Origin of the sequence: Amycolatopsis pretoriensis (assembly GCF_900107925.1) — a bacterium.
Classification (GTDB): Bacteria; Actinomycetota; Actinomycetes; order Mycobacteriales; family Pseudonocardiaceae; genus Amycolatopsis; species Amycolatopsis pretoriensis.
Map to the genome: position 1 here is coordinate 166,245 of NZ_FNUJ01000005.1, position 56,058 is coordinate 222,302.

Here is a 56,058-nt window from a genome sequence, read left to right on the forward strand (position 1 = left end):
CCCGGCCCTCGGCCCGTTGCTGGGCGGCGCCCTGGTGGCGGACTTCGGGTGGCGCTGGATGTTCTTCGGGATCGTCCCGCTGGGCGTGGCGACGTTCGCGGTGGCGCGCTCGGTGCTCCCGGCCTTTTCGCCGTCCGATGCGCGTTCACCGTTGGACGTCCGCGGGATCTTGCTGCTGTCGCCCGGTCTCGCGGCGTTCGTCTACGGCCTGGCCTCGAACGTGGTTGTCGCTTGGGTGGCGGGTGCGGTCCTGCTGCTGGCGTACGGCGTCCACGCGTCCCGGGCGCCGGCGCCGGTGCTCGACCTGAAGCTGTTCCGGGACAAGGGTTTCCGGGTCGCTTCGGCCAGTACGCTCCTGCTGGGCGCGTCGCTGTACAGCTCGATGTTGCTGCTGCCGCTGTACTACGAGCAGGTGGCGCACGCGAGCCCGTGGGAGGCGGGACTGCTGCTGGCACCCCAGGCCATCGGCTCGGCGGCGGTCCTCCTGGCGGGCGGCCGTCTCCTGGCCCGCTTCGGACCTCGCCGGATGATGCTGGCGGGCATCGGCTTGTCCCTGCTGGGCACGATCGCGTTCACCCAGCTCGATTCCGCGCCGAGCGGAGTGCTTTTGACGTTGTCGCTCCTGGTCCGCGGCGCCGGCCTGGGCGCGGCGACGGCACCCGGCATGACCACGCTGTACGGCTCGCTGGAGCGGTCCCGCATCCCCCGGGCGGCGAGCGCGTTCAACGTGATCAACCGCGTGGGCGGCTCGCTGGGAACGGCGTTGCTGGCGGCGATCCTCCACCGCGCGGCTTCGCCGCCCACCACGGCGTTCGCGACGACGTTCACGTGGTCGTCGGCACTGTCGGTACTCACCCTGATCCCGGCCGCGTTCTTTCCCACGAGGAGCCTCCGATGACCTTCCGCCTCTTGAGCGTCCACGCCCACCCGGACGACGAGTCCAGCAAGGGCGCGGCCACGCTGGCCCACTACGCGGCCGAAGGGGTCGACGTCCTGGTGGCGACGTGCACCGGCGGCGAACGCGGCGACATCCTCAACCCGGCGCTGGACACCCCGGAGAACCGAGCCGGCCTCCCGGCACTCCGCCGTCGCGAGATGGCGGCGGCCGCCGAGATCCTGGGCGTCCGCCAGCACTTCCTGGGTATGACGGACTCGGGCCTGCCCGCAGACGGTTCACCGTTGCCGGAGGGCAGCTTCGCCGCCCTTCCGCTGTCGGAGGCAGCGGAACCGTTGGTGGCGTTGATCCGCGAGTTCCGCCCCCAGGTGGTGATCACGTACGACGAAACGGGCGGCTACCCCCACCCGGACCACATCCGCACCCACGAGGTGACGCTGGAAGCGTTCAAGGCCGCCGCCGACCCGGCCCGCTACCCGGGCACGGGCGATCCCTGGCAGCCGCAAAAGCTGTACTACCAAGCAACTCTGAGCCGAGCCTGGTTCCAAGCCCTCCACGACGCAACCCTGGCGGCGGGCCTGGAGTCCGCGATGGCCGAGGTCCTTTCCGAACTCCCGGCAGAGGACAAGCTCAAGGTGACAACCCGAATCCGCTGCGAGCAGTACTTCGCTACCCGCGACCGAGCCCTCCTGGCCCACCAAACCCAGGTCGACCCAGCGCACCCGTTCTTCGCCCACTCACGCGAGATAGAGCGAGAAGCGTGGCCCTACGAGGACTACCACCTGGCTCACCCGACGGCGCCAACCACCGAGGAGACGGACCTGTTCACCGGAGTCACGCCGTGACTCGAAGCTCCCGCAACCCGCGAATCACGAACTCCGGCCGCCGCGGCGGAGTGCCGGCCAACCGCAGCCCCGGCACCTTCTCCGCCAACGCACTCAAAGCCGCGGCGATCTCCACCCGAGCGAGAGGAGCCCCCACGCAGTAGTGAATCCCGAGCCCGAACCCCAAATGCGCGTTCGGCGTCCGCCCGATGTCAAGCCGATCCGGCTCGTCGAACACCTTCGGATCCCGAGCCGCGGCCCCCAGCAGCGCACCGATCTTCTGCCCCCGCGAAACCTCGAACCCGCAAATCGACACGTCCTCGGTCGCCGTCCGTTCGAACAGCTGCAGCGGGGCGTCGAACCGGATCAGCTCCTCGACGCACGAATCGAGCAAGGAAGGATCCGCCACGAGCCGTTCCCACTGGTCCCGGTGCGTGAGCAGCGCCGTGATGCCGTTGCCGAGCACGTTGACCGTCGCTTCGTGACCCGCCATCAGCAGCAGCACCGCGGTCGCGACCAGCTCGTCGGGGGTCAGCTCGCTGCGCAGCAGGTCGCTGATGATGTCGTCGCCCGGCGACGAAGCACGCGAGGCGGCCACCGACCGGACGTAAGCGACGAACTCTTCAGCCGCCCGCTCGGCGGCATCGCGCCCCTCCTCGGGCAGGCCGTACTCGTACATCTTCACGATCGAGTTCGACAGCTCGACCATCCGCGGCCCGTCCGTACCGGGCACGCCCAGCAGTTCGGCGATCACCGCGACCGGCAGCGGCTGGGCGAGGTGCTCCAGGAGGTCCGCGCTGCCGTCGGCGGCGATGGCGGCTGCCAGGTCGTCCACCATCCGGGTGGCGAGTGTCGCGACCATCGGACGCAACCGCTGAACGTGGCCGCGGCCGAACGCGCCCGCGATCAGCCGCCGCAGCCGCGTGTGCGCCGGCGGCTCGTTCTCCAGCAGGGAGTTGCGGTGGAGCAGGTTGAACGACGCGAACCGCTCGAGCGGCTGCGCGTCCTGCCAGATCCGGCCCAGGCCGCGGTGGCGCAGCACGGCCGACGCCCCGGCGTGCGACACCGCCACGGCCAGGCCGAGCTCGTCGTGAAAATGGACGTCGCCCTGCTCGCGCAGTGCGGCGAACGCCGGGTACGGGTCTTCCAGGAACGCGGGATCGCGGGGGTCGAACACGTCGCGAGACTAACCCTTCGATAGCGTTCCAAGCCGAGCCAGAGGAGGCAGCAGTGGGCAAGGGCGCGCGCAAGAAGGGTCCCAAGCAGGCGTCGGACCGCAAGCCGAAGGTGCGCGACGTCTTCGTCGGCCAGCCGTTCGAGGGGCTGGCGGCGGAGCCCGAGCTGATCGCGCTGCGCGAGTTCGTGCCGTCCGCGACGGCCAAGCTGACCCTCGCCGACGGCGGCGACGTCACCCTCGGCACGGTCCTGCCGATGGCCGCGGCCGCGTTCGTCCGCTCCGACGGTGAGCGCTACCTCGGCCTCCAGGTGCAGACGCGCTCGTCGGACATCAGCCGCGACCTCGGCCGCTCGCTGAAGTGGCTCCTGGACGCCAAGGAGGGCGACGTCCTCGGCGTGCCGGACACGACGACCCCGCCGGCCGCCGACGAGCACGCCCGCCTCCAGGACCTGCTGACCCCGGGCGCCGAGCTCGACGTCACGCTGCACAAGGACTTCGCCTGGTGGCTCCCGGAGGACGCGGACGCCACCGGCGACGTCGCGGTCTCCCTCGAGCGCGCGAACGCGGCGATCATGCCGACCGAGCGTCTCGGCCACGGCGCCTACTGGGTCCTCGCCGGCGAGAAAGCGCACCTGCGCTGGGTCCGCCCGGAGCCCGAGAACCTGCTGCTCCAGGCCCTGGCCCGCCTATCCGCGGCGGGCGAGCTCGGCCTCGGCGAGGGCTCGCGCTACGCGGGCTCCTTCCGCGCGCACGGCCTCCTGGTCCCGGTGTGGGACCTCGACCCCGAGGCCCACGCCCGCGAGTGGGCAGAGGCAAAGGAAGCCCTGGGAACCCGCCTCGAGACGTCGCTGAAGTCCCTCGACACGGAGCCGTTGAACGCAGCAGAGCGCCGAGCCCGCGACGGCCTGATCGGCCGCCAGCTCACCCTCCGCTGACATAAGCAGAAGAGGACCGCCGCCGAGCCCCAAGCCCGACGGCGGCCTCGACCGCCCCAGCCACCCGCCGCACGGCCACCACGAGCCGCCGGCGACCGGCACCTGCCCGCGCCGGTCGACCCGGCCCCGCCCACGGCGACCGAGCCGACCGCGCTCAGCTACGGCGCCCCTGCGGCAGGCGGCCACCACGAGCAGCCCTGCCTGCGGCGGCCAACCCGGCCGCGCTCAGCGCCAGCCACCGCGCGGCGCATGCCCACCAAGCCGCAACCGACCCCGGCAGCCGCCCCGTCGGCTCCGCCCAAAGCCCGCAGCCTCGAAACTTTCGTCGGAAAGCACCGAACCGCAACCTCGTCCCAGTGACCGGAAAACCAGCTCAATGAGCGTTCAACCAGGCGTTATGTGGCGCACGAGACACCGCCACCGGAACGCCGCGGTGGGACGATTCTCCGCGTGATACTCCACATCTGCGGGGCGGCCGACTGGGCCGAAGTGGGCGAAGGCGGCGAATACCGGCCGCCGTCACTGGGGGATGTCGGGTTCGTGCACTGCTCCGACTTCGGGACCGCGCACCTGCCCGCCGACGCGCTCTACCGGGGCCGTACCGATCTGGTGCTGCTCGAGATCGATCCCGACCGGCTCGACGTGCCCGTCCGGTGGGAAGACGGCGAACCGCCGCATCCCGCCGGTGTTTGGTTCCCGCACGTCTACGGGCCGATCCCGCACTCCGCCGTCGTCGGGGTGCACGATTTCACCGAAACCGCGGATGGTGGCTTCCGGCTGCCCGACGCTCTCGCCCGCCGCTGAGGTGGGCAACTCATCACCCGTCCGGACGTCTTCGAAATCGGGCGGGAACGCGGGCAACCTGAGGGGGCTGTGATGCGTGTTGGGGAGGAAAGCGGCTCAACCCCGATGGGAGGCGATACGGTGACCGCTGCGGCACCCGTCTTCACCGGGGGAGATACCTGGGTGACCAGCGCAGGCCGAGGGAGGGCCGCGACGTTGCCGGGCGAGTTCACCGACTTCGGCGACTTCGTGCAGGCCACCCTGCCGGGGCTGCTGCGGTACGGCCACGCCCTCACCGGCAACCCGCACGACGCCGCGGACCTGGTCCAGACCGTGCTCGAAAAAATGGGTTCGCGCTGGACCTACGTGCACGAAAAGACCGGTGACCCGCTCGCGTACGTGCGCCGGTCGATGGCGAACGCGCACGTCAGCCGGTGGCGGCGGACCCGGCGGGAGAACCTCGTCGCCGATCTGCCGGACACCAGCCCGCACGTGCCGGACGACCCGTTCGAGCACGAGCCGCTGTGGCGCGCGTTACGAACGCTGCCGCCGAGACAACGGGCCGTCATGGTCCTGCGTTACTACGAAGGCCTGTCCGAAGCGGAGATCGCCGGCGCCCTCGGGGTCACGCAGGGGACCGTCAAGAGCCAGGCCAGCAAGGCGATCTCGTCGCTGCGGATGAAACTCACCGCGGCCGACATCCAAGGCGAAGGGAGTGACGCGGGTTGAACATCTCCGAGGACGAGCTGGAGCAGCGCCTGCGCGCGCTGTTCGCCGACGAGCGGCTGGACTTGCCGCCACCCCCGGACGCCGGCACGACCATCGTCGCCGGTGCGCGTCGCCGTCGGCGGCGCCGCCAGGGCGTCTTGGCCGTGACCGGGGTCGCCGCCGCCGTCGTCGCCGTCTCGGGCGGGCTCACCATGCTGCACCTCCACGGCGAGGACGGCACCGCGGTGATGTCCGCCGACGGCTCCTCCATCAGCGTCAAACCGCCCGAGAACCTCACGGCCGGCCGGCAGCCCGACCCCTCGGTCCCGGGCCCGACCAGCACCCAGGACATCCAGGTCTCGGTCCCGCCCGCCTCGCCGACGTCGAAGGCCTCGCGGCCGCCGTCGGCCCAGCCGTCGTCGAAGCTGCCGCCCGTGCTCAGCGGGCCGCTGCTCGACGCGGACGGCTTCGGCACCATCAAGCTCGGCATGTCCGAGACCCAGATCGCCGCGCAAGGTGTCACGCTCAGCGACGCGCAGGCCGGCGGCAGCTGCACCGTCTACACGGCGCAGGGCGGCGGCGTGCCCGCGGCCGCGACCGTGGTGGTCTCGAAGGCGCTCGGGCTCGCGGTCGTCACCCCCACGCAGGCGGCGCACACCGCCGAGGGCATCGGCGCCGGGTCGACCAAGGACCAGGTGCTCGCGGCCTACCCCGGGGCCAAAGACGAAACCGGTGGGGTCGTGGCCGCGGTCACCACCGGCGCCGACTTCCACTTCCGGCTCGAGGGCTCCGGGGTCGTGCAGACCAGCCTCGCGGCGGTCAACCAGGACTGCGCCGGCTGACACGCCGGCCGCATGCGGAAACCCGGGCTATCCACAGGGGGAGAGCCCGGGTTTCCGGCTTTTAGAAGTACTACAGTCACCAGTGCTTACAGGGCCCCGCCGGCCACCGGCGGCATCCCGGAGTCGCGGCCGCCGTCGCCGACCGACTCGCGGTAGAGGTGGTTTTCCACCTCGAACAGGTTGCCGTTCGCGCGCTTGACGACGTTCAGCAGCGTGTTCATCTGCGAGATCTCTTCGACCTGCTCCTTGAGGAACCACTGCGTGAACTGCTCGCTGATGTAGTCCTCTTCGGCGCGCGCGGCCTTGGCCATCGCGGAGATGTCCGTCGCGACGTCCTTCTCCTGCTCGAGCGCGAGCTCGATGACCTCGGTGACGCCGGAGAACTCGTTGCGCACTTCGCCCGTGCCGGGGATCTCGACGTGGTGGTCGCGGTCCAACATGTACTGCACGAGCGCCATCGCGTGGTTGCGCTCTTCGACGGACTGCTTATAGAAGTGCTTCGCCAGCTGCGGCAGGTCCTCGGCGTCGAACCACACCGCGAGCGCGATGTACTGCTGGGACGCGTTGAACTCGTTGTGGATCTGCGCCTGCAGCAGTTCGAAGAACTTCGAGCGCGGTTCTTTCTTCTTGGTGAGGGCCATGTAGACCAGAATAGATCAAGATTGGCGCGAATGCCACTCATGACTGGTGATCTCGACCCTATTAGGGTTACCATTCCTAAAGAAGACGAACCTTATTTAAGTAAGCCTTCCCTAAATTGTCAAATCCATTTAGGGAAGGCTTACTTCATTTACTTCAACGGTTCACGGCGGATCGGGCACGACATGCACCGCGGCCCGCCCCGCCCGGAGCCCAGCTCCGAACCCGCGATCGGCAGCACCTCGATGCCGGCCGCTTCGAGACGCTCGTTGGTCTCGACGTTCCGCTCGTAGCCCACGACCACGCCCGGCGCCAGGGCGAGGGTGTTGTTGCCGTCGTCCCACTGCTCGCGCTCGGCCGTCACCGGGTCGAGGCCGGTGTCGATGACGCGCAGCCGGTCGATCTCCATCGCCTCGGCCGCGGCCGCCAGGAACGGCGTGGGGCCCGCGACCTTGACGCCGCCGTCGCCGGTCGGCCGGATGGTGAACGCCGTCAGCGAGTCGCGCGCCAGCGGGTACATCACCACCGCGTCGGCGTCGACCATCGTGCACACCGTGTCCAGGTGCATGGTCGCGCGGGACTGCTCGATCGGCACCGCCAGCACGGTGTGCGCGATGCCGTCGGCGAACACCGACCGCGCGAGCGACTCCGCGCCGGCCGCCGTCGTCCGCTCGCCGACGCCGATGGCGAGCACGCCCGGCGCCAGCAGCATCACGTCGCCGCCCTCGATCGGCGCCGAATGCGCGCCGTACGCGCGGGCCGCGTGCCGGAAGTACGGGTGGTAGGCGTAGATCAGGTCCAGCACCGCGGTCTCGCGGCGACGCGCCGGCATGGTCAGCGACGAGATCGCGACGCGGTCGGCGATCCACGCCGAGGAGTCGCGCGTGAACAGCAGGTTCGGCAGCGGGTCGACGGCGAAGTCGTGCGGGTGGTTCATCATCCGCACCAGCGACGCGCCCTCTGCGGACGGCAGCTCCTCGAACGTCATCCCGGCCATCAGCACTTCGGCGAGCCCGCCCGCGTCGACGCCGGAGAGGTGCGACCGCAGCGAGTCGGCGAGGTCGCCGCCGAGGCGCCGGTCGTCGACCGCCGCGTGCACGCCCGCCGCGTGGGCGCGGTCGTCGTCCAGCGCCGTCCGCAGGGCGTCGGCCAGCAGCAGCACCTCGACGCCGCGGCTGCGCAGCACCTCGGCGAACGCGTCGTGCTCGGCCTGGGCCCGGTCGACCCACGGGATCGAGTCGAAGAGGAGCTGGTCGTTGTTGCGGGGCGTCAGCCTTTTGAGCTCGTTGCCGGGCCGGTGCAGCAGCACCGCGCGCAGGGGTCCGACTTCGCTGTCCACCCGGGGAGGTGCCGTTTCGTCGATCACCCCCCGAGCCTAGTCAGGGCAACCAGGAAACGTGACCTTTGAGCAGCGAATATCCGACGAAAGAAACGAAGTCGAACAGCGTGTGCGCGGCGACGAGCGGCCACAGCCGGTTCGTCTTCTGCCACAGCCGCCCGAAGATCAGGCCCATGACGAAGTTCCCGACGAACCCGCCGAACCCCTGGTACAGGTGGTAGGACCCGCGCAGCACGGCGGCGCCGAACACGGCGGTGTTCTCCCGGACGCCGAGCTGCCGCAGCCGCGTCAGCAGGTACCCGATGACCAGGACCTCTTCGGCGAAGGCGTTGCCGAACGCCGAGAGCGTCAGCGTGATCGGCCGCCACCACGTGTCGCCCAAAGTGGACGGTTGCACCGCCAGGCTGAAGCCCAGGTGGTAGGAGAGGAAGTACAGCCCGAGCCCGGGGATCCCGATCACCGCGGCGAGGCCGAGCGTCAGCAGCGTGTCGCGGCCGGGCGACCGGCGGTCCAGCCCGACCTGGGCCATCTTGATGCCCGCGCGCCACAGGAAGTACAGCCCGAGCGCGCCCCACCCGACGAGCTGCGCCGCCGAGAGCAGCTGCTTCAGCAGGTCGATCAGGCTCGCCGCGGCCTGCGGCACGTTGAGCTGGACCTGCTGCTGGGCCAGCGGCACCGGCTGCAACAGTGAGTCCACAAGGGACAGCAGGCTGCGCACGCCGGACAGCCCGAGCGTGATGCCGAAGACGATCAGCAGCTCGACCTTGACCGCCCGGCGTTCGACCGGGTCTTCGATCGCGCCGGGGAACTCGGGGCGGGCCGGGGCCAGCCACGATCGCGCGGTGAACGTCATGCCCGCACGCTACCGTCGGGACATGCCGAGGAGCATCGCCACCAACGAAACCGTCGACCGCGCCGCGCTGGTCGAGTTCCTGTCCACCCGCCATCGCGCGATCCTGCTGACCACGAAGGCCGACGGCGGCCCGCAGCTCTCGCCGGTCACGTGCGGAGTCGACGCCGAGGGCAGGCTCGTCATCTCGACCTACCCGAAGCGCGCGAAGATCGTGAACATCAAGCGCAACCCGAAGGTCTCCGCCTGCATCCTCTCCGACGAGTGGAACGACCAGTGGGTCCAGCTCAACGGCACCGCCGAGGTGCTGGACATCCCGGATTCCGTCGAGCCGCTCGTGGACTACTTCCGCGCCATTTCCGGCGAACACCCGGACTGGGACGAATACCGCGAAGCCATGGTCAAGCAGGGCAAGAGCATCATCCGCGTGACGATCGAGAGCTGGGGTCCGCTCGCCAAGGGCGGTTTCCCCGCCGAGCTAGCCTGACGCGCCCCCGCGCAGGAACGGGCAGCCGACGAGCCGCCGCAGCTCCATCGCGAGCTGCGGCGGGCTGTCGACGGACTTCGAGAACGCCAGCCGGACGTCGTGGTCGCCCGCGTCGGACTCGACGCGCAGCCGCAGCCCGAACCGGTCGAGCCCGAGCGGACGGATCCGGCCGCCCCGCAGCTCCGCCGGCAGGTGCTTGGCCAGCTGCTCGACGACGTCGGAGTGGTCGCTTTCCAGGTGCCGCAGCCACTGGGCCTCGTAGTCGTGGAACGGGTCCGGCGGCGCCGCGCTGAACGTGTGCGGGCGCAGCGAATGCGTGCCTTCGGCGTCGGCGAGCACGAGCGACGCCGGGGTGAGCCGCAGCAGCGTGACGCCGTGGCCGACGTCGAGCAGGCGTTCGTCCGGCCGTGACTCGGCGATCGCCACCGCCCGCGCGCGGGCCGACACCGGCGAGAGCGGCCGCAGCCAGCCGGTGATCCACAGCAGCCCGCGGATCGGTTCGCGCAGGGCGACCGGCGCCTGGTCGGCGAGCTCGACCATCACGGCCAGCTCGCCGCGCTGGGTCTGCTTCGCCGCGTTGACCATCGGGTGGTCGTCGGGCAGCAGCACGCTGACGCTGCCGCTGTGGTGCACGTGGTGCAGGACCGGGACGACGCGCTCGCCGTCGAGGCCGGCGCGTTCGCAGGTGGGCAGCAAGGACGCGGGACCGTTGCGGGTCGCGATCGTCTTGGCGCGCTCGGCGGGGTTCGGCGCCGGCGGGCGGCGGATGGATGTCGGGGCCTCGGTCACGGCTCACCTCCTACTTAGGTGAGCCTAACCTGAATCCTGTGGTCTGGATAGTCGCCCGTTCGCGGTTCGGGTCACGCGGTGCTCCGCTGAACGGCCCATCCGGTAACGCCGATGTGCGGAATTTCGAAAAGGCCGGTGACAACGCCGAAACGGTGGGGGCCCAGCCGTGCAGATCGTCCCGGTACCCGAACGCGTCCCCGCGTTCGAACTCGACCCCGCCATGCCGTCCGGCGCGCTGCCGATCTTCGGCGAGTACCTCGACCGAATCGGCCGCAGCGCCGGCGACCGGCGGCTGCTGACCTGGTTGTTCCTGGCCTTCGGGGTCGCCCAGTTCGTCACCGGCGCGGGGGTCGCCCTGCCGCTCGGCACGCTCGCGCTGGCCGGGTCGATCGAGGTGTGGTGGTTCTGCCACGCGTACGCCAGGGTGCCGGAAACGCGGCTGAAGCGGGAAGCGTTCCGGCAGGTGGACATCGCCGCCGACGGGCTGGTCGCGGCCGGGCGGACGGTCGGGGTGCGCCTGCCGGACGGCCGGTGGCTGCGCGTCCGGCTCGACGAGGCGTACCGGTTGCTGGTCGCCGGGCACCGCCGGGTGTGGCTGCTGGGCCGGGGGCCGAAGGTGTTCGTCGGCTTCTCCGGCGTGGTGCGCGTCCGCCGGGCGCGGATCCACGACACGCCGCCGGCGGGTGCCGTGGCGATCGCCGCGCCGCCCTGGTCCGGTTCGCCGCGGCTGGATCCCGTGCTGAGCGCGCACCGCCGTCAGATCGCCCGAGAGCTGCGTGCGACGGCGGCGTTCCTGCTGGTCCTGGCCGGGTTCGCGCTGTGGGTCCGGCTCGACTTCCCGGCCGTCGGGTGGGCCGCCTGGCCGTTCGCGGCGGGCGCGCTGCTGAGTGCGGTGGCGGCTGTGGCGCGGTCGTTCGCCCACGGCCGTCCGCTCCCGGCCGAGCACTGGACCGAGCTGCGCGCGGTCCTGGACGGCCCGGTCCGGATGAGCCGCCGCGGCGGCGCGGCCCGGCTGAGCGGCCTGACGATGCTGGCCGACGGAACGGTGGTCGGCTTCCGCCTCCCGAAGGCGGACCCGTCGATGGCGGCGAACATCGCGGCGACCGGCCGGCTGTGGATCGCGGGCGTCCCGAAGCCGGGCGCGGCGAAGACGGGCGTGCCGGGCTACCCCGTGCTCGGCACGGTCTGGCTGGGCTGAGCCCAGCTCGGCCGCCAAGCGTCGGTGGCGCGCTCGTTGTCCGCGAAGTGACGCCGAAGCGCGGCCAGCCCGAGGTGCGCGTTGTCCCGGCGCCAGACCAGCGAGTGCGGGTACACCGGCGTCGGGTCCTCGATCGGCACGCGCCGCAGGTCGTGCCCGGGCGGCCACAACACGCGGCTCCCCGCCCCGATCAGCGTCGCCACCTCCGTCGACTCCGCGATCGTGTCCAGCACGACCTCGGTGCCGAAGTTCGGTCCGGCGGCGTCGATCGACAGGCCGAACGCGGCCGCGAACTCGGCGTAGTAGGCGCCCCACTCGGTCCCGGGCACCACGCCGGGCAGCCAGAGCCGGTGCCCGGCCAGCTCGGCCGGGGTCACCGAAGACCTGGCCAGCGGGTGCGCGGGGCCGCACAGCAGCTCGATGGGCTCGTCGAACACCCACTGCGCGGCGAGGTCTTCGGGCAGCGCGACGACCGCGCGGAAGGAGGCGTCGACCGAGCCGTCCCGGACCGCGGTCGTGTCGAAGAGGGTGACGACTTCCAGCTCGATGTCCGGGTGGGCCTCGTGGAATTGGCGCAGCAGCGAGGCGGGACGCAAGCGCCGGCCGATGACGTCGACCCGCAGCGGCCCGCCGCGCACCGACGCGAGCGCTCGCAGCTCGGCGCGGAGGAGTTCGCGGGCGTGCGGGAGGAAGGCGCGCCCGTCGCCGGTGAGCACGGCGCCCCGGGCGGTGCGGGTGAACAGCCGCGCGCCGAGCGACTTCTCCAACGCGGCGATGCGCTTCGAGACGGCTTGCTGGGTGACCGCGAGCTCGGCGGCGGCATCCTGGAACCGCCCGGCATCCGCGGCGGCGACGAAGGTGCGCACGGCATCGAGGTCCACAGCGGTCGACTTTAGATTCACAACGCGGTGTTGTGGCTCGCCGCCGGGTGGGTTGTGTGCCGGGCGTGGCGGTGGTTCGCGGCGCTGTCGGCTTACGGCTGCAACGCGGTGTGGCTCGCCGCCGCGCCGGTTGTGTGCCGGGCGGGGAGCACGCGGCAACGCGGTGTCGCTAGCTGCCGGTTGAGTTGTGTGCCGGGCGTGGCGGTGGTTCGCGGCGCTGTCGTCTTGCGGCGACAACGCGGTGTTGTGGCTCGCCGCCGTGCCGGTTGTTTGCTCTGCGCCGCCTCCCCCGCTTTGATCTCCTCCGTGATGCGCGGGCGGTCGCTGGGGCCGCGATTCCGGTGGCTCTGGTCGGCGTACGCGGTGAGCGCGTTCGGCACCTGGCTCGGCTTCGGGGCCTTCCCGATGCTGGCCATCCTCGTGCTCCACTCCGGCCCCGCCGCCGTCTCCGCGCTCGCCGCCGTCGGGCCCGCCGTCGGGGCGCTCGTGGCCGTTCCGCTCGGGCCGTGGGTCGACCGGCGGCGGAAGCGGCCGGTCATGGTCGCCATGGACCTCGTGCGGTTCGCCGCTCTGATCAGCGTGCCCACCCTCTACGCCTTGAGCGAGCTCACCTTCGCTCAGCTGCTCGCCGTCTCGGTCGTCGTCGCCGCGGCCGACATCACCTTCACCTCGGCGAGCGGCGCCTTCCTCAAAGGGCTTGTGCCACCCGAAGACCTCCTGCTCGCCAACGGCCGCTTCGAATCGACGAACTGGACGGCCACCGCGCTCGGCCCGCCGCTCGGCGGGGCCGCGTTCGCGCTCTTCGGCCCGGTGACCTCCGTCGCCGCCAACGCCGTCAGCTTCCTGCTCTCCGCACTCGGCCTCCGGGCGATCGGGGGAGCCGAATCGCACCCGCGGCAGACCACTCGCCTGCGAGCGCGCGACCTGGCCGCCGGGTGGCGCACGATCCTCACCCACCCCGGGCTGCGGCCGCTGTACTTCAACGTCCTCCTCTTCAACGGCCTGATCATGGGCACCGAGCCGCTGCTCGCCGTGCTGATGCTGAACCAGCTCGGGTTCACGCCGTGGCAGTACGGCCTCGCGTTCGCCGTGCCGTGCCTCGGCGGGCTCGCCGGCTCGCGGCTGACCCCGCGGCTCGTCCGGCGGTTCGGCCGGCACCCGGTCCTGCTGACGTCGGGTGCGATCCGCGCGTGCTGGCTGCTCGCCCTGGCCTTCATCCCGAGCGGGGCCGGCGGGCTCGCGTTCGTCATGCTCGTCGAACTCGGGCTGATCGTCTCCTGCAGCGTGTTCAACCCCGTCCTCGCGACCTACCGGCTCGAGCAGCTCCCGGCGGACCGCGTCGCGAGCACGCTCTCGGCGTGGTCGGTCAGCACCAAGGCGTCGATCGCCACGCTGACCGCGCTCTGGGGCGTGGTCGCGAGCTTCACCGGTCCGCGCGTCGCGATCGGCGCCGCCGGCGTCCTGGTGCTGGTGACGCCGTTGCTGCTGCCGCGTCGCGACCGGACGGCCGTGGCCGTCTAACCCAGCGGCTTCCGCGTCGCCTGCTCGGTCTCCAGCACGCCCTGCCGGATGCCTTCCAGCTGGTCGCTCAGCTCGCGCACGGCGCCGGTGTCCACGGCGACGTCCGTGGTCGCCGCCGTCAGTTCCGCGACCCGCGCCACGAGGCTGTCCAGTCCGAGAGCGCCCGACTGCAGCTGCGCCAGCAGCTTGTCGCGCGCGCCGGACAGCCGCGCGTGGACGTCCTGCTGGGCCTGGACCGCCGTCAACGCCTGCTCGAGGTCACCCCGGACCTCCTCGCGCGCGGAGGAAAGCGACTGCTCCAGCCGACGTCGTTCGCGCGTCACGGCGTCGAGGTCGACCCGCGAAAGGGCCTTCCCGGTCGCCGACGCGCGGCCGGCCAGCCGCCGCAGCGTTTCCAGGGTTTCCTGGACCACCGGCTCCATGTCCGCGACGCGGTCGGCGAGGGGACCGGAGTCGAGCGACGAGCTCAGCGACGTGAACCCGTCCGCCGCGCCCTCGGCCCGGCGCAGCCAGTTCTCCTCGTCGGAGCCCGGGGCGACGTCGAGCACCCGCGCTTCCCGCCGCTGCGGTGCCGGCTCCCGGCCCACCGAGGCCACGCCCGCGCGGGCGAGCAGCACCGCCACGCCGATCAGGACGGCGACGAGCACCGGCAGCTGGACGGCCCAGGCCACCCCGGCCGACGTGGCGGCCAGCAGCAGCCCCCACGGTTCGGCGAGCTCACGGGCGAACTTCATGTCAGAAATTCGAGATCACGGAAGTGAACACCTGGTTGATCGAGTCCGGTTTGGACGAATCGTACTCCGATCCTTCGGTCGCTTCCGCGATCTGCTTCAGCACGCCCTGGTCGGCGTCCGAGCCGTAGGCGATGGTGAACAGCCGGACGGTTTCCGCGTTGCCCTCGGGCCGCAGCTGCGGCAGCAGGTGGTCGAGGTCGACGCCGCCGGAGTCCTCGTTGCGGCCGTCGGTCAGCACCACGACCGCGTTGATCGCCGCCGGGTCGATGTGCGCCTTCAGGTACTCGTACGCGGCCTGCGACGAGTCGTAGAGCCCGGTGCCCGCCTGCGGCGTCAGCCCGCTCAGCCGCATCGCCAGCGTCTCCTTGCCGCTGGTGCCGAGCGCCTGCACCGGGACGAGCTCCTGGTAGTCCTTGTCGCCGTCGAGGTGGGTGGAGAACTGCCAGAGCCCGACCTGGTCACGCGGCACGAACTGGCCGAGCGCGTCGATCGCAGCCTGCTTGGCCAGGTCGATCTTGCTCTTGCCGGTGCCCTTGACCTCGTCGCCCATCGAGCCCGAGACGTCCACGACCAGCAGCACGTTCGCCTTCTTGCGCAGCTCGGTCCACGACGCCAGCAGCTTCGACAGCACGGTCGGCGACGGCGGCCGGATGAAGTTGATCTTCGCGTCCGGCTGGACGCCGTTCTGGGTCGTCGCCTGCGGACCCGGCTTGCCCTCGAACGAGCGGAAGCCCAGCGCGGCGAACCGCTCCTGCGTGTCCGGGCCGCGCAGGTAGCCGAGGAAGTCGGCGGCGATCTGCTTGCGCGTCGGGTCGGCCCAGTTCAGCGTGACGAACGGGTGGTCGGAGTTGAGCGTGCCGTCCGCCGGGTAAATCCCCACGAGCGGCACCTTCGGGGGCGCGTGCTGGCCCGCCTTCGCCGGATCGGTCGTCGGGTTGCCCTGGTTGTAGCCGATCAGGGAGTTCTCCTCGACGGTGACGGCCGAGATGTAGGACAGCGCCGCGCCGCGGTCGTCGGCCTTCTGCAGGTTGGTCAGGAAGGTCAGCGTGTTGTCGCCGTAGTGCACGATCGCCTGCTCGATGTTCGAAACGAACTGCCTGGCCTCGGGCTTTTCGAGCGCGGCGGCGGTGAGGTCGGACGACGTGCCGGTGGCCGCGTAGTACGCGCCGATGGTCGCGTTCAGGCCCGCGGTGGAGATGTTCGGGTTCGTCTTGCCCAGCCGGAACTTCCCCCACTCCGGGTGGCCGTACTTCGCCCAGCCCGCCGGGTCGGTCGCGAGCGTGGCGAGGTCCTTCCAGCCGATCGGCTTGGCCGGCCAGCCCAACGCCTCGGCCATCGGCTTCGGCATCGCGACGGTCAGCGGCGAGTTCGCGATCGACTGCGGGTCGCCGTCCGGCACGATCGACCCCGTGTCGCCCTTCGCGTTGACGCGCAGCAGGTTGACCCAGCCACTCGCGGCCGGCGTCCAGACGTCCGGGCGCGGCCCGTCGGTGGCCTCGTTCCAGCCGTTCGCCAGCGCCTGCATCGCGATGCCGGACGATTTCGACTTCACCATTACGTCGACGCAATGCCCGGCGACGGTCCGTCCGGAGTAGACCTTCGCGGCCTCTTGGACTATTCCGACCTTTTCCGGGGAAGACGCCACGTTCAGCGCGATGGCGTCCGAGCCCGTGCATTTCGGTGCGTCCGCGTCGTCGCTCGAGCCGCTGGTCCAGGCCCGGATCCCGATGATCAACCCGGCGGCGACCACGATCGCGGCCACGAACGGGAGGATTTTTCTCTTGCGCCGCGCTGGTTGGGAATTGATCATCGAATCCTCCCCGTTCCGCCACCCGGAAACACCATTATCGGGCAGCGGAACGAGAAGGGGACGGTATTTTGACTATCGCTTAGGGCCGCGGCGCGACCACGTCCACGCGTAGCCGGGGTCCTCGGACGCGTCGGCGGCCTCGCCGAGCTCCAGCGGCGCGAACGTGTCGACCATGACGGCGGTCTCGTCGAAGAACTCCGCGCCGATCGACGCCTCCGCCGCGCCCGGCTGCGGGCCGTGCGTGAAGCCGGACGGGTGCAGCGACAGCGAGCCGATCCCGATCCCCGAGCCCTTGCGGGCCTCGTAGTTGCCGCGCACGTAGAACATCAGCTCGTCGGAGTCGACGTTCGCGTGGTTGTACGGCACCGGGATCGAGTCCTCGTGGTAGTCGACCTTCCGCGGGCAGAAGGAGCAGACGACGAAGTTCGGGCCCTCGAACGTCTGGTGCACCGGCGGCGGCTGGTGCACGCGGCCGGTGATCGGCTCGAAGTCGTCGATGTTGAACGCCCAGGGGTAGAGGCAGCCGTCCCAGCCGACGACGTCGAAGGGGTGCGTCGCGTACGTGTAGCGCGTCAGGCCCGCGCGGTGGCGCACGAGGACCTCGACGTCCTCGCCGTCTTCCAGCAGCGGCTCGGTGGGCCCGCGGACGTCGCGCTCGCAGTACGGCGAGTGCTCCAGGAACTGCCCCTTCGCCGACAGGTACCGCTTCGGCGGCCCGATGTGCCCGCGCGCCTCCAGGATGAAGAGGCCGACCTCGCCGTGGGGGAGGACGCGGTAGGTGCACGACGTCGGGATGACGAGGTAGTCGCCGTCACCGACCTCGAGACGGCCGTAGATCGTCTCGACGGTCGCGGAGCCGCCCTGGACGTAGAACAGCTCGTCGCCGGCCGCGTTGCGGTAGAGCGGGCTGGGCGCGGTCGCGGTGACGAACCCGATGGTGACGTCGTGGTTGCCGAACAGCCGGCGCCGGTCGGTCACCGCGTCGGCCTCGCCGGCGAACTTGAGGTCCCGGGTCTGGAACGCGCGCGGCTTGAGCGGGTGGTTCGGCGTCAGCGACCCGCGGTCCTCCTCGACCGCGACGGCGTCGACGATCGCCGTCGGCAGGCCCCGGTGGTAGAGCAGGGCGGAGTCGGCGGAGAAGCCCTCGACACCCATCAGCTCCTCGGCGTAGAGGCCGCCGTCCGGCTTGCGGAACGCCGTGTGCCGCTTGTGCGGGATCTCGCCTACTTGCCGGTAGTAAGGCATCGGCGCTCCCTCCAAAAAGTGTCCGTTGTGCGAACGATTTTGTCCTCATGTCGTACGCTACTAGCGTGTCAGTCGTGTCAAGCGCTGTGGAACTCACGCCCCCCGGCCCCCGTGGAATTCCTCCCCTGTTCGCGAGGCTCGTCGACGACTCGGCGCTGTTCCCTCCGGGCGATGCGGCCATGCCCGAAGCCCTGCGCGCGCACTTCGCGAGCCGGGAGTCCGAACACGCCGGTGTCCTGGGGGTTTTCCTCTGCCAGGCGTCCCGGCTGCCCGAGCTGATCACCGAGCTGATCAAGATCAAGCCGAAGCAGCCGCTGCCCCTGTCGCTGATCATCGACACCGGCCTGGGCGGCGTCCCGAAGGCGATCTCGATCGTCGAGTCGCGCAGCGAGCTGCTGGCGCTGCGGATGGTCGAGATGCCGGCGCCGTCGGACGTCGACGAGGTCTGGCTGGAGCGCGTCTCGGAGTTCGTCCCGGAGGACGTCATCCGCGTCGTCGAGCCGCGGCGCGGCGTCGGCTGGCTGGACGGCGTCCGCAAGGTGATCGAGCACGGCAGCTGGCCGAAGATCCGCTGCGGCGGCCAGGCGGGCGAGAACTTCCCGAGCGTCGACGAGGTGGCGGACTTCCTCGCCGTCGTCAGCGGGTCGACCGGGGCGTCGTTCAAGGCGACGAACAGCCTGCACCGCGCGGTCCGGCACGCCGACCCCGACACCGGGTTCGTGCACCACGGCTTCCTGAACCTGCTCGTGGCCTCGGCGCGCAGCCTCTCCGGCGGTGACGTCCGGGCGGCGCTGGAGTCGACCGACGCCGAAGCGCTGGCCGAGGAGGCCCGCGCGTTGTCCGAGCAGGCCGCGAAGGCCGTCCGGGCGCTCTTCGCGTCCTACGCGGCGGCGTCGTTCGAGCAGCCGGTCGCCGACATGGGCGAACTCGGCTTGCTGTGACCAGCCGGGAGGGGTCGCTGACGCTCGACCGCGGGCTGGCGCTGCTGCAGGCAGTGGCCGACGCCGGGGGCGACGCGGCGACCATCTCCGAGCTGGCGGTCGCCATCGGGGCCAGCCGCGCGGCCGTCTACCGGCTCCTGGTGCCGCTGTCGGAGCGCGGGCTGGTCTGGCGGGACGGCACGAAGGTCCGGCTCGGCGTCGGCCTGCTCCGGCTGGCCGGGCAGGTGCTGCCGCAGCTGCGTGACGCGGCCGGCCCGGTGCTGCGCGAGCTGGCCGAGAAGGTCGGCGCGACCGCGCACCTGTCGGTCGCGCAGGGGGCGCAAGCGCTTGCGGTGGCCGTCGTCGAGCCGTCGTGGACGAGTTTCCACGTCGCCTACCGCGTCGGCAGCCGGCACTCGTTGACGGCGGGCGCGGCCGGCAAGGCGATGTCGCTGCGCCCGGGTGGCGACGGCTGGGTGACGTCGACGGGCGAGCTGGAGGCGGGCGCGTCCGGCGTCGCGGCGCCGGTGCGTGGTGTGCCCGGGCTCAAGGCGAGCGTGGGTGTGGTGTCGCTGGAGCCGCTCAAGGCGGCCGAGGTGGGTCCCCAGGTCGTCGCGGCCGCCGTCCGGCTGGCGGACATCCTGAAGGTCTAACGCAGGGGCCGGACCATCGTCAGCAGCAGCGTGACGTCGATCGTGAACAGCAGCCGCTCGAACAGGCCCAGCGTGACCTCCTGGTTCGCCGGGCCGAGCACGAGCGTCAGGACGAACCCGCCGAGCACCACGCCGACGCTGGCGAAGCTGGCCGCGGCCAGCCGCCGGATCGTCGTCCGCCGCGGCTCCCAGGGGCAACGCTCGCGGCCCCTCTTCGTCAGCACGAACGCGGCCGCGGGCAGGGCGACGAACGCCGTGAGCGCGGCGAGGTTGTGCACCTGCCCGGACAGCGATCGCGCCTGGCCGTCGGGGTCCACCGGGACGAGCCCGCAGACGAGCAGGCCGGCCGACCACACGCCGAGCAGCACGCAGACGACGGTCGTGCCCGGCCGGTGCGCCTTCGCGATCCCCGCCAGCAGCGCGACCGAGCCGAGCGAGAGCGCCAGGCACATCACGCTGAACAGGGGAGCGGCCGACGACGAGCCGAGCTTGCCGTAGACGTACTCCGACAGCGTCTGCCAGATCGGGCTGACCTGGGCGGAGAGCCGCAGGTGCAGGTCGATGGAGATGGCCACGGCGAGGCCGATGCCGCCGAGCGCGATCCGGCCGTGCAGCGGCGAGACCGCGGGCAGGGGCTTGTTCACCTGGCTTCCATCCTTTCGTTTCCGAAAGGTTACCCGGCGAACCTGTGAGGCAGCGGTCAGAAGGCGAGCTGGAGCAGGGCGAACGCCGCGAAACCGGCGAACACGAACCCGGCGCAGCGCTGGATCAGCTTCGGCTTGATCCGGCTGCGGATCTTCGCGCCGATGAAGACCGCGAGCCCGGCGACGACGATCAGCGCGGCGAAGGCGCCGACACCGACGGCGACGGGGTTGCCAATCCGCGCGGCGAGGCTCGCCGTCGCGAGCTGGGAGGCGTCGCCCCACTCGGCGGCGAAGAGCACGCCGAACGACGTCATCGCGGAGCGCATGAAGGACAGCGGAGCCGGGCCGACGCGCGAAGCGTCTTCGCCAGCTTCGTCCGCTTCGCTGAATCCCTCGCGAAGGAGCATGAAAGAGCCGAGGCCGAACATCGCGGCGACGACGAGCGAAAGGACGACGTCCGGCAACAGCGTCAGCACGCTGCCGAACGCGACCGCGATCACGCATTGCACGGCGAACGCGGCGCACACCCCGGCGAATACCGGGCCACCGCGGAAACGGGTGGTCAGCACCAGGGTCGCGACCAGCGTCTTGTCCGGCAGTTCCACGGCGAGGACCAGGCCGAACGCGCTGATCAACGCCACCATCGCGGCAGTCATAGTGTTTCTTCGCCCCTTTCACTGCAACGATAAAGGGGAGATCAATCCGGTCGCAAGCTGATGGCTTCTGCGAAATTGCCGGATCGGCGGCCATGAATTTGTCATCAAGCCGTGTCGTACAATTTTCTTCGGCACACCGAAAATTCGATTGTGGCCTCGGGTAGGTTGACGGCATGGGGTCTGAAGCGCGTGCTGCGCAGGTCGACGAAGTCATCCGCCGGTTGGAAGCGCACTACGTCTTCCCCGACGTCGCGGCGAAGCTGGCGGAAGTGCTGCGCCAGCGTCTGGGCGAAGGCGCGTACGCGAGTGTCGACGACGCCGGGTTCGCGACGCTCGTCACAGCTGACCTGCAGTCGGTCAACGGCGACAAGCACCTGCGCCTGCGCCACCACGCCGACCCGGTCGCCGACGACGGCGACGCGGCCGTGAACTCCGAGAGCTACCGCCTCGAGGCCGAGCTGGAGGCGTTCGGCATCGCCGAAGTGCGGCGGCTGGCCGGCAACGTCGGCTACCTCGACACGACGATGCTGTACCCGCCCGAGCTGGCCGGGCCGGCGATCGCGGCGGCGATGACACTGCTCGCGCCCACCGACGCGCTGCTGCTCGACGTCCGCCGCAACCGCGGCGGTACCCCGGGCACGAGCGCACTGCTGCAGACCTACCTCGTCGACGAGCAGGTCCACTACCTCGACATCTACGAGCGCGAAGGCCACAAGACCACGCAGATGTGGACGTTGCCGTACGTCCCGGGCTCGCGGTTCGGCGGTACCAAGCCGGTCTGGGTGCTGACCGGGCCGAACACGTTCTCGGGTGGCGAAGACCTCGCGTTCTCGCTCCAGCAGCAGGGCCGCGCGAAGACCGTGGGCGAGGCCACCCGCGGCGGCGCCCACCCGCGTGAGCAGTACAAAGTGGACACCTACCTCGACGTGACCGTCTCGATCGCGCGTTCGCTGCACCCGGAGACGGGGGAGAACTGGGAGGGCGTCGGCGTCCGCCCGGACCTCGCGGTGGCCGCGGACCGGGCGTTCGACACCGCGTACGCGCTGGCGTTGCGGCACGTCCTCGAGCTGGGTTCCGCCGGGCCGCGCCGCGGCGTCGCCGAGGAGGCGCGGCAGGCACTCGACCAGGTGAAGGACGTTGGTCCCGGGAGGGACGGGACCGTTTGATCTAGCTGGGTCCCGCGGCCCGGAGCACGCTGGACCACGTGGAGGTCCTTGAGCTAGCGCGGTGGCAGTTCGGCATCACCACCGTCTACCACTTCCTGATGGTCCCGCTGACCATCGGGCTGTCGATCCTGGTCGCGGCGATGCAGACCCAGTGGGTCCGCACCGGCGATCCGCGGCACCTGAAGATGACCAAGTTCTGGGGCAAGCTGCTGCTGGTCAACTTCGCCATGGGCGTGGTGACCGGGATCGTGCAGGAGTTCCAGTTCGGGATGAACTGGAGCGCGTACTCGCGCTTCGTCGGCGACGTCTTCGGCGCGCCGCTCGCGATGGAAGGGCTCGTCGCGTTCTTCGTCGAGTCGACTTTCCTCGGCCTGTGGATCTTTGGCTGGGACCGGCTGCCGAAGAAGGTCCACCTGGCGTGTGCGTGGGCGTTTTCGCTGGCCACGATGGCGTCGGCGTACTTCATCCTGGCGGCGAACTCGTGGATGCAGCACCCGGTCGGCGTGACGTTCGAGAACGGCAAGCCGACGATGAACTCGATCTGGGCGGTGCTGACGAACAACACGGCACTGGCCGCGATCCCGCACACCCTGGCCGGCGCGTTCTCGGTGGCGGCGGCGTTCCTGGTGGGCGTCGCGGGCTGGCACCTGTGGCGGCGTCGTTCGAATCAGGACGTCTGGCGCTCGTCGCTGCGCCTCGGCGGCTGGGTCGGCGTGGCGGCGTTCGCGGTCCTCGCGATCACCGGTGACACGCAGGGCAAGCTGATGTTCGAGCAGCAGCCGATGAAGATGGCGTCGGCGGAAGCCCTGTGCCACACGGAAAAGCCGGCGAGCTTCTCGATCATCGCGATCGGCGACGTCGCGGGGTCGAACTGCGAGGACGTGAAGACGTTCAACGTCCCGGCGCTGCTGTCCTTCTTGGCCCACAACGACTTCAAGACCGAGGTCAAGGGCGTCGAAGACCTGATCACGGAGTACCAGGCGAAGTACGGCACGAACTACCCGGACGACCCGGCGCTGGGTTCACTGGCCGGCAAGCCGATCGACTACGTGCCGAACCTGCCGGTGACGTACTGGGGCTTCCGCATGATGATCGGCTTCGGCGCGGTGTCGGCGGGCATCGGCCTCCTCGCGCTGTGGCTGACCCGCCGCGATCGCATCCCGTCCGGCCGTTGGTTCCCGCTACTGGTGTTGGGCGGCATCGCAACGCCGTTCCTGGGCAACAGCGCGGGCTGGATCTTCACGGAGATGGGCCGCCAGCCGTTCGTGGTGGCGCCCAACCCGAGCGGCGTCGACGGGGTGTGGATGTTCACGGCCCAGGCGGTCTCCCGCCTGACGACGGGCGAGGTCTGGACATCGCTGATCGCGCTGACCACGGTGTACGCGGCGCTGGGAGTGGTGGAGCTGTACTTGATGCGCAAGTACATCCGCGGCGGCGTCGAAGCGGTGATGCCCCCACCGAAGAAGGACTCCGACTCCGACGAGGCCGAGGGCGACACGCTCGCCTTCGCGTACTGAGGGGGCGAAATGACAAACCCGCAGCTCAGCAGCTGTGCAGCAGCCCCAGACTCCCGCAGAGCAGCCCCCACCCGTCCCGGGGGGCGACCCCGAACCCAGCGTATCGGCTTGGTCACTCTCGCGGGTTACCCACAGCAAATCTGTGGACAACTCGCCCGGGTGTGGATAACTCGCGGCGACCGTGCGAAAGGCAGGACCCGATGACCCTCGAAACCGTCTGGTTCGTCGTCATCGCCTTCTTCTGGCTCGGCTACCTCTTCCTTGAAGGCTTCGACTTCGGCGTCGGCATGCTGCTGCCCGTCCTCGCGAAGGACAACACCGAGCGGCGCGTCATGGTCAACACCATCGGGCCCGTCTGGGACGGCAACGAAGTCTGGCTGATCGTCGCCGGCGGAGCCATGTTCGCCGCCTTCCCCGCCTGGTACGCCGGCCTCTTCTCGGCCGCCTACCTGCCGCTCCTCATCGTGCTGCTCGCCCTCATCGGCCGCGGCGTCGCGTTCGAGTACCGCGGCAAAGTCGACTCCGAACGCTGGCGGCGCACCTGGGACCGCGTGATCATGATCGGCTCGTGGGTCGCGCCGCTGGGCGTCGGGCTGATCCTCGCCACCACCGTCCTCGGCCTGCCCCTCGACGCCGAAGGCAACCGCGTCGGCTCCGCGTTCGCCGCCTTCCGCTGGGACACCCTGCTCGGCGCGGTCGCGATCGCCGCCTTCGCGATGACGCACGGCGCCGCGTTCCTCGCCCTCAAAACCAGCGGTGACCTGCGCGAACGCGCTCGCAGCCTGGCGCTGAAGCTGCTGCCGGCCGCCATGGTGCCGATCGTCGCGTTCCTCTCGGTCGTCCAGTGGCGCGAGGGCACGCTGTGGACACTGCTCTCGTTCGGGATCAGTGCTCTCGCCGCGGCCGTCGCCTGGCTGCGGCTGCGCGCCGACCGGGACGGGCAGGCCTTCGCCGCGCTCGGCGTCGTCATCGCCGGGGCCGCCGTGGTCATGTTCGGCTCGCTGTTCCCGAACGTGCTGCCCTCGACCCTCGACGCCGCCAACACGCTCACCATCGAAGGCGCCGCTTCGAGCCCGTACACGCTGACCGTCATGACCTGGGTCGCCGTCTTCGGCGCTCCGGCGGTGCTGATCTACCAGGGCTGGACCTACTGGGTGTTCCGCAAGCGCATCGGCACCCAGCACATCCCGGCGGTCCACGCACCATGAACAAGCTTCCCGGACGCGCAACCCTTCTCGCCTCGGAGTCCACAGTGGACTCAGCGCGGCCGGGAAAGGGCCCGCTCGGCGCATTGCCGGCCCTCGTGCCGGCCGTGCGCCGGGCGCTGGCCCTGGTCGGCTTCCTGTCCTTCCTCCACGCCGCCGCGCTGGTGGCACAGGCGTTCCTGCTCGCCGACGTCCTCGCGGCGATCGTCGGAGCAGGTTCCGGGGGACGCACCGCCCAGCTGGCCGCGCTGCTCGCGCTCGTCGCGACGCGCGCGCTGACCGGCTGGGCGGTGCGCACGGTCTCCGCCCGCGCGGCCGCGACCGCGCAACGCGAGCTGCGCGCCCGAGCCGTCGACCACGCCCTGCGCCTCGGCCCGGAGTGGATCGCCCGACGCGGCCACGGCGAGCTGACGGCGTTGACGACCCGCGGCCTCGACGCGCTCGACGCGTACTTCCGCGAGTACCTGCCCGCGCTGGTGACGGCGGCGGTCGTGCCGCTCGGCGCCGGCGCGGCGATCCTGTTCGCCGACTGGCCGTCCGGGGTGATCGTCGCGCTGACGGTGCCGCTGCTCCCGGTCTTCGCGATCCTCGTCGGCAAGTTCACGGCCGGGCGCGTCGCCGGCGCGACCGACGCGACGCACCGGATGTCCGGCCGGCTGCTGGAACTCGTGCGCGTGCTGCCGGTGCTGACGGCGTTCCGGCGCGCGACCGCGCAGGGCGAGACCGTCCGGCAGCTGTCCGAACGCCACCGCCGCGCGACGCTCAAGACGTTGAAGGTCGCGTTTTCCTCGGCGTTCGTGCTGGAACTGATCGCGACGCTGTCGGTCGCACTGGTCGCCGTGGTGATCGGCGTCCGGCTCGTCGGCGGGAGCCTGCCGCTGGCCATCGGCCTGGGCGTGCTGATCCTGGCGCCCGAGTGCTACCAGCCGCTGCGCGCGGTCGGCGCCGCGTTCCACGCGAGCGAGGACGGCGTCGAAGCGGTCCGGCGCGTCGCCGATCTGCTGGCCATCCCCGCGCCTGCGGCCGGAACGTCGGTGCCGCCGCCGGGCGAGCTGCGCGTGTCGGCGTTGCGGGTCGCGCGGCGCGGCGGGTTCGCGCCGGACGGCGAGACGTTTACGGTCCGCTCCGGCGAGACGGTCTGGCTGCGCGCCCCGAGCGGCGGCGGCAAGTCGACGACCCTTTCGGCGCTGCTCGGCTTCGTCCCGGCCGACGACGGCGCCATCACAGTCGGCGCGACGAACCTGGCCGACGCCGACCTCGCGCGCTGGCGCGAACAGGTGGCGTGGGTGCCGCAGTCGCCGGTGTTCACCGGCGGCACCGTCCGGGAGGAAGCGGGCGGCGAGGACTTCCTCGCCGAACTCGGCCTCGACGGGCTCGCGGACCGCCCGGTGACGCGGCTTTCGCTGGGACAGCGTCAGCGAGTCGCGGTGGCCCGGGCGCTGCAGCGGGTCCGCGACGGCGCGTGGCTGCTCCTGCTCGACGAGCCGACGGCTCACCTCGACGAGGCCAACGCGCGTCTGGTGCTCGCGGCGGTCCGGCGCGCGGTCGACAACGGCGCGGCGGCGATCATCGCGGCCCACGAGCGCACGGCGGCGGTCGACACGTCTCCCGACATTCCGATCGCGCCTTCATCGTCCACAGTGGACACTTCTGGTGCGCCGTTGCCCTGGCGCGCGTTGCTCGACGGCCGGCTCTTCGCCGGTGCGGCTTTGGGCGCGGTGGCGTTGCTGGCGGGGATGGCGCTGACGGCGACGTCGGGCTGGCTGATCGCCAAGGCGTCGCAGCAGCCGCCGATCCTGACGTTGACGGTCGCGGTGGTCGGGGTCCGCGCGTTCGGCCTGGGCCGCGCGACGCTGAGGTACGTGGAAAGGCTGGTGACGCACGACGCGGCGTTCCGCATCGCCGGCCGTCTCCGGGTCCGGTTGTGGAATTCGCTGGTCCGCTTGGGGCCGGCACGCGGGTTGCGAGCGGGCGAGGGGCAGCGGCGCTTGGTGGCCGACGTCGACGCGGTGCGCGATCTGCTGCCGCGGGTGGTGTCGCCGCCGCTGGTGGTGGCGCTGGTCGCGGCGGGGGCGATCGCGGTGCAGACGTGGGTGTTGCCGGCGGCGGGCCTGACGTTGCTGGCCGCGGTGGCGGTGGGGTTGTGCGCGCCGTGGGTGGCGTTGCGGGCGGAGCGCCGGGCGACATCGGCCCTGGCGGACGGCCGGCGCGAGGTGTCATCGCGGGTGCTGGTCCTGTTCGAGGCAGCGGCCGAGCTGCTGGCGTTCGGCCGGGATCGCGAGCACCGCCGGGCGTTGTCGGACGCGGACATGCGGTTGGTGGGGGAAGCGCGCCGCCAGGCTTTCGGCGCGGGCGCGGCAGAAGCGCTGGTGACGCTGGCGTGCGGAGCGGGCGCGGTGATCAGCACGGCCTTCGCGGCGCGAGCGGTCACGGCGGGAGGGCTCGACCCGGTGCTGGCGCCGCTGGTGGCGTTGGTGCCGTTGGCATTGGCGGAGGTGCTGGCGCTGCTGCCGGCGGTGGCCCAGCACTGGGACACGCTGCAGCAGGCGCGCCGCCGCTTGGCTGACGCCCCGGCGCAGGTCGAGAAGGGGGACGAGGACAGCGCCCGGGGCATGGCTCAGGTCGGCCGCACTGGCGCGCGGGGTGAGGCTGGCGCCAGACGGCGGGACACACCTCAGATCGGCCGCAGTGGTGCACCGGGCGTGGCCGAGTTCGGGCAGCGCGGCGCTTGGGATGTGGCCGAGCCTCGGCTCGCCGGCGCGCAGGGCGAGGCCGACCTGGAGCGCGGCGATGCGCGCGACGGGGATGGCTTCGAGCGCCGCCTGCCGCCGCGCGAGGTTGCCGGCGAAACCGATGGCCGCGTTGTGCTGCGGGGGGCTGATCTTGGGTGGCCCGGTGGCCCGCTCGTTCTTCGCGATGTCGATCTCGACCTCGCGCCCGGGACCTACGCCGCCGTTGTTGGGCCCAGTGGGGCCGGGAAGTCCACCCTTGTCGCCGCTCTGCTTGGCTTTCTCGCGCCGAGGCGCGGTTTCGCCGACGTTCCGGGGCGGGTTGCCTGGGCTCCTCAAGAGCCGATGCTCGCCGCTACCACCGTTGGCGAAAACCTTCGTCTCGCGAGGCCGGCCGCGGGAGACGACGACCTGCGGGAAGCCCTTCGGCAAGCGGCCGTCGAGGACGTTGATCCCTCGACTCTGCTGGGCAGCGGTGGCAGTGGGCTCTCCGGCGGCCAAGCCCAGCGCGTCGCACTCGCGCGGGCCTTGCTCGGCGCGTCCGAAGCGGGGCTCGTGCTGCTCGACGAACCCACCTCCCACCTCGACGAACCGACCGCGCACGTTGTGCGGGCGCACCTGCGGGAGGCGCTTGCCGGGCGGACCGTTGTGCACGTCACCCACCGCGCTGAGGAGGCCGCCGACGCTGACCTCGTGCTCGAGGTTCGCGATGGCCGGGTTTTCACGCGGGTGCCCGTGTCGTGATCCGTTCTTCCAGCGCGCTTGGCGTGCCGCCGCCGCGGCGCGCGATAATGACGGAACTCATGGATCCGACGCTTGCCGCGCGGGCGCTGTCCGCCGCCACCGAGATCACGAGCACCGCCCTGTCCGGCGACGATCCGGGCGCGGTGCTCGACACCGTCGTCGCCCGGGCGGCCGAACTCGCCGATGCCGACCTCGGCCTGGCCATGGTCAGTGCCGACGACGGCCGTGTCGTGGTCGAGGCCGCGCACCACGCCGGTGCCGATGAACCCGCGCCCGACGATGGCAACGGTGAGTCGTTGCGCGGACTCGCCCTCCCCGCCGACTCCGCCGCCGGACGGGTCGCGCGCGGTGGTGAGCCCGTCGCGAGCGCCGACTTCACCGTCGACCCGCGGACCGCGCCCTTCGTGCCCGCCGAACTCCACGGCTACGGGGCCTTCGCCGCCGCGCCGTTCGGGTCCGGGGGACGCGTGCTGGGCGCGCTCACCGTCTACCGCAAGCGGGGGCGCGAGCCGTTCTCCGCCGGGACCGTCGAGATGCTCGTCGCCTTCGCTGCCCAGGCCGGCGTTGTGCTCGCGCTCGCCGAAGGCGCCAACGCGCGGCACCGCGTCGCGCTGTACGAGGAGCGGGAACGGATCGCTCGCGAGCTCCACGACGTCATCGTCCAGCGGCTCTACGGCGCGGGCATGCAGCTCGACCGGGTCCGGCGCAACATGCGCAAGCGGTTCGCCCAAGCCGACGGCGCCCGGCTTTCCGACGCCATCGACCAGCTCGACCAGACCATCGAGGAGATCCGCGGCACCGTGCGCGCGCTGAGGTCACCGGAGCCTCGCCACGACACCGGCACGCCCACCGACCTCGCCGAGTCGGCGCGCGGCGAGGTCCGCATCGCCGGCGAGCTGCTCGGGTACCCGCCGACCCTGGAGCTGTCCGGCGAATTCGCCGACATCCCCGCGGAACGCGCCGACCACATCCGGGCCGCCCTGCGCGAAGCACTGTCCAATGTGGTCAGACACTCCGGCGCGAGCGAAACCCGCGTGACCTTGGCCAGGGACTCCGACGGCGTGAAACTCCGTGTCCGGGACAACGGTTCCGGCGTCCCCCAAGGCGTCGCCACCCGTGGCCTGCGTCATCTCGCCGAACGCGCGGACGCCGCGGGCGGCAAGTTCTTCCTGAACTCCTCACCCAGTCTCGGCACGCTCGTCGCGTTCGACCTCCCACTCGACTGAACCATCGACTGATCGCGACCTATCCTTCTCGGGTCATCCAGCCTCCCTTCATCGCCCTCATCGAAGATCGTACCGGGTTTTCGAACACCCATTCGACTCACATTCGAGTGAAAACTGCAGGTCAAAACCGCCGATCCGCGTGGCGGACCGTGACGATGACTGAAAAGGACGCAGCGAACGGCGGCTTGCGGACACGACCGTCGCGCGGAGTTACTTCTCCCGGCGAGCGATCCACGCGGCGGCCTGCGTCCGGCGCTGCATGCCGAGCTTCGCCAGCACCGACGTGACGTAGTTCTTGACCGTCTTTTCGGCGAGGAACAGCCGCTCGGCGATCTCGCGGTTCGACAGGCCCTGGCCGATCAGCTCCAGCACGTCCCGCTCGCGCTCGGTCAGCGCCGCCAGCTCGTCCGTCGGCGGGTGGCGCATCTTGTCCAGCACCCGCGCGGTGCTCACCGGGTCCAGCAGCGACCGCCCGGCCGCGACCTCGCGGACCGCGTTCACCACGTCCTGCCCCCGCACCTGCTTCAGCAGGTAACCCGCGGCGCCGGCCATGATCGCGCCGACCATCGCCTCTTCGTCGTCGAACGCCGTCAGCATCAGGCACGCCGGCGGGTTCGGTTTGGACCGCAGCTCGCGGCAGAGCGTGATGCCGTCGCCGTCGCCGAGGCGGACGTCGACCACCGCGACCTCCGGCTCGACGTGCATCGCCACCGCCAGCGCCTCTTCGACGCTGCTCGCTTCGGCGACGACCTCGATGTCGGGCTCGTCGCCGAGGAGGTCGCGCAGCCCGCGGCGGACCAGTTCGTGGTCGTCGACGAGCAGTACCTGGATCGGCATATCCCCAGGTTACGGGGTACGCGGACGCCGTGGTGCCGGCTGGTCCGCACGTCACACCGGCGATTACGCCCAAAGTGTGACCGCTGATCTCGTAACATTTTCGAAGCCACGTATTTCCGTCACTGATTCCGCAGGTCAGCGGCGAATGGCAAAGAATCACGAGACCCCGGATTTCCGGTGGAGCGCTGACGTTTCCGAAATCCCGGAATAGTCCGTAACAGGGCTCGCGGCACCGCGATACTTACCACGCAATCGCCCCGATTCTTCCTGAAAGGACCTTCCGGTGTCCTTGTTTCGTCGTGCCCTGACGACCGCCGCGGCCGTCGCCGGGCTCGCTCTTCTCGGTCCCGTCTCCCTCGCCTCCGCGCAGCTCGCGACGCCCCTCGCGGCCGACCTGAATTGCTCGGACTTCAAGTATCAGGAAGACGCTCAGGCCGTTTACGACCAAGACCCGTCCGACCCCAACGGGCTCGACGGTGACGACAACGACGGCAAAGCCTGCGAATCCTTGCCGCACCGCCCGCAGCAGAACACGTCCACGCCGACGTCCGAACAGCCGTCGACGACGACCCACACGGCCCCGAAAACCACGACCACCAAGAAATCCACGACGACGGGCGGCCAGGTCAAGGTGAAGCCGGTCGGCGGCGTGGCCACCGGCGGCGGTGAGCCGGACGAAGGCGCCCCCGGGATCCTCGTGCTGAGCGGCGCCCTGCTCGCCGCGGCGGCGTCCGGTGGCATGGTGTTCCACCTGCGCCGGCGCGCGAATTGAGGCACCCGCGGCTGTGGCCGGCGGTCACGGCGGTCGTCGCCGCGCTCGGGTCGGTTCTGGTGGTGGCCCTCGTCCTCGCGTTTTCGCCGCACGCGCCGGCGCAGGTCGCCCCACCGTCCGCCGTGCCCGTCGGGGTCGCGCCGTCGACCACCGCCACGCCGTCCGGCGGCGGGCTCCCGGCGGCGAAACCGGCCTCCTTGAGCATCCCGGCGATCGGCGTGCGCGCCGACGCGATCAAGGACCTCGGGCTGACCCCGAAGGGTGAGCTCGAGGTCCCGGGCGACGCGAAGACGGTCGGCTGGTTCACCGGCGCGCCCTCGCCCGGCGAGGTCGGCCCGGCGGTGCTGGCGGCGCACGTCGACTACAAGCACGTTCCCGGCGCCTTTTCGCGGCTCAAGGAGCTGAAGCCCGGCGAGCAGGCGCGGGTCGGGCGGTCCGACGGCCGGACCGCGGTCTTCACCGTCTACCGCGTCGACCACTACGCCAAGGCGCAGTTCCCGACCGACCAGGTCTACGGCGACACCGCCGAGCCCGAGCTGCGGCTCATCACCTGCGGTGGCGAGTTCGACCGGTCGAGCGGCAACTACCTCGACAACGTCGTGGTCTACGCGCGGCTCACCGGCGTCGAGGCCTAGCCGAGCTCGATCCGCGCCAGCTCGAGCCGGCGGTACGCGTGGTCGCCGAGCGACCAGACGTCCAGGGCGTCGCCGTCGAGCTCCGGGTACGCGATCACCAGCCGGACGGGACCGTCGTCCTCCTGGTAAACGACGTCCGCGGGGATCCCGGCTTCGAGCTGCCAGCAGAGCTGCTGCTGCTTCGGCGTCAGACGGCCGGCGTAGCGGTCGCTCATGGCCCGCGCCAGCTGCCCGCGCAGCAGGCTGGGGCCGCTCGGCGGCGCCGCGAGCAACCGCTCGGCGTGCTGGCACGCGTCGGGCGGCCGGTCGTCCGGCTCCGGGTCCCGAAAGGTGACCTTCGGCGCCGCCGGCTCGCGGGCGGGCAGCACGATGCTGCCGTCGGCCGCGTGGTGGGTCGGCGAGTAACCGGCTTCGCGCAACGCGTCGAGCGTGCCAGCAGCGTCCACAGTGGACGTCAGCACGGTCGGCGCCACCGCGCGCAGCCCGAGTTTCGCGAGCTTGCGGTGCGCGGCGAGCTCGGTGAGCACGGCGGGTTCGCCGACGACGACGCTCGCGACGTCGAGGACCTGCGCCTCGCCGTGGCGCCGCGCGACGTCGTTGACCAGGTACACCAGCGGTTGCGGCAGCTCGCCGGCGGCGAGCGCGCGAAGCTCGTCGAGCAGCCCGTCGGCCGTCGCGCCCTGGTCGAACGCGCGCCGGACGGACGCGGGGGAGAACCGCCAGCTGGTCGCCGTGCCCTGGGCCTCGCGATCGGCGACGCGGTCGAGGGCCGCGGCGAGCCGCGCGTCCGGTGAGCCGGGCACGATCGCGGTGAGGTCGGTGCCGAACAGCGCCGTCGTCCGCGCACGGGCGACCAGCCCGTCGGTGACCTCGACGAGGTCTTCGCCGGAGAGCAGCGCGCGGCCCACCGCGGTGACGGCGCCGTGCGCGACGACGCCGAGGAGTTCGGCCGCCTCGACCGCGTCCGCGACGTGCCCGGCGAAGTCCTCGGTGAGCAGCATCGGCGCGTGCCATTCGGCGAGGCGGGTCAGGTCGCCGGTGATCGCCACGCCGGGTTCGAGCCGCGCGAGCAGCCGGACGACCAGCCGCCGCACCAGCGCGCCGACGTCGGTCCCGAACTCCGGCGGCGCCGGATCCCACCAGGTCGTCAGCAGCAGGCGGTAGAGCAACGCCGGTGCGGGCCGGACGAGGTCGGGATCCGTGGCGAGCGTGGGCGGCGGCGCCTTCTGCCCGCGACGCGGCGGGGGCGGCTCGTCCGCCAGCAGCAGCCCGGCCTGCGCCGCGAGGTCGATGGCCAGCTCGATCTCCGCGGGCGTCGCGCCGGTCTCCTTGGCGACCTTCTTGATGAGCCGCGCGCCGATCGTGCCGTCCTTGAGCAGCGGAAGCGGCTCCGCGGCGGCGAGGTCGAGAACGGCCGAGACGCGGTCGAGCAGCCGCAGCGCGGCGGCCGACGACGTCGCTTCGACCGACTCGGCTCCGACGTGCGTGGTGGCGTGGCCGGGTTCCTCGGGCGTGAACGGCAGCTGGTGGTCCGGGCCGCGCAGGGCGAGCGACACCTCGATCGGCATGGCCGCGCTGCCGTAGTAGGTGCTGATGAGGAAGCCGTGCTCGAACGCCCAGCCCTCCGCGGTGTGGAACGGCAGCACGCCCTCGGCCTCGGGAACGCCGTCGGCCATGTCCTGCAACAGTTTCCGCGTCGGCTCGGGCGCGGTGCGGAACAGCTCGCGCACGCGGTCGCCGTCGCGGTAGAAGTGGACGAGCTCCTTCAGGCCCGCGGGCAGCCCGAGGGCCTTGGACAGCCGCGCCATGGGGCCGCGACCCAGCTCCACCAGCAGGTCCGCGACCGGCTGACCGAGCCCTTCGGTGTGGAAGTTGCCGCGGCGCAGGAGATCCGGCAGCGTGAGGCGGTCGTCGTCGCGCCACAGGAGGGCGCGCTCGACCAGATCATCCACATAGGACTCGAAGGCGGTCGAGCCGAGGAGCTTCCCGACTTCCGCGAGGGGCGTCGGCCGCAACCCGAGCGCGTGGCACAGCTGGACGGCGCCCAGGACCTGGATCTGAGGCGCTGAAAGCCCGAGCACGGCTTCGTCGAGCGACTCGGCCGAGGCGAGCCGCGCCGCGACGACGTCGAGCCGCCGCGGCCACGGTTCGCGCAACACGTCGGGCCGGTGGGTGAGGACTTTCGCCAGGCCGTCCCGATCGAGGGCGGCGAGCCGGCCGAGCAGTTCGTCGGCGGTGGTCATCGCCCCAGGTTAGATCACCGGTCGCAAGCCGTGCCGTCGCCGTCGCGGTCCAGCCCCTTACGGTAGCCGGGCTCGCCGACGTGCATCGGTGCGGCGTGCGCGGCCCTCGCCTCGGCGCAGTTCTTGTAGTACACGGAGGAATCGGGCTCGGGGGCTTCCTCGGTGGTCCGCACGGGCGGGGGCACCGGGGCTGCCTTCGTGACCGGCGGCTCGGGCGTGGGCGTGGGCGTGGGTGTCGGCGCCGGGGCGTCGATGGTCCCGTTGCACGGCGGTCCCCACAGCCCGCTGACGGCCTGCTTCGCCGCGCTTTCGGCGGCCGCGAGGGCGGGCAAAGCGGCGTCGGTCGCGTATTTGAGATAACCACCCTGAATCGCGAGAGCGGCGTAGTCCTGGCCGCCGGCCAAGGTCACGGCGATGCCCTGTGCCGTTTCCACGCCGAGCGTCACGGCTTTGCCGGAAAGCGTCGTGGTCGCCCAGCCGAGTGATTCCAGTCCGTAGCAGCCGTTGCCGACGATCGGCGCGGTGACGCCGAGGACGCGCACGGTTCTGCTCGAGCCGTCGCTGCCCTGCACGACCACCGTGGCGCCGTCCGTCACGGACGCGACCGTGTAGCTGACGGGAACCGGAGTCGTGCTGGTCACGGGGGTCGTCGACGTCGACGGGGGCGCCGCCGGCGTGGCGGCGACGGGCGCCGGCTCCGGGGCTTTCCCGAAGATCGCGCCCAGGACGAACAGGACGGCGAAAGCGGCCAAGACGATCTTCAGCCAGTTCGGAAGGCGTTTCATCCCCGGATTCCCTCGTTCCTCGAACACGACGTGCCGAGGGAGTACTCGGGAAATCTCCCGCCGTTGTTACGCGTGGGCTCGTGATCGACCACCAGTCGTTATCCGGGGGAATGTTGCCGTCACGATCACGTCACGAACCACGGTTCCGAACCGAAAAGCTGTCACAAGACCCGGCCGCGGAACGACCCGTGCAGACGTGATCGAACTTCTGTCGCTGCACGGGCCCGGCGGACACCCCGCGCACGGAACCGCCTTCACGGCCGTCGACATCCGGACCACCGGGCTGCGTCCCGGGCGCGTCGTCGAACTCGCCGCGGTGCGGGTGCACGCCGACGGCTCGATCGCCGGTCAGCTGACGACGCTGGTGGACCCGGGCGCCGGGGTGCCGCCGGGACCGGCGCACGGCATCACGCGCGGCGAACTCGACGACGCGCCGCCGTTCGGGGCGGTGCTGGGGCCGTTGCTCGACCTGTGCGCCGGCAGCGTGGTCGTGGCGCACGACCTGGCGTTCGTCTCGGCTTTCCTGGAGTTCGAAGTCAAGTTTTCCGGGGTCCGGCTGCCCGTGCTGCCGGGCGTTTCGACGCTGGCGGCGGCGCAGTCGGTCCTGCGGCTGCCGAACTACCGGCTCACGACGGTCGCGCACGCGCTCGGCGTGCCGGCGCGGTCCGGGCAGCCGGCGTTGTCCGGCGCGAGGACGGTCGCCCGGCTCGTGACGGGCATGGTCGAGCGGTACGGGTTCACGTTCGCCGCCGCTCCCGTCCTCCCCGCTCTGCCCCGGTTCACCGGCGGCCGGCTGCTCCCGCGCGGCGAGGTGACGCCGGCGGAGCCGGGCTGGATGGCCGACGCGGTCGAGCGGATCGTCGCCGGCCGGGACGGCGACGCCTACCTGGACCTGCTCGCGGAAGTCGTCGCGGACCAGCACCTGACGCGCGAAGAGGTGACGGCGCTGGCCGCGTTGGCGGCCGAGGCGGGACTGCCCGACGCGCGGGTGCGGTCGACGCACGAGCAGTTCGTGACGGCGCTGCGCGAGATCGCGGAACGGGACGGCGTCGTGACGGCGGCGGAAGCGCGCGAGCTGCGTCAGGTGGCGACCGCGCTCGGCGTCGCCGGGGTCGAGGTACGCCCGGCTGACGGCGGGAAGGCGACCCGGGTCCTGGTGCTCGGGAGCACGGTGGACGCGGACCGCATGCGGGCGCGGGTGCTCGAGGAAGGCGTCCAGCTGGCCAAGAAGCTGACCGCGAGCGTCACGCACCTCGTGGTGGACGCGACCGTGCCGGCCAACGAGCCGCGGGTGGCGCGGGCGGGCGAGCTGGGGGCCGAGGTGCTCGACGTCCGGGCCGCACCGGTCGCCCTCGGGTTCGAAGCGCCCGCGGTCCAGGCCGCGTCGGCGGCGCGGCCGGCGAAGGTGGTCGGCGGCCGGGTCCTGATGGGTGTGGGGTTGCTGCTGATGTTCATCGTCGTCGTGGCGATGTTCACCGGTTCGGGACTGGCGGCCGGGATCTTCCTGGGCGCGCTGGGGGTGGGAGCCCTGCTCGGCGGCTGGCGCATCACCGAGCCCGCGCCGCGGTGAGCGGGGTTTCGGTACCGTCGGCGCGGTGCCGAGACTGATCCACTTGAACGGACCCACCGGGATCGGGAAGTCGACGATCGCGCAGGCCTACGCCGAGCGGCGGCCCGGGGTGCTGAACCTGGACACCGATCGGGTCGTCTGCCTCATCGGGGGCTGGCCGGACACCTTCTTCGAGACCTTCGAGGCCGCGCAGCTGCTCACCCTCGCCATGGCCGAGACGCACCTGCGGACCGGGCACGACGTCGTCATGCCGCAGCTCGCCACCCGCGTCGCCGACATCCGGCCCTTCGAGGACGTCGCCGAGCGGTGCGGCGCCGAGTACCGGGAAATCCTGCTCACCGCCGACAAAGCCGTCGCCGGGGCTCGGTTCGCCGCGCGGGCCGCCAAGGGCGATGCCGCCAACCAAGGCGTTGACGACGTCGTCAACCAGCGGGGCGGGGTCGCCGTCGTCGAGCGGATCCACGACCAGCTCGCCGCCTACCTGCCGCAGCGATCTCGCTGCCTCGTCGTGCCCACCGATGGGCGCGCGGCCGAGCAGACCTACGCCGACGTCATCGCGGCGCTTTGACCGCCGTGCGGTTCACTGGACCCATGGCGATACCCGAGCTCGCGTTGCGGCAGATCGAACGGTGGTGTGCCCAGCGGGTTCCCGAACACCTCCGCGACCGCCTCCGCGTCGAGTGCCGGGTGCGGGACGGCGTGGTCACCATCGTCGAGCTCCGGACCGATGACGACTCCGAACAAGGCATCGCGCAGCTGCGGTTCGACGAGTTCGGGATCTGGTCGATGCTGCGGTCCGACGGCCGGGGCGGGTGGCTGGCCGATCCGGACGCTCCCGTCGCCAGCACGCCGCCGCCGCTGCTGAGCGAGATCTAAGCCGGGAACCGCTTCTCGTTGCGGTCGATCTTCGCGTGCGCCGCGGCCGCGAGGTCCACGCCCAGGCGGTCCGCCAGCTGGAGCAGGTACAGCGTGACGTCCGCGATCTCGTCCAGGACGTTCGCCTCCAACGTCGGATCGGCGCGCCACGCGTCCGACTCCTCCGGGGTCAGCCACTGGAACAGCGACGTCAGCTCGCCGACCTCGCCGGACAACGCCATCACGAGGTTCTTCGGGGTGTGGTACGGCTCCCAGGCTCGCGCCGCCGCGAAGTCTCGGAGGCGCTGGGTCACGTCGTCGAAGGTCACGCGCCCGATTCTCCTCAGCCGTCACGGTGCGCTAACGCCCGTATGGCGGACCGGCGTTGACCGGTGAATCTCTCACTCAATAGGTTGAACTCCGTCGGGATGCTTGCGGGGCTTGAGGCTGGGAAAGGAACGTCTTGAAGTACCTGCGATCCGTCCGCGGCCGCATGCTGTGCATCGCGTTCGTGCCCGGCGGCGCGCTCGTCGTCGTGGCGGTCGTGATCGCGTTCTTCCTGGTCCACCAAGCGAACCTGACGCGCGAGTCGGCAATGGAGACGGCCGGGGCCGCGGGCCGGACCGCCAGCGCCGTCGGATCGCTGCAGGGGCAGCGGAGCGCGGCGATGTCCGTGCCCGACCAACGGACCGCCGCGTACGCGAATTTCACCCAGCGGATCGACACCGCCATCGCCGGCCTGCGCGAGTACGCCCGGCACGCGCCCGATGCGGAATCCGCCTACCAGCAGACGACCGCCGTCGAGCTGCTTTCCGTCGCCGAGGGCATGGATCGCTCCGATTCCCTCGCCCTGGCGGGGATCGACGCGGTGACGCGGCGGCCGTTCACCCGGGCCGTCGCCGCCTACCGGGCCGATCTGGAGCGGATCGCGCCGCAGCTCACCGAAAGTGGCCGTACCGCGTACGAGTCGCTCACGCGCAGCGCCGATTGGAGCACGCTGGCGGCCGTCGAAGACGCGCTGGCCGCCGCCGAACCGCTGCCCATCCCCGAGTCCACCTGGCGCAGCGCCGCCTACCGCGTGTCCCAGCAGCTCGGCAACCTGTACTCCCAGCAGAGCCAGTACGCCGTGCAGCTCACCCTCGACGACGGCCGCCGCACGCTCGCCGGCGCGATCGCCGCGAGCGCCGCCCTGCTGCTGTGCGCCGGGCTCCTGCTCGTCGTCGTGCGCCGGCTCGTCGCGCGGGTGCCCGTGCCGGTCGTGCCGATCATGGTGCCGACGATCCAGGCGGCGATCCCGCGACCCCGCCACGCTCGGTCACGACGCCCGCGCGTCCCCGAGCCGTGGCCGATGAAAGCCGTGCTCGACGACTTGCGCCGCCAATGAAGACGTCACAACCAGTCACTCACTACGCCGAAAAGAGCACGCGGTTGGACCACACGCCGGACTGGCGCGGTCGGGCAGACTGGTCCGCGTGAGTCCCCACTCGGATCTTCGCCCCTACCTGCGCACTTTGGACGCGGAGACGCTGGCGGACCTCTTGCACGCCCAAGCCGAGCGTGACCCTGAGTTGCGGCATTCGCTCGAACTGCGCGCCGCCACCCAATCCGGTGACGTCAGCGAAGCGCACCGGCTGCTCGACACCGCCGTGCCCGACGGGAACGGCGAATACACCGCGAAAGTCGGCGCCGTCCTCGACACGCTGCAGCGGATGCTCGACGCCGGCAGCCGGGCCGACCTCGCGCCCCTCGCGCGCCGCACGGTCGACGACATCAGCGAGGTGCTGGAGCAGTCCGGTGATCACGGCGGCGACCTCGGCGACCGGCTGGACCGCGCCGTCGAGCTGTACGCCCGCGCGTGCGCCGCCCGGCCGCCGGACCCGGAGAAGCTGGCCGACTGGATCCTCGAGGTCGAGTTCGACGGGCCCGGGCGCCCGGCGATCGACCTCGCCGACTTCGCGGCGGCGCTGGGCGAACCGGGCCTGCGCCGGATCAAGTCCACTGTGGACGACGTGCTCGCGGCGAGCGGGCCCGGCCACCGCCGGGACGTGGCCGAAGGGCTGCGCGAGCAGCTGGCCGAGGTGCTCGGCGACGTCGACGAGCTGGTCGCGATCCTGTCCGCCAAGCCGCCGCGGCGCGACGTCAGCCTCAAGATCGTCCGCGTGCTGCGGGCCGCCGGGCGGCACAGCGAGGCCATCGCGCACGCCGCCCGCGCGCTCACGCACGACAAGAACCCGAAGCCGCCCGAGCCCGAACCCGAAGACGAGACCTCCCGGCGCCGTCGGGAGTTCGACGCGGAGCCGGGCCGTGAGACGTATGCCGCGCTGCGCGAAGCCGCGACCGCCGACGGGAAGTGGCCCGCGCAGCGCCGGGCCGCGCTGGCGTGCCTGCGCGAACGCGCCGCCGACGGCGGGGCCGACGAGCTGGCCCGCGTCCTGCTCGACGACGGCCGGCCCGACGAAGCCTGGCGCGCCTGCGTGCGGTTCGGGGCGACGCCGGAGCTGAAGCTCGAACTCGCCGAGCTGCGCGCCGCGGAGCACCCGGCCGAGACGATCCCGGTCTTCCGCGAGCACGTCGACGAGCTCATCGAGCGCAAGGACCCGCAGGCCTACCAGGAAGCCGCGCGCCGGCTGAAGTTGTTGCGCGGCTTGCACAAGCGCGCCGAGACGCCGGACGAATTCACCGCTTACCTCGGCTCGCTGGTGGAAACCCACCGCCGGAAAACCCGCCTGATCACGGAAATCCGTACCGCGCGGATCGCTTTGCCGAAGGCCGTAACCTCGCCCCGCACCCCTCGTTGAGCGAGGTGGACCGGTGATTCACGTGCACCGGGACATCGAAGGCCCGCCACGGGCGGTCACGCCTCTGGCCAGCGATGTCGCGGTGGCCCTGTTCCGCCGCCCGGCTCGGCGCCTCCCCGTCGAGCACGCGGCGGGACCCGCGCCAGGGCCACCGCGACCAGCTCGCCATCGCGATGAAACGATGACCGCATGAGCCCGGTGAGTCGCGCCCGCAAGAAGGCACCGCAGCCCGTCACCCACAGCGTGACCGGCCTGTTCAAGGACGTCCTGAACGACTTTTCGGCGCTGGGCGCCGACCCCGCGCCGGTCGACGTCGAGCTGCTCGCCTCCGAGGTCCTCGGCCAGTTCCACGACGTGCCCCTCGAAGAGGGCGAGGAGCCGCTGGGCCTCGAGCTGATCGCCTTCGCGCAGCGCAAGATCACGCCGGGTGCCGCCGCGCTGCTGGCCGCCCTCAAGGTCGTCGCGGAGACCGACGTCGAGCGCAAGGCCGCCGAAGACGGCCTGCAGGTCGTCCTCGGCCGGGGCATCCCCGCGCCGGGCTGGGCCGGCGAGCTGGGCCAGGTCACCGCCGGCGAGTGCTGGCGGACCGGGGACGTCTACGGCGACGAGTCGTCGCTGCTCTGCGTCTTCACCCACGGCGGCCAGTCGCACGGCCTGCTCGCGCTGCTCGACTTCACCGAGGGCGGCCGGGTGCGCGACCTCGTCGTGATCGAGCAGCCCGAGGAGGTGCTCGCCGAGATGCGGGCGCAGGCCGACGCCGACCCGGAGCTGGTCGCGTTCGAGGCCGTCGACCCCGCCGAGGCACACCGCCTGCTCGCCGACGGCCTCGACGCGACCGACCACCTCGACGACGCCGACGTCAGCGAGGACTACGCGCGCTTCCACGCGGTCGCGCTGACGTGGTCGCGTGCGCTGCCGGAGCCCTCGCTCGTCCCCGAGATCGCCGAGTGGTCCGACACCGAACGCGCCGCCGTCGTCGAGCAGTTCGTCGCGGCGAGCGGGGAGGAGCCCGACGCCGCCCGCGCGATCGGGGCGCTCCTGCTGGAACACGGCGTGCGCACCGATCCGGCGAACCCGCTGCGCGTCGGGCCGGAGAAGATCGCGCGGTTCCTCGAAGGGCTGCTGGGCGAGGAGTTCGAGCTCGACGCCGAGCACGAGGACGCCGTCGAGCCGGTCGTGCTGGCCTGGGTGCAGTGGACGGCGGACCGCGCCGGGCTGACCGAGACCGCGGTCGCGGCGCTCGACGAGGCCGTCGCCGACTACCTGAGCGAGTACGCCGATGACGACGACTCGCCGCTCGAGCGCTACTTCGGCGACGTCGGCGAGCTGTCGCCGACCGAGCTGGCGGACGCGCTGGAACGCCGGATGTTCGCGGTGCCGTCGCTGACCACGGAGATCGAGGACGAGGAGGTCGACCTCGACCCGACCGACCCCGATCAGCGCCGGGCGCTGGTGATCGCCGAGGCCGACGAGGACGAGGACGAGCAGCGGCTGGTGCTGCGCGCGACGATCGTCGACCAGCTCTGGGACGACGAGCCCGCCGAAGCCTGGCCGGCCGTGCAGCGCCTGCAGGAGGGCGAGCTGGACCGCGACGAGATCTTCGAGCAGCTGATCGACGCTCTGGAAGGCAGCTTGCTGGAGTCCGAGGAAACGCTCGAATACGACGCCGACGCCTACGTCGAGGCGCTGACCGAACTCTGACGCGCTACGGGAGGGGGTTCGCGGACTTCGCCTTGCGCCGGCGTTCCTGCAGCCGGTCGTCGAAGTCGACGACGAAGGTTCCGGCGGCCATCGCGATCAGCAAGGCCAGACCGAGCACCGCACCGACCCACGTGAGGATCATCGCGAACATCGTGGGCCTCCTCCCCAGCTCAGAGCCGTTTTCCTGACTCCTTCAGGGTCGCTTTCCCGAGCTGCCGTCGGTATCGGCCAACCGGTTACGGCACCTCGGCCGATCGGCCGGATTCCGGTGCGGAGAGTCGCGAGAGGTCCACGAAACGTGGCCGCGCATTCGCTCAGCGTGCGAATGCGCGGCATGTGGGTGACAGGGTCAAAGCTTGCGCAGGCGAACCCGGTTGATGGCGTGGTCGCAGTCCTTGCGCAGCACGAGCGTCGCCCGCGGCCGCGTCGGCTTGATGTTCTCCATCAGGTTCGGCTCGTTGATCGAGTGCCACAGGTGCCGCGCCTCGGCGCGGGCCTCGTCGTCGGGCAGGCCGGCGAAGTGGTGGAAGTGCGACTTCGGGTCGGCGAACGCCGTGTGCCGCAGCTCGAGGAACCGCTCGATGTACCAGCGCTGGATGTCGTCGGTGTGCGCGTCGACGTAGATCGAGAAGTCGAAGAGGTCGGACACCATCAGCCGCGGGCCCGGCTGCAGCACGTTCAGGCCTTCGACGATGAGGATGTCCGGCTGCTGCACCACCTGCTCCTGGCCGGGCAGGATGTCGTAGGCCAGGTGCGAGTACACCGGCGCGGCGACGCGCTCGGCGCCCGACTTCACCTCGGTGACGAACCGCAGCAGCGCGCGCCGGTCGTAGCTCTCCGGGAAGCCCTTGCGGTGCATGATCCCGCGGCGCATCAGCTCGGCGCGCGGGTACAGGAAGCCGTCGGTGGTGACGAGGTCGACGCGGGGGTGGTCCGGCCAGCGGGCGAGCAGCGTGCGCAGGATGCGGGCGGTGGTCGACTTGCCGACCGCCACGCTCCCGGCGATGCCGATCACGTACGGGACCTTCGTGCCGCGGGAGTCGTCACCGAGGAACGTCGTGGTCGCTTCGTAGAGCCGCTGGCGCGCGGCGACCTGGAGGTTGATCAGGCGGGACAGCGGGAGGTAGACGTCGGCGACCTCGGCGAGGTCGACCTGCTCGCCCAGACCGCGCAGCCGCAGCAGCTCGGCCGCCGTCAGCGGCAGCGGCGTCGAACTTCGCAGTTCTTTCCACTGTTCCCGGTGCAGCTCGACATAGGGGCTGAGTTCGCGGACCCGGGTCATCGCACACTCCTCCGGCCGTCGCCTGCACTGGCGGACGTTCACCTGCGTGATTAACGGTAGGGCTTACGGCCGGTGAACGCGCTGTGATGTAGTCCACCCCGGGTTTCGGGTGATCACCGCGCGTGACGGAAAACCTCTTCCCACGCCGCCGCGACCTGGCGCGCGCAGGTGGCGGGGCTGACGCCGCCGACTCCGGTGCCGAGGCCCGGCATCGCGATCGTGTCGACGATCTCCCGCACCGGCCCGTCGTCGAGCCGGCCGTCGCGCCACTGCAGGAACACCGCGCGCGCCGCGAGGTAGGGGTGCACGGTGTCGGCGGGCAGCCGCTCGCCGGGCTCGCGCATGGTCGGCGCGCTGATCAGCCACGCCGGCTCGGCCTCGCCGGTCGGCACGACGACGGCCTCGCCGATGGGCAGTTCACCGCCGTGAAAAGCCAAAACGGCACTCCGGACGTTCTGCTCGACCCCGGGGAACGCCCGCTCGTAGACGGCGTCGATGCCGCCGCGCATCCAGCCGTAGGAGTTGGCCGGGCTGACCACGGCCTGGGCGACGACGTCGAGGACCGACCCGCGGTGCACCCGGACCCGGCCGCTCAGTTTCGCGGCTGCCTTGGTCCACGCGGTGGCGAGTGGTTCATCGACGGCGCACAGCACCAGCTCCGGTGTGCGAGCGGAGATCGGCGGGTGCGTGCCCTCACGGCCGGTGTGCGTGCCCGAGTCGGCGGTCACGCCCTTAGCATCGCAAAAAATGCCACCGGGCGTAACCGGTTGGCGTACCGGCTGTCCGAGTGAAAGTCGCCACCCCCGTAGCCTGGGGATGTGTCACGGATCGCATACTTCGGCCCCCAGGGGACCTTCACCGAACAGGCCGCGCGGGTCCTCGCCGGCGGCGGAGAACTGATTCCGGTCGAGACCGTCCGGCTGGCGATGACGGCCGTCCGCAAGGGCGAGGCGGACGCCGCGTGCGTCCCCATCGAAAACTCGGTCGAGGGCGTGGTGCCCGCCACCCTCGACGCGCTCAGCGAGTCGACCCCGCTGGTCGCCGTCGCCGAGGCCATCCTGCCGATCCACTTCAGCGTGCTGACCCGGCGCGGCGGCGGCGACATCAAGACCGTCGCGAGCCACCCGCACGCGCTCGCGCAGGTGCGCGAGTGGCTGGAGGCGAACCTGCCGGACGCGCACCCGGTGGCGTCGTCGTCGACGTCCGCGGCCGCGGTCGGGGTGCTGGAGGGCCAGTTCGACGCGGCGGTGTGCGCGCCGGTCGCCGTCGAGCACTACGACCTCGACGTGCTGGCCACCGAGGTCGCCGACGTCGGGGACGCGGCCACGCGGTTCCTGCTGGTCCGCCCGCCGGGCGAGCTGCCGGAGCCGACGGGCGCCGACCGGACGTCCGTGGTCGCCGCGGCCGTGAACCGCACCGGCACGCTCGCCGAGCTGCTCACCGCGCTGGCCGACCGCGGGATCAACCTGACCCGGCTCGACGCGCGGCCGACGCGCAACAACTTCGGCGAGTACCGCTTCTTCATCGACTTCGAGGGCCACCTCGCCGAGCCGCGGATCCTCGACGCGCTGACGGCGTTGCGCCGGCACTGCCGGAACCTGCGGTTCCTCGGCTCGCACCCGCGGGCCGACGGGACGCGCACCACGATCGAACCCGGCTTCGGCAACGACGACTTCGTCGACGCCGCGGTGTGGGCCGACGCGGTCCGCAAGGGGGACCTGGCGTGAGGCTGCTGCTCATCCGCCACGGGCAGACCGAAGGGAACGTCCGCGGCGCGCTGGACACCGCCCTGCCCGGCCCGCCGCTGACCGAACTGGGCCGCTCGCAGGCCGAAGACCTCGCGTACCGGCTGGCCGGGGAGCCGATCGCCGCGGTCTACGCGTCGCAGGCGACCCGCGCGCAGCAGACGGCCGCGCCGCTGGCCGCGCGGTTCGACCTGGACGTCCAGGTCGTCGACGGCGTCCACGAGGTCACCGCCGGCGACCTGGAAGGCGCGACCGACCACGAGTCGATCCGGACGTACATGGAGACCGTGCGGCAGTGGACGCTCGGCGAGCTGGCCCCGGCGCTGCCCGGCGGCGAGAGCGGCACCGACGTGCGCACCCGCATGCTCGACGCGGTCGGCCGGCTGCGCGCCAAGCACGAGCAGGCCGACCCGGACAGCGTGATCGCGCTGGTCAGCCACGGTGGCGCGATCCGGCTGTCGGGCGAGTGGCTGGCGTCGAACGTCCACGCGGACGTCGCCAACGCGGCCCTGATCCCGAACACCGGCCTGGTCGAGCTGGAAGCCCGGCCGGAAGGCCGGTGGCACTGCCTCACCTGGGTTGACACGCCGCTCTGATCGTCACGAAAGTGTGATCCTGTCACGTTTGAGACACGTTTGGTGGGGAACTAACGGTCCGAACCAACCTGCCGGAGACCCGTACGTCTACCCAGTAGCACCACACCAGGGAGGCGATTGACATGGTTCGGACGAAGCTTTCTCGGTTGCTGCCGGTTGTCGCGGCTTCGGCGGGCGTCCTCGCGCTTTCCGCCTGCGGGGGTGGCGGGACCACCAACGCGGCGAGCAGCTCGACGCCGTCGACGACGGCATCGCCCACCACGACCACCACCGCCACCACGGCCGAGACCCCGAGCAGCTCGCCGGTCGCCGCGCCGCCGGTCGCCCAGCCGGCCGACAACGGCCTCTGCAAGGCCGGCGACGTCACGCTGTCGCTCGGCCAGGGTGACGCCGGCGCCGGTTCGATGTACCGGCCGCTGCTGATCAAGAACACCAGCGCGAAGGCCTGCGAGATCCAGGGCTTCCCGGGCGTCTCCTACGTGGCCGGCAACGACGGGCACCAGGTCGGCAAGGACGCGTTCCGCGAGGGCACCAAGGGCAACGCGGTCAAGCTGGACCCGGGCCAGACAGCGGCCGCCGACATCCAGTTCGTGAACGTGCGGAACTTCGACCCGGGCACCTGCCAGCCCACGGCGGTGAAGGGCCTGCGCATCTACCTGCCGCAGGAGACGGCGTCGAAGTTCGTGCCGACCGACGGGACCGCGTGCGCGAGCACGAAGATCCCGGGCAACCAGCTTTCGGTGAAGACGGTCCACCCGTCCTGATCTAAATGCGGCCGCAGATCTCCTGCGCCTGGACCAGGTGCCGCTGGCCGGAGATGTCGTTGAAGTGCAGGCTGAGCACCATCCGGGCGACGCCGTCGATGTGGTCGGCCAGCGGCTGGTAGGTGGCGTTGACCTGGGCCGCGGCCGCGGACAGCTCGCGCGCCGCGGTCATCCGGTGCAGTCGTTCGGGCGTGAGGCCGGGCGTCAGCGACGGCTGCGCGTCCCGGCTCGTGTCCGGCAGTTCGCCGACGCGGTCGAGGGCCTGGCACGCGGCCAGCGCGTCGTCGAGCGCGCCCGCGTGCACGCCGGACAGGCCCCACAGCAGCCCGAGCACGCCGCCGCCCAGCACGAACCCGGCCACCGCGCACAGCACGAGCAGCCGGCGCGACTGCGGCGGCGGCTTGACCTCCTCGGACTCGGATTCGGTCGAGGGCTCGTCGAAGTCGGGGCCGGCGTCGGTGCCGGTTCCGGGGTCCACGGTGCGCATAGCGCCTCCTCACCACCTGGGTGATGAGATATTTCAGCTCACAAACCGGGTTCCTGGTGCTGTAGCGCCACGGCTGAGTCCGATTTGTCATCCAGCGGGAAGCGGCGCAGCGCCAGGGCCGCGAACGCGGCGATCACCAGCATCGCCAGCCCGGAGACGGCGAACGTCCGCGCCGCCGTCCCGAGCGCCGTGGTCAGCAACCCGCCGAGCAGGGCGCCGAGCGGGATCGCGCCCCAGACGACCGTGCGCCACACCCCGAGCACCCGGCCGAGCAGCTCGCCGGGCACGAGCGTGTGCCGCGCGGTCGCGAGCACGACGTTCACCGCGACGACGGCGGCCGCGAACAGCCCGAACAGCGCCGCGGCCGCGACCGGCGAGCGCACCAGGCCCATCCCGCCGAACCCGGCCCCGCAGCCGAGGATCCCGCCGAGCACGACCACGCGCCGGCCTGCCGCACGCACCAGCCGTGGGGCGACGCCCGCGCCGAGCAGCCCGCCGATGCCGCCGACGAACGCGAAGAACCCGAAGGTCGCGTCGGACAGGCGGAGGTCGTCGAGCGCGTAGAGCACCAGCTGTGCCTGCGCGAGTTCGCTGACCAGGCTGAGCAGCCCGGCGACGACGACCAGCCGCAGCAGCAGCGCGTTGCCGCGCAGCCAGCGCAGGCCGTCGGCCAGTTCGGTGCGCAACCGCGCCGGCTGGGCTTCGCCGCGGCCGCGGTAGGTGCCGGCCAGGCCGAGCAGGACCGCGGCGGCGATCGCGAAGCCCGCGGAGTTGAGGAAGAACGGGAAGGCGGCGAAGAGCGCGAAGGTCAGGCTGCCGATCGGGCCGCCGAGGAACGTCTGGCCGACGATCTCGCACGCCTGCAGCTTGCTGTTGGCGCCGTCGAGCGAGCCGTCGCCGACGACGGCGGGGACGAGGGCGTTGGCCGCGCTGTCCGCGATCGTCTCGGCGGTGCCGATGACCAGCGCCGTCAGGTAGACCAGCCAGATCGTCATCCCGCCGGCGGCGACCAGCACGGCCAGGGTGCCGACCGCGATCGCGCGGGCGGTGTTCGCGACGACCATCGCCCGCCGCCGGTCGATCCGGTCGACCAGCGCGCCGGCGACGGCGGCGAAGAGCAGCCAGGGGAGGAACTGCGTCGCGGAGAGCCCGGCGATGAGCACGGGGTCGTGGGTCAGCGTCGTGGCGAGCAGGGGCAGGGCCACCTTGCCGATGCCGTCGCCCAGGTGGGAGGCCGCGCTCGACGTCAGCAGCCACGTGAGTCTTCGAGCAGGGTTCACCGGAGCCCCCAGCACTCATCGCGTTCACCCAATGACTTCGGGTAACAGGATAAGCGCGCGGTCAGCGACCGGCGGTCACGTTGTGGCTTCAGCCCCAGCCGAGCTCGTGCAGCCGGGCGTCGTCGATGCCGAAGTGGTGGCCCAGCTCGTGCACGACGGTGATGAGGACCTCTTCGACGACCTCGTCCTCGTCTTCGCACATCGAGAGGATCGGCTGCCGGTAGATGGAGATCCGGTCGGGCAGGACCCCGCCGTAGGACGACGTCCGCTCGGTCAGCGCGATCCCGTGGTAGAGCCCGAGGATGTCCGGCGCCTCTTCGTTGAACTCCTCGACGAGCACGACGACGTTGTCCATCGCCTTCGCGAACTCCGGCGGGACCTCGTCCAGGGCTTCCGAGACCAGTTCCTCGAACCGCTCCCGGCTCATCTCGACCGGCATCAGCCGTTGGTCTTCGTCGACGGCGGGGCCGAGCTCGACGTCGTCGGGCCGCCGCCCCCGTCCGAAGGCGGGCCGCCGTCCTGGGGCTGGCCGCCGTCCGGGCCCGCCGGGGCGGCCTTGACGCTGCCGGTCACCGCCAGCAGGCCGCTCTTGTCCGGCAGGAGCGCCGCGACCTTGCAGTTGACCTTGGTCGAGCCGGCGTCCCAGCTCTCCTGCTCCCGCAGGTCCCAGGTCAGGATGAGCTTCTTCGCGTCGAGGTCGGCGCCGCCGGTGTAGTCCGCGGCCTGCTTGGTGCACTCGGTGTCGAGCCAGGCCTTCTGGTCGTCCTGCTTCGGGTAGGCGTCCTTGAACTTCGACTTGAGGTCGAGGGTCGCGATGATCTCGTAGGAGTGCGGCTTCGCGCAGTCGACCGGGTCGCCGACGCCCTTGCCCTGCAGCGCGAGGCAGGTGCCCGGCTCGAACACCAGCGACTGGTCCTGCTCCTTCGCCGGCCCGGTGGTCGGCAGCAGCCTGCCGCCCGGGCCCGCCCACTGCAGGCCGCACCGGAGCTGGCGGTCGCCGTCGTCCCACTGCGACGGCGTCGGGCGCAGCAGGTTCGTCGTCAGCTTTCCGTAAGGATCGAGGTTGTGGCCGAGGTAGGGCTTCACGTCCGAGGTGCACTTCTGCTGCGCGATCTGCTGCCACTGCTCCAGCGACGGCACCGGGGCGCCCTCGGGGAACTGGGCGCCGATGTCCACGAGCGCGGTCACCTCGAACAGGTGCGGCTGGGTGCAGACGACCTTGTGCGCGTCGCTGGCGTCCGGGTTGTCCCAGGTCAGGCAGCTGCCGGGGGGCGAGTGGAACGCCTCCTGGGCCTCCGGCGAGAGCTTGCCCGTCCCGCCTCCGGCGCCGCCGGCGAAGCCGTCGCCGCCGGTGAACAGGACGCTGAGGGCGAGCGCGATGAGCGCGCCCGCGAAGATCCCGCCCATCACGACGCGGGTGCGCAGCGTCTGGGTGGCGGCAGGGAACCGATCGGCGCTGGGAGACATCGCAGTCCATGATGCCCGCGCCGCGCGCGACGTGCGCGACCTAGGGTGGTTAGGGTGGGTCACGGTTTCGTGGTGGCCGGGATTACGGAGCGCACATGACGCAGGACAGCAACACTGGGGACCAGCCGCCCCCCGAGCCGCCGAAGCGCGGTTCGATGAGATTCCAGGACTCGAACACCCGTCCCAAGGAGCCCTCGCTCGCCGAGCAGCGCGCGCGTCAGCAGGCGCTGGCGCAGGAGGAACGGGACGAGGAGCTCGCCCGCCAGGCCGACGCCAAGTCGGCGACCCGGCGCAAGATCCTCATCGGCAGCGGCGTCACGGTCGGGCTGGTCGGCCTGGTCGCGACGTTCTACTCGGTCGCCAAGCCCTCGGGCTCGGTCACCGCGGTCTGCACGGACGCGAACGGCATCGTCCAGAACGACGACAACTGCGACGAGAACTACGTCACCAGCCACCACGGTTACTCCAGCGGTGGGTTCTGGTTCATCCCGATCGGCGGCGGCGGTTACCAGAGCTACCGGTACAACTACGGCGGCACCGGCACGATCGGCCAGCCCGTCACCGGCGGGTCCTACGACGCGCCGTCGTCGCGGACCAGCGTCAACACGAAGTCCGGCAAGTCCGTCCAGCGCGGCGGCTTCGGCATCAGCGGCAAGAGCGGCAGCACCGGGGGCACCGGCGGCAGCGGCAAGAGCGGGGGATCGTAGGTGTACCGGGACCGGCGTGAGCCGCGGCGCGACTGGCAGCGGATCGTCGAGGAGCAGGGACTCGTCTACGGCACGCCGGCCCGCGACAACAGCGGCCGGATGCGGCCGTACTGGGACGAGTCGGTGCACTACGTCTTCGACATGGACGAGGTCCTCTCGCTCGAAGCCGACGTCGAACTGCTGCACTCGATGTGCCTGGAGGCCGTCGACAACGTCGTGACGACCGAGGGCTACCAGCGGTTCGGCATCCCCGAGTGGGTCTGGCCGCACATCGCGGAGTCGTGGAAGCGGCAGGACCCGCACGTCTACGGCCGGTTCGACCTGCGCTACGACGGCAAGTCACCGGCGAAGCTGCTGGAGTACAACGCGGACACGCCGACCACGCTGCTGGAGGCGTCGCTGCTGCAGTGGCACTGGAAAACCGACGTCTTCCCGGACGACGACCAGTGGAACTCGATCCACGAGAAGCTCGTCGAGCGCTGGGCGTTCCTGCAGGACAAGCTGCCGTCGAACGAGCTGCACTTCACCTGGTCGGCGGCGGATCCGAGCGGCGAGGACAACGTCACCACGGCGTACCTCCAGGAGACCGCGGCCGAGGCGGGGCTCGACACCGTGGGCCTGGCGATCGAGGAGATCGGCTGGGACCCGGTGCTCAAGCGGTTCGTCGACCTCGAAGAGTCGCAGATGGCGACCGTGCTGAAGCTGTACCCGTGGGAGTGGGTGGTCGACGAGGAGTTCGGCCGCAACGCCGTCGAGTCGCTGCCGCGGACGCTGTGGATCGAGCCGCTCTGGAAGATGATCCTCTCCAACAAGACGCTGCTGGCGATCCTGTGGGAGAACTACCCGGGCCACCCGAACCTGCTGCCGGCGTTCGCCGACGACCCCGGCCTGCTCACCGAGTACGTCCGCAAGCCGAAGCTGGGCCGCGAGGGCGCGAACGTCCAGATCGTCGCGACCGGCTACGAGACCCAGACCGACGGCGTCTACGGCGCCGAAGGCTTCGTCTACCAGGCGTTCGACCCGCTGCCCGAGTTCGACGGCTACCGGCCGGCACTCGGCGCGTGGATCGTCGGGGACAGCTCCGCGGGCCTGGGCATCCGGGAGACCGGCGGCCTGGTGACCGACGACGGTGCGGCATTTGTCCCACATCGCATCGTCGAGTCGTGATACAACACCGCTGCTGATCAGCCCTTTCTCCTGGGAGACAATTCGTGAACACGACCCTTGCGCTGTCCGACACGTTCGGCTCCGACCTCGTGCGGGGGATCGGCGCGATCCTGCTGTACGGCGTCATCGGCCTGCTGCTGATGTTCGCCGGCTTCTACGCGATCGACTGGACCACGCCGGGCAAGCTGTCGAAGCTGGTCACGCAGGGCCTGCCGAACGCGGTGATCGTGACCGCGTCCGGAATGCTTTCGATGGCGTTCATCGTCGTCGTGGCGATCTTCAACTCGGCGAGCGACCTCACCGAGGGCCTGATCACGTCGCTGGTCTACGGCCTGCTCGGGATCATCGTCCAGGTGATCGCGGTCCGGCTCCTGGAGTGGGCGACCCGCATCGACGTGGCGTCGACCATCGAGAGCGAGAAGTTCGCCCCGGTGAGCATCGTCGTCGCGGCGGCGCACCTCGGCCTGGGCCTCGTGGTGGCGGTCGGCATCTCCTGAGCCGTTCAGCCGGAGCGGCGGGGCCGGTCACCAGGGGCCTCGCCGCCTTCGAGCTGGCGCAGCACACCGAGGTCGTCGCGGACGGCCCAGTGCTCGGCCAGCTTCCCGTCGCGGACGCGGAAGACGTGCACCGCCTCGGCGACGATCCGCCGCCCGGTCGGCTCGCGCCCGGCGAACTGCGGGAACTCGCTGCCGATGTGGCGTCCGGAACTCGAGAACCAGATCATGACGACGCCGTCGCCGGTGGTGACGGCGTGCACGTCGTAGGTCAGGTCGGCGAAGCTACGCTCCAGCCAGCCGCGCACGACCCGCATCATCTCGGTGCCGCTGCGGCCGCTGACGTGGTCGAGGAAGTCGGGCGCGAACGCCTCTTCGAGGATCGACTCGTCGCCGCCGACCAGGTAGTCGACGTAACGCAGGGCCAGGTCGGAATCGGACGTCATGGCGCCTCCCGGGTTCGACCCGGAAGTCGTGGGCCGTCCGGGGGCGTTACGGCTTGATCGTGGCCGCGTTCGCCCGTTCGCACTAGCGTGGGGTTCGTGCGCCTGCTGAGGACACCGGACGACCGGTTCACGGACCTGCCCGACTTCCCCTTCGAGCCCAAGTACGTCGAGCTCGACGATCCCCACGGCGGCCTGATCAGAGTCGGTTACGTGGAGGCGGGCCCGGCCGACGGCCCAGTTGTCCTCCTGCTCCACGGCGAACCGAGCTGGTCCTACCTCTACCGCAAGATGCTCCCCGTCCTGGCGACGGCGGGCTTGCGCGCGATCGCGCCGGACCTGGTCGGCTTCGGGCGGTCCGACAAGCCCGGCGACCTGACCGACCACTCCTACGCGCGGCACGTCGAGTGGATGCGCGGGTTCGCGTTCGACGCGCTGGACCTGCACGACGTCACGCTCGTCGGCCAGGACTGGGGTGGCCTGATCGGGCTGCGGCTGGTCGCGGAGCACCCCTCGCGGTTCGCGCGGGTCGTCGCGGCCAACACGGGCCTGCCCACGGGTGACGTCGACATGCCGGCGGTGTGGCACTCCTTCCGCGAGGCCGTGCAGAAAGCTCCGGTCCTGGACGTCGCGCGGTTCGTGCAGTCGGGGTGCCGTTCCACGTTGTCGGAGCAGGAGCGGGCGGCTTACGACGCGCCGTTCCCGAACGAGATGTACAAAGCGGCTCCGCGCGCGATGCCCGGGTTGGTGCCTTATCGGCCGGACGACCCCGCCTCGGAGGCGAACCGCGCGGCCTGGAAGACGTTGACGGAGCTGGAGATCCCGTTCCTGGTGGCGTTCTCCGATGGTGATCCGATCACCGGGGGGATGGGCCCGATTCTGAAGCGTTCGATGAAGGGCGCCGAAGGGCTGGAACACCCGGTGATCGCCGACGCGGGGCACTTCTTGCAGGAGGACGCGGGCGAGGAGCTGGCCGGTCACGTGGCGCGGTTCGTGCGGGGCTGAGCGGCGGCCGGTTTTGTCCTCTGCCGCGGCCAAAAGCAAAAGATGTCCTCGCCGGACGGGCAGGCTCTGGGATGACCTCCCTTCCCGTTGTTCCCTCACCTTCTCGGGTGGGTCGCCGGGTGGTCATCCCGTCGCCTGGACGAGGCCTATCACTTTGAGCCGGGGCCGCAAGCCTGCGTTGTTACCTCACCTCGGGCAGTCGGTTGCGGGCCCGGCTCAAAGTGATTTACCGGCCTCAGGCGACGGGATGACCACCCGGCTTCTTCTGGTTCAAAGCGCCGCGTGGGTTGCCTTCAGCGCGTCCAGCAGGATGTCCAGCCCCTCCTGGGCTTCCTCGGCCGTGAGGGTCATCGGCGGGCCCAGCCTCAGGACGTTGCCGTGCAGGCCGCCCTTGCCGATCAGCAGGCCGCGCTTCTTCGTCTCCTCCAGCATCCGGGCCGCCGCCGGGACGTTCGGCTCCGTCGTGCCCGGCTTGATCAGCTCGACGCCGATCATCAGGCCCTTGCCGCGCACCTCGGCCACGATCGGGCTCTCCGCGGCGCGCAGCCCCGAAATCAGCTGCGAACCGCGGGCCGCGCAGTTGGCCTGCAGGTCGTGGTCCTTGATGTAGTCGAGCACCGCCGTCGCGCCCGCCATCGACACCGGGTTGCCGCCGAACGTCGAGAACGACTGGGCCTGGAAGCAGTCCAGGACGTCCCCGCGGGCCACCACGCCACCCACCGCGAGGCCGTTCCCGAGCCCCTTCGCGAACGTCATCATGTCCGGCGTCACGCCGTGGGCGTCGATGCCCCAGAAGTGCTCGCCCGTGCGGCCCCAGCCGGTCTGGACCTCGTCCGAGACGAACAGCACGCCGTAGGAGTCGAGGACCTCCTTCATCGCCCGGAACAGGCCGTCCGGCGGGAGGCTGAACCCGCCGACGCCCTGAATCGGCTCCGCGATCAGGCACGCGACGTCGCCCGCCGTCGCCGTGTCCAGGACGTCGACCAGGTCCGCGACGCAGGCCTTGATGTAGTCCGCGTCCGACAGGTCCCGGAATGGGCTGCGGTAGCGGTACCCGCCGTGGACGTAGTTGACCTTCACCGGGCTCAGCGCCGACGCCGACCAGCCGCGGTTGCCGGTGATCGCGACCGTCCCGAACGAGCGGCCGTGGTACGAGTTGCGCATCGCCAGCACCTGGTTGCTGCGCCGGAACTGCGTCGCGAGCATCAGCGCCGTGTCGTTGGCCTCGCTGCCGGAGTTGGTGAAGAACACCTTCGCGTCCGGGATGTTCGACAGCTTCGCGATCCGCTCGGCCAGCTCGACCTGCGAGCGGATCAGGTAGAGCGTCGAGGTGTGCAGGATGCCGGTGTCGAGCTGCTTGCGGACCGCGTCGCCGATCTCCGCGACGTCGTAGCCCATCGAGTTCGTCAGCACGCCGGCGAAGAAGTCGAGGTAGGTGCGCCCCTGCGAGTCCGTCATCCGGCGGTCGTGGGCGTGCACGATCTCGATCGGCTCTTCGTAGAGCAGGGACATCCAGGACGGCATGACAGCGCGGTGCCGGGCGAGCAGCTCATCGGTCATCGGGGCGCCTCCTCGGTGTTTCCTCGGAGTATGGGGACGCCGTGAACAGCGCTTCAACGATCAGACTGTCGGGATAACCCAGTAGGGACGCACAGTCTGTACGGACTACCCTCTGTCTTCGTGATTGACCCCAGGACTCTGCGCGAAGACCCGGAAGCCGTGCGCGCGTCGCAGCGCGCCCGTGGTGAAGACGAGGGAGTGGTCGACAAGCTGCTCTCCCTCGACACCCGGCGCCGCTCTTCCATCGCGGCCGCGGACAAGCTGCGCAACGAGCAGAAGCTCCTGGGCAAGCAGATCCCGAAGGCGCCGCCGGAGGAGAAGCAGCAGCTGCTGGCCACGGCCAAGGAGCTCGCCGCGCAGGTCAAGGCCGCCGAAGCGGAGCAGAACACCGCGTCGGAGGAGTTCGACCAGCTCTTCCGGACCGTGCCGAACCTCGTGCACGCGGACGCACCCGTCGGCGGCGAAGACGACTTCACCGTGCTCAAGCACGTCGGCGAGCCGACGAAGTTCGACTTCACCCCGAAGGACCACCTCGAGCTGCTCGAAGCGCTCGGCGGGGTCGACATGGAACGCGGCGCGAAGGTGTCGGGCTCGCGGTTCTACTTCCTCACCGGCGTCGGCGCGCAGCTGCAGCTCGGCCTGCTCAACATGGCCATCGCGCAGGCGCTCGAAAACGGCTTCACGCCGATGATCACGCCGTCGCTCGTCCGCCCGGAGATCATGGCCGGCACCGGCTTCCTCGGCCAGCACTCGAGCGAGATCTACCACCTCGAGGACGACGACCTGTACCTCGTCGGGACGTCGGAAGTGCCGCTCGCGGGCTTCCACGCCGACGAGATCCTCGACCTGAAGGACGGCCCGAACCGCTACGCGGGCTGGTCGTCCTGCTACCGCCGCGAGGCGGGCTCGTACGGCAAGGACACTCGCGGCATCATCCGCGTCCACCAGTTCGACAAGGTGGAGATGTTCGTCTACGCCAAGCCGGCCGACGCCGAGGCGGAGCACGAGCGGCTGCTCGGCTGGGAAGAGCAGATGCTGGCGAAGATCGAGGTGCCCTACCGGGTCATCGACACCGCGACCGGCGACCTCGGCACGTCCGCGCACCGCAAGTTCGACTGCGAGGCGTGGATCCCGACCCAGGACACCTACCGCGAGCTGACCTCGACGTCGAACTGCACGACGTTCCAGGCCCGCCGCCTCTCGGTCCGCTACCGCGACGAGAACGGCAAGCCGCAGATCGCCGCGACGCTCAACGGCACGCTGGCCACCACCCGCTGGATCGTCGCGATCGTCGAGAACCACCAGCAGGAGGACGGCTCGATCCGCGTGCCGGAGGCGCTGCGCCCGTTCGTCGGCGGCAAGGAAGTGCTGACGCCCCGCTGAATCGGGTGGATCCGCGGTGCTGCTCCGTTCGTCCCAGTAGTGTCCGGGCCGAACGGGAGGATTCATGCGCATGAAGTGGCAGGTCGTGGCGGTGGTGGCGGCCCTGACCGTGGTGTCCGGCTGCTCGGTGGCCGTCAGCGGGACGGCGTCGCCGGTGCCGGGTCAGGGCCCGATCGTCCAGGCCGTCGACGCCTGCTCGCTGCTCGACCAGGACCAGGTCGACGCGCTCGGCTACGAGTCCCCCGGCCGCTCGGTGCCGGAGAACAAGGAGCGGCTGCAGGCGCCGATGTGCCTGTGGAGCACGAAGGACGACGTCGACCCGTCGGCCACGCTCAACGTCGGCTACGCCACGGACCTGGACTTCA

General features: G+C 71.2%; 57 protein-coding genes (2 of these 57 running past the window's edge). 33 read left to right on the plus strand and 24 right to left on the minus strand.

The genetic code is table 11. The annotated features are described in order from the left end of the window. Together BLV96_RS22465 and mca are read left to right on the plus strand one after the other, a co-directional pair. Positions 1–898: the 3' portion of a DHA2 family efflux MFS transporter permease subunit gene (locus tag BLV96_RS22465; protein ID WP_244180405.1), read on the plus strand. 452 nt of this gene lie to the left of the window's left edge; 898 of the gene's 1,350 nt are visible here — the last part of the coding sequence; its start codon lies off the left edge, out of view; it ends in the stop codon at positions 896–898. Next, a complete protein-coding gene (mca, locus tag BLV96_RS22470; protein ID WP_086677826.1) occupies positions 895–1,740 on the plus strand; it encodes a mycothiol conjugate amidase Mca in 846 nt (281 codons plus the stop codon). The genes BLV96_RS22465 and mca overlap by 4 nt, the downstream gene beginning before the upstream one ends. Here the strand turns inward: mca and BLV96_RS22475 are convergent. Then, entirely contained in the window at positions 1,730–2,896 is a 1,167-nt protein-coding gene (locus BLV96_RS22475) for a cytochrome P450 (protein WP_086677827.1), read from the minus strand. The two genes, mca and BLV96_RS22475, sit on opposite strands and share 11 nt — an antisense overlap. Positions 2,897–2,949: 53 nt before the next feature. On the opposite strand from BLV96_RS22475, the gene BLV96_RS22480 reads away from it, so the two are divergent. The 4 genes from BLV96_RS22480 to BLV96_RS22495 all read left to right on the plus strand — a co-directional run bounded on the left by BLV96_RS22480 (position 2,950) and on the right by BLV96_RS22495 (position 6,164). Beyond that, positions 2,950–3,831 (plus strand): DUF5926 family protein, encoded by an 882-nt coding sequence (locus BLV96_RS22480; protein ID WP_086677828.1) that lies wholly within the window; start codon positions 2,950–2,952, stop codon positions 3,829–3,831. A 450-nt stretch (positions 3,832–4,281) separates the two neighbouring features. Next, positions 4,282–4,635, plus strand: coding sequence for a DUF952 domain-containing protein (locus tag BLV96_RS22485; protein ID WP_086677829.1), 354 nt, complete (start codon positions 4,282–4,284; stop codon positions 4,633–4,635). Positions 4,636–4,830: 195 nt separating this feature from the next. Then, on the plus strand, positions 4,831–5,343 hold the full coding sequence (locus BLV96_RS22490) for a SigE family RNA polymerase sigma factor (protein WP_086677830.1): 513 nt from the start codon (positions 4,831–4,833) through the stop codon (positions 5,341–5,343). Further along, positions 5,340–6,164, plus strand: coding sequence for a hypothetical protein (locus BLV96_RS22495; RefSeq protein WP_086677831.1), 825 nt, complete (start codon positions 5,340–5,342; stop codon positions 6,162–6,164). The genes BLV96_RS22490 and BLV96_RS22495 overlap by 4 nt, the downstream gene beginning before the upstream one ends. Positions 6,165–6,250: 86 nt before the next feature. Here the strand turns inward: BLV96_RS22495 and BLV96_RS22500 are convergent, their stop codons facing one another. The 3 genes from BLV96_RS22500 to BLV96_RS22510 form a co-directional block, all read right to left on the minus strand. Then, on the minus strand, positions 6,251–6,805 hold the full coding sequence (locus BLV96_RS22500) for a ferritin (protein WP_167379697.1): 555 nt from the start codon (positions 6,803–6,805) through the stop codon (positions 6,251–6,253). Positions 6,806–6,954: 149 nt separating this feature from the next. Then, positions 6,955–8,142: an arginine deiminase gene (locus BLV96_RS22505; RefSeq protein ID WP_167379731.1), complete on the minus strand. Its 1,188-nt coding sequence runs from the start codon at positions 8,140–8,142 to the stop codon at positions 6,955–6,957. A gap of 40 nt (positions 8,143–8,182) precedes the next feature. After that, the gene (locus BLV96_RS22510; RefSeq protein ID WP_086678613.1) at positions 8,183–8,995 is read right to left on the minus strand and encodes a CPBP family intramembrane glutamic endopeptidase; all 813 of its coding nucleotides are present in this window, start codon (positions 8,993–8,995) and stop codon (positions 8,183–8,185) included. A 22-nt stretch (positions 8,996–9,017) separates the two neighbouring features. Here BLV96_RS22510 and BLV96_RS22515 point away from each other — a divergent pair, with 22 nt between their 5' ends. After that, entirely contained in the window at positions 9,018–9,479 is a 462-nt protein-coding gene (locus BLV96_RS22515; protein WP_086678636.1) for a PPOX class F420-dependent oxidoreductase, read from the plus strand. On the opposite strand, the gene BLV96_RS22520 is transcribed toward BLV96_RS22515, so the two are convergent. After that, positions 9,471–10,268, minus strand: a complete 798-nt coding sequence (locus tag BLV96_RS22520; RefSeq protein ID WP_086678614.1) for a DUF2470 domain-containing protein — start codon at positions 10,266–10,268, stop codon at positions 9,471–9,473. The two genes, BLV96_RS22515 and BLV96_RS22520, sit on opposite strands and share 9 nt — an antisense overlap. 166 nt (positions 10,269–10,434) lie before the next feature. On the opposite strand from BLV96_RS22520, the gene BLV96_RS22525 reads away from it, so the two are divergent. Next, complete coding sequence (locus tag BLV96_RS22525) at positions 10,435–11,466, plus strand: hypothetical protein (protein WP_086678615.1); 1,032 nt, start codon at positions 10,435–10,437, stop codon at positions 11,464–11,466. On the opposite strand, the gene BLV96_RS22530 is transcribed toward BLV96_RS22525, so the two are convergent. After that, on the minus strand, positions 11,433–12,347 hold the full coding sequence (locus tag BLV96_RS22530) for a LysR family transcriptional regulator (RefSeq protein ID WP_086678616.1): 915 nt from the start codon (positions 12,345–12,347) through the stop codon (positions 11,433–11,435). The genes BLV96_RS22525 and BLV96_RS22530 overlap by 34 nt on opposite strands. 306 nt (positions 12,348–12,653) lie before the next feature. Between BLV96_RS22530 and BLV96_RS22535 the strand changes: the two genes are divergently transcribed. After that, positions 12,654–13,868: an MFS transporter gene (locus BLV96_RS22535; protein ID WP_086678637.1), complete on the plus strand. Its 1,215-nt coding sequence runs from the start codon at positions 12,654–12,656 to the stop codon at positions 13,866–13,868. Here BLV96_RS22535 and BLV96_RS22540 read toward each other — a convergent pair. The 3 genes from BLV96_RS22540 to BLV96_RS22550 all read right to left on the minus strand — a co-directional run bounded on the left by BLV96_RS22540 (position 13,865) and on the right by BLV96_RS22550 (position 17,657). Beyond that, positions 13,865–14,602 (minus strand): hypothetical protein, encoded by a 738-nt coding sequence (locus BLV96_RS22540; RefSeq protein WP_086678617.1) that lies wholly within the window; start codon positions 14,600–14,602, stop codon positions 13,865–13,867. The two genes, BLV96_RS22535 and BLV96_RS22540, sit on opposite strands and share 4 nt — an antisense overlap. A gap of 1 nt (position 14,603) precedes the next feature. Further along, positions 14,604–16,412 carry a substrate-binding and vWA domain-containing protein gene (locus BLV96_RS22545; RefSeq protein WP_086678618.1) on the minus strand — a complete coding sequence of 603 codons (1,809 nt, stop codon included), beginning with the start codon at positions 16,410–16,412 and terminating at the stop codon, positions 14,604–14,606. Between the two features lie 72 nt (positions 16,413–16,484). Continuing rightward, on the minus strand, positions 16,485–17,657 hold the full coding sequence (locus BLV96_RS22550; protein WP_086678619.1) for a homogentisate 1,2-dioxygenase: 1,173 nt from the start codon (positions 17,655–17,657) through the stop codon (positions 16,485–16,487). Between the two features lie 86 nt (positions 17,658–17,743). On the opposite strand from BLV96_RS22550, the gene BLV96_RS22555 reads away from it, so the two are divergent. Together BLV96_RS22555 and BLV96_RS22560 are read left to right on the plus strand one after the other, a co-directional pair. Then, on the plus strand, positions 17,744–18,598 hold the full coding sequence (locus BLV96_RS22555) for a hypothetical protein (protein WP_279627550.1): 855 nt from the start codon (positions 17,744–17,746) through the stop codon (positions 18,596–18,598). Further along, entirely contained in the window at positions 18,595–19,230 is a 636-nt protein-coding gene (locus BLV96_RS22560; protein ID WP_086678621.1) for an IclR family transcriptional regulator, read from the plus strand. Before BLV96_RS22555 ends, BLV96_RS22560 begins: the two co-directional genes overlap by 4 nt. Here BLV96_RS22560 and BLV96_RS22565 read toward each other — a convergent pair. Together BLV96_RS22565 and BLV96_RS22570 are read right to left on the minus strand one after the other, a co-directional pair. Next, positions 19,227–19,874, minus strand: a complete 648-nt coding sequence (locus BLV96_RS22565; RefSeq protein WP_086678622.1) for a DUF998 domain-containing protein — start codon at positions 19,872–19,874, stop codon at positions 19,227–19,229. The two genes, BLV96_RS22560 and BLV96_RS22565, sit on opposite strands and share 4 nt — an antisense overlap. A 56-nt stretch (positions 19,875–19,930) precedes the next feature. Further along, the gene (locus BLV96_RS22570) at positions 19,931–20,518 is read right to left on the minus strand and encodes a TMEM165/GDT1 family protein (RefSeq protein ID WP_086678638.1); all 588 of its coding nucleotides are present in this window, start codon (positions 20,516–20,518) and stop codon (positions 19,931–19,933) included. A gap of 185 nt (positions 20,519–20,703) precedes the next feature. Here BLV96_RS22570 and BLV96_RS22575 point away from each other — a divergent pair, with 185 nt between their 5' ends. From BLV96_RS22575 to BLV96_RS22595, 5 genes are all read left to right on the plus strand, one after another. Then, positions 20,704–21,696, plus strand: coding sequence for a S41 family peptidase (locus tag BLV96_RS22575; protein ID WP_086678623.1), 993 nt, complete (start codon positions 20,704–20,706; stop codon positions 21,694–21,696). 38 nt (positions 21,697–21,734) lie between these two features. Continuing rightward, on the plus strand, positions 21,735–23,213 hold the full coding sequence (locus BLV96_RS22580) for a cytochrome ubiquinol oxidase subunit I (RefSeq protein WP_086678624.1): 1,479 nt from the start codon (positions 21,735–21,737) through the stop codon (positions 23,211–23,213). A 200-nt stretch (positions 23,214–23,413) separates the two neighbouring features. Then, entirely contained in the window at positions 23,414–24,421 is a 1,008-nt protein-coding gene (gene cydB, locus BLV96_RS22585; RefSeq protein ID WP_086678625.1) for a cytochrome d ubiquinol oxidase subunit II, read from the plus strand. Further along, a complete protein-coding gene (locus BLV96_RS22590; protein WP_244180407.1) occupies positions 24,418–27,891 on the plus strand; it encodes a thiol reductant ABC exporter subunit CydD/CydC in 3,474 nt (1,157 codons plus the stop codon). The genes cydB and BLV96_RS22590 overlap by 4 nt, the downstream gene beginning before the upstream one ends. 59 nt (positions 27,892–27,950) lie before the next feature. Beyond that, entirely contained in the window at positions 27,951–29,117 is a 1,167-nt protein-coding gene (locus BLV96_RS22595; RefSeq protein ID WP_086678627.1) for a GAF domain-containing sensor histidine kinase, read from the plus strand. Positions 29,118–29,327: 210 nt separating this feature from the next. On the opposite strand, the gene BLV96_RS22600 is transcribed toward BLV96_RS22595, so the two are convergent. After that, positions 29,328–29,954 carry a response regulator gene (locus tag BLV96_RS22600; RefSeq protein ID WP_020642740.1) on the minus strand — a complete coding sequence of 209 codons (627 nt, stop codon included), beginning with the start codon at positions 29,952–29,954 and terminating at the stop codon, positions 29,328–29,330. 283 nt (positions 29,955–30,237) lie between these two features. On the opposite strand from BLV96_RS22600, the gene BLV96_RS22605 reads away from it, so the two are divergent. Both BLV96_RS22605 and BLV96_RS22610 read left to right on the plus strand, forming a co-directional pair. Further along, positions 30,238–30,726 (plus strand): excalibur calcium-binding domain-containing protein, encoded by a 489-nt coding sequence (locus tag BLV96_RS22605; RefSeq protein ID WP_086678628.1) that lies wholly within the window; start codon positions 30,238–30,240, stop codon positions 30,724–30,726. Then, positions 30,723–31,361, plus strand: a complete 639-nt coding sequence (locus BLV96_RS22610; RefSeq protein ID WP_086678629.1) for a class F sortase — start codon at positions 30,723–30,725, stop codon at positions 31,359–31,361. Before BLV96_RS22605 ends, BLV96_RS22610 begins: the two co-directional genes overlap by 4 nt. Here the strand turns inward: BLV96_RS22610 and BLV96_RS22615 are convergent. Further along, complete coding sequence (locus tag BLV96_RS22615) at positions 31,358–33,604, minus strand: helicase-associated domain-containing protein (protein WP_086678630.1); 2,247 nt, start codon at positions 33,602–33,604, stop codon at positions 31,358–31,360. The genes BLV96_RS22610 and BLV96_RS22615 overlap by 4 nt on opposite strands. Before the next feature lie 14 nt (positions 33,605–33,618). After that, the gene (locus BLV96_RS22620) at positions 33,619–34,389 is read right to left on the minus strand and encodes an excalibur calcium-binding domain-containing protein (RefSeq protein ID WP_086678631.1); all 771 of its coding nucleotides are present in this window, start codon (positions 34,387–34,389) and stop codon (positions 33,619–33,621) included. 196 nt (positions 34,390–34,585) lie between these two features. Between BLV96_RS22620 and BLV96_RS22625 the strand changes: the two genes are divergently transcribed. The 3 genes from BLV96_RS22625 to BLV96_RS22635 are packed head-to-tail and all read left to right on the plus strand — an operon-like array spanning position 34,586 to position 36,835. Continuing rightward, entirely contained in the window at positions 34,586–35,959 is a 1,374-nt protein-coding gene (locus BLV96_RS22625; RefSeq protein ID WP_086678632.1) for a 3'-5' exonuclease, read from the plus strand. 25 nt (positions 35,960–35,984) lie between these two features. Further along, entirely contained in the window at positions 35,985–36,527 is a 543-nt protein-coding gene (locus BLV96_RS22630; RefSeq protein ID WP_086678633.1) for a P-loop nucleotide/nucleoside kinase family protein, read from the plus strand. A gap of 23 nt (positions 36,528–36,550) precedes the next feature. After that, complete coding sequence (locus tag BLV96_RS22635; protein ID WP_086678634.1) at positions 36,551–36,835, plus strand: DUF3024 domain-containing protein; 285 nt, start codon at positions 36,551–36,553, stop codon at positions 36,833–36,835. Here the strand turns inward: BLV96_RS22635 and BLV96_RS22640 are convergent. Continuing rightward, the gene (locus BLV96_RS22640) at positions 36,832–37,143 is read right to left on the minus strand and encodes a nucleotide pyrophosphohydrolase (RefSeq protein ID WP_086678635.1); all 312 of its coding nucleotides are present in this window, start codon (positions 37,141–37,143) and stop codon (positions 36,832–36,834) included. The genes BLV96_RS22635 and BLV96_RS22640 overlap by 4 nt on opposite strands. 134 nt (positions 37,144–37,277) lie before the next feature. On the opposite strand from BLV96_RS22640, the gene BLV96_RS22645 reads away from it, so the two are divergent. From BLV96_RS22645 to BLV96_RS22655, 3 genes are all read left to right on the plus strand, one after another. Then, positions 37,278–38,198 carry a nitrate- and nitrite sensing domain-containing protein gene (locus BLV96_RS22645; RefSeq protein ID WP_091389464.1) on the plus strand — a complete coding sequence of 307 codons (921 nt, stop codon included), beginning with the start codon at positions 37,278–37,280 and terminating at the stop codon, positions 38,196–38,198. Positions 38,199–38,286: 88 nt separating this feature from the next. Then, positions 38,287–39,612 (plus strand): hypothetical protein, encoded by a 1,326-nt coding sequence (locus BLV96_RS22650; protein WP_341866100.1) that lies wholly within the window; start codon positions 38,287–38,289, stop codon positions 39,610–39,612. A gap of 189 nt (positions 39,613–39,801) precedes the next feature. Then, entirely contained in the window at positions 39,802–41,313 is a 1,512-nt protein-coding gene (locus tag BLV96_RS22655; RefSeq protein ID WP_086678948.1) for a hypothetical protein, read from the plus strand. Positions 41,314–41,317: 4 nt separating this feature from the next. Here BLV96_RS22655 and BLV96_RS49960 read toward each other — a convergent pair whose 3' ends face one another. From BLV96_RS49960 to BLV96_RS22665, 3 genes are all read right to left on the minus strand, one after another. Further along, a complete protein-coding gene (locus BLV96_RS49960) occupies positions 41,318–41,464 on the minus strand; it encodes a hypothetical protein (RefSeq protein WP_167379698.1) in 147 nt (48 codons plus the stop codon). Between the two features lie 198 nt (positions 41,465–41,662). Next, complete coding sequence (coaA, locus tag BLV96_RS22660) at positions 41,663–42,595, minus strand: type I pantothenate kinase (RefSeq protein WP_086678947.1); 933 nt, start codon at positions 42,593–42,595, stop codon at positions 41,663–41,665. Between the two features lie 113 nt (positions 42,596–42,708). Next, entirely contained in the window at positions 42,709–43,323 is a 615-nt protein-coding gene (locus BLV96_RS22665; RefSeq protein ID WP_086678946.1) for a macro domain-containing protein, read from the minus strand. A 90-nt stretch (positions 43,324–43,413) separates the two neighbouring features. Here BLV96_RS22665 and pheA point away from each other — a divergent pair, with 90 nt between their 5' ends. From pheA to BLV96_RS22680, 3 genes are all read left to right on the plus strand, one after another. Then, the gene (pheA, locus tag BLV96_RS22670) at positions 43,414–44,322 is read left to right on the plus strand and encodes a prephenate dehydratase (RefSeq protein WP_086678945.1); all 909 of its coding nucleotides are present in this window, start codon (positions 43,414–43,416) and stop codon (positions 44,320–44,322) included. Then, complete coding sequence (locus BLV96_RS22675; protein WP_086678944.1) at positions 44,319–44,936, plus strand: histidine phosphatase family protein; 618 nt, start codon at positions 44,319–44,321, stop codon at positions 44,934–44,936. The genes pheA and BLV96_RS22675 overlap by 4 nt, the downstream gene beginning before the upstream one ends. Positions 44,937–45,058: 122 nt before the next feature. Further along, positions 45,059–45,700 (plus strand): DUF4232 domain-containing protein, encoded by a 642-nt coding sequence (locus BLV96_RS22680; RefSeq protein WP_425266192.1) that lies wholly within the window; start codon positions 45,059–45,061, stop codon positions 45,698–45,700. 1 nt (position 45,701) lies between these two features. Here BLV96_RS22680 and BLV96_RS22685 read toward each other — a convergent pair whose 3' ends face one another. The 4 genes from BLV96_RS22685 to BLV96_RS22700 form a co-directional block, all read right to left on the minus strand. Then, positions 45,702–46,187 carry a hypothetical protein gene (locus BLV96_RS22685; RefSeq protein WP_086678942.1) on the minus strand — a complete coding sequence of 162 codons (486 nt, stop codon included), beginning with the start codon at positions 46,185–46,187 and terminating at the stop codon, positions 45,702–45,704. Positions 46,188–46,225: 38 nt separating this feature from the next. Continuing rightward, the gene (locus BLV96_RS22690; RefSeq protein WP_086678941.1) at positions 46,226–47,467 is read right to left on the minus strand and encodes an MFS transporter; all 1,242 of its coding nucleotides are present in this window, start codon (positions 47,465–47,467) and stop codon (positions 46,226–46,228) included. 88 nt (positions 47,468–47,555) lie between these two features. Continuing rightward, positions 47,556–47,906 (minus strand): metallopeptidase family protein, encoded by a 351-nt coding sequence (locus BLV96_RS22695; protein ID WP_086678940.1) that lies wholly within the window; start codon positions 47,904–47,906, stop codon positions 47,556–47,558. Beyond that, complete coding sequence (locus BLV96_RS22700; RefSeq protein ID WP_086678939.1) at positions 47,906–48,934, minus strand: septum formation family protein; 1,029 nt, start codon at positions 48,932–48,934, stop codon at positions 47,906–47,908. Before BLV96_RS22700 ends, BLV96_RS22695 begins: the two co-directional genes overlap by 1 nt. A gap of 155 nt (positions 48,935–49,089) precedes the next feature. Here BLV96_RS22700 and BLV96_RS22705 point away from each other — a divergent pair, with 155 nt between their 5' ends. The 3 genes from BLV96_RS22705 to BLV96_RS22715 are packed head-to-tail and all read left to right on the plus strand — an operon-like array spanning position 49,090 to position 51,305. Beyond that, complete coding sequence (locus tag BLV96_RS22705; RefSeq protein WP_086678950.1) at positions 49,090–49,641, plus strand: DUF1190 domain-containing protein; 552 nt, start codon at positions 49,090–49,092, stop codon at positions 49,639–49,641. After that, positions 49,642–50,808 (plus strand): glutathionylspermidine synthase family protein, encoded by a 1,167-nt coding sequence (locus tag BLV96_RS22710; RefSeq protein ID WP_086678938.1) that lies wholly within the window; start codon positions 49,642–49,644, stop codon positions 50,806–50,808. Positions 50,809–50,852: 44 nt separating this feature from the next. After that, positions 50,853–51,305 (plus strand): DUF350 domain-containing protein, encoded by a 453-nt coding sequence (locus BLV96_RS22715; RefSeq protein WP_086678937.1) that lies wholly within the window; start codon positions 50,853–50,855, stop codon positions 51,303–51,305. A gap of 5 nt (positions 51,306–51,310) precedes the next feature. On the opposite strand, the gene BLV96_RS22720 is transcribed toward BLV96_RS22715, so the two are convergent. Further along, complete coding sequence (locus tag BLV96_RS22720) at positions 51,311–51,748, minus strand: ester cyclase (protein ID WP_091389467.1); 438 nt, start codon at positions 51,746–51,748, stop codon at positions 51,311–51,313. A 96-nt stretch (positions 51,749–51,844) separates the two neighbouring features. Here BLV96_RS22720 and BLV96_RS22725 point away from each other — a divergent pair, with 96 nt between their 5' ends. After that, positions 51,845–52,750 carry a haloalkane dehalogenase gene (locus tag BLV96_RS22725; RefSeq protein ID WP_167379699.1) on the plus strand — a complete coding sequence of 302 codons (906 nt, stop codon included), beginning with the start codon at positions 51,845–51,847 and terminating at the stop codon, positions 52,748–52,750. A 270-nt stretch (positions 52,751–53,020) separates the two neighbouring features. Here the strand turns inward: BLV96_RS22725 and BLV96_RS22730 are convergent, their stop codons facing one another. Beyond that, positions 53,021–54,310, minus strand: coding sequence for an aspartate aminotransferase family protein (locus tag BLV96_RS22730; RefSeq protein WP_086675584.1), 1,290 nt, complete (start codon positions 54,308–54,310; stop codon positions 53,021–53,023). 120 nt (positions 54,311–54,430) lie between these two features. On the opposite strand from BLV96_RS22730, the gene serS reads away from it, so the two are divergent. Together serS and BLV96_RS22740 are read left to right on the plus strand one after the other, a co-directional pair. After that, complete coding sequence (gene serS, locus BLV96_RS22735; RefSeq protein WP_086675583.1) at positions 54,431–55,693, plus strand: serine--tRNA ligase; 1,263 nt, start codon at positions 54,431–54,433, stop codon at positions 55,691–55,693. A 64-nt stretch (positions 55,694–55,757) separates the two neighbouring features. After that, positions 55,758–56,058, plus strand: partial view of a DUF3558 family protein gene (locus tag BLV96_RS22740; RefSeq protein WP_086675582.1) — the 5' end (the start) only. 701 nt of this gene lie beyond the right edge of the window; 301 of the gene's 1,002 nt are visible here — the first part of the coding sequence; its start codon is at positions 55,758–55,760; its stop codon lies off the right edge, out of view.

Excerpts from the sequence above, each read along its gene's own strand:
- mca (WP_086677826.1), top strand. The coding sequence starts at position 895 with ATGACCTTCCGCCTCTTGAGCGTCCACGCCCACCCGGACGACGAGTCC.
- BLV96_RS22500 (WP_167379697.1), bottom strand. The coding sequence starts at position 6,805 with ATGGCCCTCACCAAGAAGAAAGAACCGCGCTCGAAGTTCTTCGAACTG.
- BLV96_RS22510 (WP_086678613.1), bottom strand. The coding sequence starts at position 8,995 with ATGACGTTCACCGCGCGATCGTGGCTGGCCCCGGCCCGCCCCGAGTTC.
- BLV96_RS22515 (WP_086678636.1), top strand. The coding sequence starts at position 9,018 with ATGCCGAGGAGCATCGCCACCAACGAAACCGTCGACCGCGCCGCGCTG.
- BLV96_RS22540 (WP_086678617.1), bottom strand. The coding sequence starts at position 14,602 with ATGAAGTTCGCCCGTGAGCTCGCCGAACCGTGGGGGCTGCTGCTGGCC.
- BLV96_RS22545 (WP_086678618.1), bottom strand. The coding sequence starts at position 16,412 with ATGATCAATTCCCAACCAGCGCGGCGCAAGAGAAAAATCCTCCCGTTC.
- BLV96_RS22550 (WP_086678619.1), bottom strand. The coding sequence starts at position 17,657 with ATGCCTTACTACCGGCAAGTAGGCGAGATCCCGCACAAGCGGCACACG.
- BLV96_RS22570 (WP_086678638.1), bottom strand. The coding sequence starts at position 20,518 with ATGGTGGCGTTGATCAGCGCGTTCGGCCTGGTCCTCGCCGTGGAACTG.
- BLV96_RS22575 (WP_086678623.1), top strand. The coding sequence starts at position 20,704 with ATGGGGTCTGAAGCGCGTGCTGCGCAGGTCGACGAAGTCATCCGCCGG.
- cydB (WP_086678625.1), top strand. The coding sequence starts at position 23,414 with ATGACCCTCGAAACCGTCTGGTTCGTCGTCATCGCCTTCTTCTGGCTC.
- BLV96_RS22590 (WP_244180407.1), top strand. The coding sequence starts at position 24,418 with ATGAACAAGCTTCCCGGACGCGCAACCCTTCTCGCCTCGGAGTCCACA.
- BLV96_RS22595 (WP_086678627.1), top strand. The coding sequence starts at position 27,951 with ATGGATCCGACGCTTGCCGCGCGGGCGCTGTCCGCCGCCACCGAGATC.
- BLV96_RS22600 (WP_020642740.1), bottom strand. The coding sequence starts at position 29,954 with ATGCCGATCCAGGTACTGCTCGTCGACGACCACGAACTGGTCCGCCGC.
- BLV96_RS22615 (WP_086678630.1), bottom strand. The coding sequence starts at position 33,604 with ATGACCACCGCCGACGAACTGCTCGGCCGGCTCGCCGCCCTCGATCGG.
- BLV96_RS22620 (WP_086678631.1), bottom strand. The coding sequence starts at position 34,389 with ATGAAACGCCTTCCGAACTGGCTGAAGATCGTCTTGGCCGCTTTCGCC.
- BLV96_RS22635 (WP_086678634.1), top strand. The coding sequence starts at position 36,551 with ATGGCGATACCCGAGCTCGCGTTGCGGCAGATCGAACGGTGGTGTGCC.
- BLV96_RS22655 (WP_086678948.1), top strand. The coding sequence starts at position 39,802 with ATGAGCCCGGTGAGTCGCGCCCGCAAGAAGGCACCGCAGCCCGTCACC.
- BLV96_RS49960 (WP_167379698.1), bottom strand. The coding sequence starts at position 41,464 with ATGTTCGCGATGATCCTCACGTGGGTCGGTGCGGTGCTCGGTCTGGCC.
- coaA (WP_086678947.1), bottom strand. The coding sequence starts at position 42,595 with ATGACCCGGGTCCGCGAACTCAGCCCCTATGTCGAGCTGCACCGGGAA.
- BLV96_RS22680 (WP_425266192.1), top strand. The coding sequence starts at position 45,059 with ATGGTTCGGACGAAGCTTTCTCGGTTGCTGCCGGTTGTCGCGGCTTCG.
- BLV96_RS22685 (WP_086678942.1), bottom strand. The coding sequence starts at position 46,187 with ATGCGCACCGTGGACCCCGGAACCGGCACCGACGCCGGCCCCGACTTC.
- BLV96_RS22695 (WP_086678940.1), bottom strand. The coding sequence starts at position 47,906 with ATGCCGGTCGAGATGAGCCGGGAGCGGTTCGAGGAACTGGTCTCGGAA.
- BLV96_RS22700 (WP_086678939.1), bottom strand. The coding sequence starts at position 48,934 with ATGTCTCCCAGCGCCGATCGGTTCCCTGCCGCCACCCAGACGCTGCGC.
- BLV96_RS22705 (WP_086678950.1), top strand. The coding sequence starts at position 49,090 with ATGAGATTCCAGGACTCGAACACCCGTCCCAAGGAGCCCTCGCTCGCC.
- BLV96_RS22720 (WP_091389467.1), bottom strand. The coding sequence starts at position 51,748 with ATGACGTCCGATTCCGACCTGGCCCTGCGTTACGTCGACTACCTGGTC.
- BLV96_RS22730 (WP_086675584.1), bottom strand. The coding sequence starts at position 54,310 with ATGACCGATGAGCTGCTCGCCCGGCACCGCGCTGTCATGCCGTCCTGG.